Annotated in this window: 51 protein-coding genes, 1 tRNA gene, 2 pseudogenes, 1 riboswitch and 1 other annotated feature (1 of these 56 running past the window's edge); of the genes and pseudogenes, 44 read left to right on the forward strand and 10 right to left on the reverse strand. The window is 49.8% G+C overall.

Annotated elements, in window-relative coordinates; translation table 11 throughout:
• Positions 1-413 precede the first annotated feature (413 nt).
• On the reverse strand, positions 414-860 hold the full coding sequence (locus tag HMPREF0980_RS02675) for a GatB/YqeY domain-containing protein (RefSeq protein ID WP_049728301.1): 447 nt from the start codon (positions 858-860) through the stop codon (positions 414-416).
• Positions 861-1,046: 186 nt separating this feature from the next.
• Between HMPREF0980_RS02675 and spoVT the strand changes: the two genes are divergently transcribed.
• The 31 genes from spoVT (at position 1,047) to HMPREF0980_RS02830 (ending at position 32,513) form a co-directional block, all read left to right on the forward strand.
• Positions 1,047-1,595 carry a stage V sporulation protein T gene (gene spoVT, locus HMPREF0980_RS02680; RefSeq protein WP_040434715.1) on the forward strand — a complete coding sequence of 183 codons (549 nt, stop codon included), beginning with the start codon at positions 1,047-1,049 and terminating at the stop codon, positions 1,593-1,595.
• Positions 1,596-1,648: 53 nt separating this feature from the next.
• Positions 1,649-2,023 carry a TIGR04086 family membrane protein gene (locus tag HMPREF0980_RS02685; RefSeq protein ID WP_049727589.1) on the forward strand — a complete coding sequence of 125 codons (375 nt, stop codon included), beginning with the start codon at positions 1,649-1,651 and terminating at the stop codon, positions 2,021-2,023.
• Positions 2,024-2,106: 83 nt separating this feature from the next.
• Positions 2,107-2,250: a six-cysteine ranthipeptide SCIFF gene (gene scfA, locus HMPREF0980_RS02690; protein ID WP_022318610.1), complete on the forward strand. Its 144-nt coding sequence runs from the start codon at positions 2,107-2,109 to the stop codon at positions 2,248-2,250.
• Between the two features lie 80 nt (positions 2,251-2,330).
• Positions 2,331-3,737, forward strand: a complete 1,407-nt coding sequence (gene scfB, locus HMPREF0980_RS02695; RefSeq protein WP_049727590.1) for a thioether cross-link-forming SCIFF peptide maturase — start codon at positions 2,331-2,333, stop codon at positions 3,735-3,737.
• Positions 3,738-3,754: 17 nt separating this feature from the next.
• Positions 3,755-5,917, forward strand: coding sequence for a protein translocase subunit SecDF (locus HMPREF0980_RS02700; protein ID WP_049727591.1), 2,163 nt, complete (start codon positions 3,755-3,757; stop codon positions 5,915-5,917).
• A 71-nt stretch (positions 5,918-5,988) separates the two neighbouring features.
• Positions 5,989-7,749, forward strand: a complete 1,761-nt coding sequence (gene recJ, locus HMPREF0980_RS02705; protein ID WP_049728302.1) for a single-stranded-DNA-specific exonuclease RecJ — start codon at positions 5,989-5,991, stop codon at positions 7,747-7,749.
• Positions 7,750-7,838: 89 nt separating this feature from the next.
• Positions 7,839-8,363 carry an adenine phosphoribosyltransferase gene (locus tag HMPREF0980_RS02710; RefSeq protein WP_049727592.1) on the forward strand — a complete coding sequence of 175 codons (525 nt, stop codon included), beginning with the start codon at positions 7,839-7,841 and terminating at the stop codon, positions 8,361-8,363.
• Between the two features lie 36 nt (positions 8,364-8,399).
• Positions 8,400-10,742, forward strand: a complete 2,343-nt coding sequence (locus HMPREF0980_RS02715; protein ID WP_049727593.1) for a RelA/SpoT family protein — start codon at positions 8,400-8,402, stop codon at positions 10,740-10,742.
• Positions 10,743-10,757: 15 nt separating this feature from the next.
• A complete protein-coding gene (locus tag HMPREF0980_RS02720; protein ID WP_049728303.1) occupies positions 10,758-11,378 on the forward strand; it encodes an MBL fold metallo-hydrolase in 621 nt (206 codons plus the stop codon).
• A gap of 104 nt (positions 11,379-11,482) precedes the next feature.
• On the forward strand, positions 11,483-12,952 hold the full coding sequence (gene hemZ, locus HMPREF0980_RS02725) for a coproporphyrinogen dehydrogenase HemZ (RefSeq protein WP_049727594.1): 1,470 nt from the start codon (positions 11,483-11,485) through the stop codon (positions 12,950-12,952).
• A complete protein-coding gene (hisS, locus tag HMPREF0980_RS02730; RefSeq protein ID WP_084002627.1) occupies positions 12,937-14,208 on the forward strand; it encodes a histidine--tRNA ligase in 1,272 nt (423 codons plus the stop codon). Before hemZ ends, hisS begins: the two co-directional genes overlap by 16 nt.
• Positions 14,209-14,235: 27 nt before the next feature.
• A complete protein-coding gene (gene aspS / locus HMPREF0980_RS02735; protein ID WP_049727596.1) occupies positions 14,236-16,023 on the forward strand; it encodes an aspartate--tRNA ligase in 1,788 nt (595 codons plus the stop codon).
• Between the two features lie 15 nt (positions 16,024-16,038).
• Positions 16,039-16,953 carry a LysR family transcriptional regulator gene (locus tag HMPREF0980_RS02740; protein WP_049727597.1) on the forward strand — a complete coding sequence of 305 codons (915 nt, stop codon included), beginning with the start codon at positions 16,039-16,041 and terminating at the stop codon, positions 16,951-16,953.
• A 128-nt stretch (positions 16,954-17,081) separates the two neighbouring features.
• On the forward strand, positions 17,082-17,576 hold the full coding sequence (locus tag HMPREF0980_RS02745; RefSeq protein WP_049727598.1) for a hypothetical protein: 495 nt from the start codon (positions 17,082-17,084) through the stop codon (positions 17,574-17,576).
• Positions 17,577-17,834: 258 nt separating this feature from the next.
• Complete coding sequence (locus HMPREF0980_RS02750; protein WP_147629771.1) at positions 17,835-18,557, forward strand: hypothetical protein; 723 nt, start codon at positions 17,835-17,837, stop codon at positions 18,555-18,557.
• A gap of 26 nt (positions 18,558-18,583) precedes the next feature.
• Complete coding sequence (locus tag HMPREF0980_RS02755) at positions 18,584-18,904, forward strand: hypothetical protein (protein ID WP_049727600.1); 321 nt, start codon at positions 18,584-18,586, stop codon at positions 18,902-18,904.
• A gap of 148 nt (positions 18,905-19,052) precedes the next feature.
• A tRNA-Gly gene (locus tag HMPREF0980_RS02760) sits at positions 19,053-19,125 on the forward strand.
• Positions 19,126-19,352: 227 nt separating this feature from the next.
• The gene (locus HMPREF0980_RS02765; RefSeq protein WP_049727601.1) at positions 19,353-19,730 is read left to right on the forward strand and encodes a hypothetical protein; all 378 of its coding nucleotides are present in this window, start codon (positions 19,353-19,355) and stop codon (positions 19,728-19,730) included.
• 273 nt (positions 19,731-20,003) lie between these two features.
• Positions 20,004-21,290 carry a homoserine dehydrogenase gene (locus HMPREF0980_RS02770; protein WP_049727602.1) on the forward strand — a complete coding sequence of 429 codons (1,287 nt, stop codon included), beginning with the start codon at positions 20,004-20,006 and terminating at the stop codon, positions 21,288-21,290.
• Positions 21,291-21,306: 16 nt separating this feature from the next.
• Positions 21,307-22,695 carry an MATE family efflux transporter gene (locus HMPREF0980_RS02775; protein WP_049727603.1) on the forward strand — a complete coding sequence of 463 codons (1,389 nt, stop codon included), beginning with the start codon at positions 21,307-21,309 and terminating at the stop codon, positions 22,693-22,695.
• A 23-nt stretch (positions 22,696-22,718) separates the two neighbouring features.
• Positions 22,719-22,819, forward strand: a riboswitch (THF riboswitch).
• A 66-nt stretch (positions 22,820-22,885) separates the two neighbouring features.
• A complete protein-coding gene (locus tag HMPREF0980_RS02780; protein ID WP_049727604.1) occupies positions 22,886-23,449 on the forward strand; it encodes a folate family ECF transporter S component in 564 nt (187 codons plus the stop codon).
• 134 nt (positions 23,450-23,583) lie between these two features.
• Complete coding sequence (locus HMPREF0980_RS02785; protein ID WP_049727605.1) at positions 23,584-24,297, forward strand: DUF554 domain-containing protein; 714 nt, start codon at positions 23,584-23,586, stop codon at positions 24,295-24,297.
• A gap of 147 nt (positions 24,298-24,444) precedes the next feature.
• Positions 24,445-24,876 carry a MarR family winged helix-turn-helix transcriptional regulator gene (locus tag HMPREF0980_RS02790; RefSeq protein ID WP_049727606.1) on the forward strand — a complete coding sequence of 144 codons (432 nt, stop codon included), beginning with the start codon at positions 24,445-24,447 and terminating at the stop codon, positions 24,874-24,876.
• Between the two features lie 220 nt (positions 24,877-25,096).
• On the forward strand, positions 25,097-25,723 hold the full coding sequence (locus HMPREF0980_RS02795) for a DUF3793 family protein (RefSeq protein ID WP_049727607.1): 627 nt from the start codon (positions 25,097-25,099) through the stop codon (positions 25,721-25,723).
• 30 nt (positions 25,724-25,753) lie between these two features.
• Positions 25,754-26,038, forward strand: coding sequence for a DUF2325 domain-containing protein (locus HMPREF0980_RS02800; protein ID WP_049727608.1), 285 nt, complete (start codon positions 25,754-25,756; stop codon positions 26,036-26,038).
• A gap of 180 nt (positions 26,039-26,218) precedes the next feature.
• The gene (gene thyA, locus HMPREF0980_RS02805) at positions 26,219-27,067 is read left to right on the forward strand and encodes a thymidylate synthase (protein WP_049727609.1); all 849 of its coding nucleotides are present in this window, start codon (positions 26,219-26,221) and stop codon (positions 27,065-27,067) included.
• Between the two features lie 10 nt (positions 27,068-27,077).
• A complete protein-coding gene (locus HMPREF0980_RS02810; protein ID WP_049727610.1) occupies positions 27,078-27,569 on the forward strand; it encodes a dihydrofolate reductase in 492 nt (163 codons plus the stop codon).
• Entirely contained in the window at positions 27,566-28,759 is a 1,194-nt protein-coding gene (locus tag HMPREF0980_RS02815) for a glycosyltransferase family 4 protein (protein WP_049727611.1), read from the forward strand. Before HMPREF0980_RS02810 ends, HMPREF0980_RS02815 begins: the two co-directional genes overlap by 4 nt.
• A 41-nt stretch (positions 28,760-28,800) precedes the next feature.
• Positions 28,801-29,078, forward strand: a binding site (T-box leader).
• Positions 29,079-29,128: 50 nt separating this feature from the next.
• Entirely contained in the window at positions 29,129-30,850 is a 1,722-nt protein-coding gene (ilvB, locus tag HMPREF0980_RS02820; protein ID WP_049727612.1) for a biosynthetic-type acetolactate synthase large subunit, read from the forward strand.
• Between the two features lie 15 nt (positions 30,851-30,865).
• A complete protein-coding gene (ilvN, locus tag HMPREF0980_RS02825) occupies positions 30,866-31,381 on the forward strand; it encodes an acetolactate synthase small subunit (RefSeq protein WP_049727613.1) in 516 nt (171 codons plus the stop codon).
• A 106-nt stretch (positions 31,382-31,487) separates the two neighbouring features.
• Positions 31,488-32,513 carry a branched-chain amino acid aminotransferase gene (locus HMPREF0980_RS02830; protein ID WP_049727614.1) on the forward strand — a complete coding sequence of 342 codons (1,026 nt, stop codon included), beginning with the start codon at positions 31,488-31,490 and terminating at the stop codon, positions 32,511-32,513.
• Between the two features lie 51 nt (positions 32,514-32,564).
• Here HMPREF0980_RS02830 and HMPREF0980_RS02835 read toward each other — a convergent pair whose 3' ends face one another.
• Positions 32,565-33,164 carry a TetR/AcrR family transcriptional regulator gene (locus HMPREF0980_RS02835; RefSeq protein ID WP_049727615.1) on the reverse strand — a complete coding sequence of 200 codons (600 nt, stop codon included), beginning with the start codon at positions 33,162-33,164 and terminating at the stop codon, positions 32,565-32,567.
• A gap of 199 nt (positions 33,165-33,363) precedes the next feature.
• Here HMPREF0980_RS02835 and HMPREF0980_RS02840 point away from each other — a divergent pair, with 199 nt between their 5' ends.
• Positions 33,364-35,442 (forward strand): efflux RND transporter permease subunit, encoded by a 2,079-nt coding sequence (locus HMPREF0980_RS02840; RefSeq protein ID WP_049728304.1) that lies wholly within the window; start codon positions 33,364-33,366, stop codon positions 35,440-35,442.
• 17 nt (positions 35,443-35,459) lie between these two features.
• Complete coding sequence (locus tag HMPREF0980_RS02845; protein WP_049727616.1) at positions 35,460-37,412, forward strand: methyl-accepting chemotaxis protein; 1,953 nt, start codon at positions 35,460-35,462, stop codon at positions 37,410-37,412.
• 2 nt (positions 37,413-37,414) lie between these two features.
• Here the strand turns inward: HMPREF0980_RS02845 and HMPREF0980_RS19875 are convergent.
• Positions 37,415-39,428 (reverse strand): annotated as a pseudogene (locus tag HMPREF0980_RS19875) (HelD family protein).
• Between the two features lie 45 nt (positions 39,429-39,473).
• Positions 39,474-40,295 (reverse strand): annotated as a pseudogene (locus HMPREF0980_RS19880) (helix-turn-helix transcriptional regulator); the annotation flags it as partial.
• Between the two features lie 196 nt (positions 40,296-40,491).
• Here HMPREF0980_RS19880 and HMPREF0980_RS02855 point away from each other — a divergent pair.
• From HMPREF0980_RS02855 to HMPREF0980_RS02870, 4 genes are read left to right on the forward strand one after another with little or no spacing between them, the layout of a single operon-like run.
• Positions 40,492-41,250: a class I SAM-dependent DNA methyltransferase gene (locus tag HMPREF0980_RS02855; protein WP_049727617.1), complete on the forward strand. Its 759-nt coding sequence runs from the start codon at positions 40,492-40,494 to the stop codon at positions 41,248-41,250.
• Between the two features lie 20 nt (positions 41,251-41,270).
• Entirely contained in the window at positions 41,271-42,146 is an 876-nt protein-coding gene (hslO, locus tag HMPREF0980_RS02860) for an Hsp33 family molecular chaperone HslO (protein WP_049727618.1), read from the forward strand.
• A 27-nt stretch (positions 42,147-42,173) separates the two neighbouring features.
• Complete coding sequence (locus tag HMPREF0980_RS02865) at positions 42,174-44,093, forward strand: NAD(+) synthase (RefSeq protein ID WP_049727619.1); 1,920 nt, start codon at positions 42,174-42,176, stop codon at positions 44,091-44,093.
• Positions 44,094-44,105: 12 nt separating this feature from the next.
• The gene (locus HMPREF0980_RS02870) at positions 44,106-44,522 is read left to right on the forward strand and encodes a C-GCAxxG-C-C family protein (protein ID WP_049727620.1); all 417 of its coding nucleotides are present in this window, start codon (positions 44,106-44,108) and stop codon (positions 44,520-44,522) included.
• Between the two features lie 14 nt (positions 44,523-44,536).
• On the opposite strand, the gene HMPREF0980_RS02875 is transcribed toward HMPREF0980_RS02870, so the two are convergent.
• Entirely contained in the window at positions 44,537-45,223 is a 687-nt protein-coding gene (locus HMPREF0980_RS02875) for a S1 RNA-binding domain-containing protein (RefSeq protein WP_049727621.1), read from the reverse strand.
• 199 nt (positions 45,224-45,422) lie between these two features.
• On the opposite strand from HMPREF0980_RS02875, the gene HMPREF0980_RS02880 reads away from it, so the two are divergent.
• Both HMPREF0980_RS02880 and HMPREF0980_RS02885 read left to right on the forward strand, forming a co-directional pair.
• Positions 45,423-47,069 (forward strand): putative manganese-dependent inorganic diphosphatase, encoded by a 1,647-nt coding sequence (locus tag HMPREF0980_RS02880; protein ID WP_049727622.1) that lies wholly within the window; start codon positions 45,423-45,425, stop codon positions 47,067-47,069.
• A 24-nt stretch (positions 47,070-47,093) separates the two neighbouring features.
• Positions 47,094-47,663, forward strand: coding sequence for a flavin reductase family protein (locus tag HMPREF0980_RS02885; protein ID WP_049727623.1), 570 nt, complete (start codon positions 47,094-47,096; stop codon positions 47,661-47,663).
• A gap of 93 nt (positions 47,664-47,756) precedes the next feature.
• Here HMPREF0980_RS02885 and HMPREF0980_RS02890 read toward each other — a convergent pair whose 3' ends face one another.
• Complete coding sequence (locus HMPREF0980_RS02890; RefSeq protein WP_049727624.1) at positions 47,757-49,127, reverse strand: MATE family efflux transporter; 1,371 nt, start codon at positions 49,125-49,127, stop codon at positions 47,757-47,759.
• 175 nt (positions 49,128-49,302) lie between these two features.
• On the opposite strand from HMPREF0980_RS02890, the gene HMPREF0980_RS02895 reads away from it, so the two are divergent.
• From HMPREF0980_RS02895 to HMPREF0980_RS02905, 3 genes are read left to right on the forward strand one after another with little or no spacing between them, the layout of a single operon-like run.
• Positions 49,303-50,058, forward strand: a complete 756-nt coding sequence (locus HMPREF0980_RS02895) for a polysaccharide deacetylase family protein (protein ID WP_242847323.1) — start codon at positions 49,303-49,305, stop codon at positions 50,056-50,058.
• Positions 50,059-50,078: 20 nt separating this feature from the next.
• Entirely contained in the window at positions 50,079-50,843 is a 765-nt protein-coding gene (locus HMPREF0980_RS02900; RefSeq protein ID WP_049727625.1) for a tRNA threonylcarbamoyladenosine dehydratase, read from the forward strand.
• 2 nt (positions 50,844-50,845) lie between these two features.
• Positions 50,846-52,165: a replication-associated recombination protein A gene (locus HMPREF0980_RS02905; RefSeq protein ID WP_049727626.1), complete on the forward strand. Its 1,320-nt coding sequence runs from the start codon at positions 50,846-50,848 to the stop codon at positions 52,163-52,165.
• Positions 52,166-52,217: 52 nt separating this feature from the next.
• On the opposite strand, the gene HMPREF0980_RS02910 is transcribed toward HMPREF0980_RS02905, so the two are convergent.
• Both HMPREF0980_RS02910 and HMPREF0980_RS02915 read right to left on the reverse strand, forming a co-directional pair.
• On the reverse strand, positions 52,218-53,063 hold the full coding sequence (locus tag HMPREF0980_RS02910; RefSeq protein WP_049727627.1) for an ABC transporter permease: 846 nt from the start codon (positions 53,061-53,063) through the stop codon (positions 52,218-52,220).
• A 1-nt stretch (position 53,064) separates the two neighbouring features.
• The gene (locus tag HMPREF0980_RS02915; protein ID WP_049727628.1) at positions 53,065-53,793 is read right to left on the reverse strand and encodes an ABC transporter ATP-binding protein; all 729 of its coding nucleotides are present in this window, start codon (positions 53,791-53,793) and stop codon (positions 53,065-53,067) included.
• Between the two features lie 178 nt (positions 53,794-53,971).
• Here HMPREF0980_RS02915 and HMPREF0980_RS02920 point away from each other — a divergent pair, with 178 nt between their 5' ends.
• The gene (locus tag HMPREF0980_RS02920) at positions 53,972-54,265 is read left to right on the forward strand and encodes a hypothetical protein (protein ID WP_049727629.1); all 294 of its coding nucleotides are present in this window, start codon (positions 53,972-53,974) and stop codon (positions 54,263-54,265) included.
• Positions 54,266-54,322: 57 nt separating this feature from the next.
• Here HMPREF0980_RS02920 and HMPREF0980_RS02925 read toward each other — a convergent pair whose 3' ends face one another.
• A complete protein-coding gene (locus tag HMPREF0980_RS02925) occupies positions 54,323-55,636 on the reverse strand; it encodes a sensor histidine kinase (RefSeq protein WP_049727630.1) in 1,314 nt (437 codons plus the stop codon).
• Positions 55,626-56,309, reverse strand: a complete 684-nt coding sequence (locus HMPREF0980_RS02930; protein ID WP_049728306.1) for a response regulator transcription factor — start codon at positions 56,307-56,309, stop codon at positions 55,626-55,628. Before HMPREF0980_RS02930 ends, HMPREF0980_RS02925 begins: the two co-directional genes overlap by 11 nt.
• Positions 56,310-56,498: 189 nt before the next feature.
• Between HMPREF0980_RS02930 and HMPREF0980_RS02935 the strand changes: the two genes are divergently transcribed.
• A protein-coding gene (locus HMPREF0980_RS02935) for an extracellular solute-binding protein (RefSeq protein WP_049727631.1) crosses the window boundary here: on the forward strand, positions 56,499-57,671 show its 5' portion. Its footprint extends 1,065 nt past the window's final position; 1,173 of the gene's 2,238 nt are visible here — the first part of the coding sequence; the start codon lies at positions 56,499-56,501; its stop codon lies beyond the right edge, outside the window.

The raw sequence follows: 57,671 nt of genomic DNA on the forward strand, positions 1-57,671 counted from the left end.
AGGGCGAGAGTGGCTGTGTAACGTTACTGGACAGCGGATGAACGCTGGCTGCGTCAGCTAGATGGAAAATGGTAGCAAGCTTAGTGTATACAGCACATACAGTTTAAAACGTTGTATATTATCGCAGTTAAACGTTTGCAGCGTGGCGTACACGCCGTTGCTGCAGGAAGAGCCGGAGTCAGGTAGGGGATGTTATCTCACATAACAGCCCTGTACCTGATTCCGGCTCTTCCTCATTATAATTATAATTCCATTTTGCCAAAGGTTTTCACTCGCTCAGCTTTTTTATTAATATACCGGCACAGATAAATTCCTTCCGACCGCCAGTAACGTCACACAGCCGTCCCCGCCCGTGCCAGTAAAGCAGATGCCCCCTGCCTCCCCAGCGGCGTCCTAATTTACTAAACCCCCATTTATTGAAAGAAGCTTCCTACGATTTCGTTGACGAGCTTGCCGTCTGCTTTGCCTTTTACTTTTGGCATGAGAGACTTCATAATCTTTCCCTTATCTTTCGCTGTCGGGGATTCGATACCGAGTTCTTGCAGTGTAGCTTCCACGATTTCCCTGATTTCGGTTTCGTCCATCATCTTCGGAGCATACCCTTCCAGAACAGCCAGACGTTTGTTGCACTCGTCTATGATTTCCGTGCGGTCTGCAGGGGTCATCTCAAGTGTTTCTTTTGTCTGCTTTATTTCCTTTAGGATGACTTGCGTCTCTTCCTCTTCCGTCAGGTCGGAACGTTTGTCTATCGCTTTATTCTTAAGAGCAGCCAGCAGCATGGACAATGTCTCTTTCGTCTCCTTATCGCCCGCTTTCATAGCACGTACCATGTCACTTCTTACTTGTTCGATTTTACTCATATTATTTCCTCCGTTTTTAATTTTTCTGTCCCTATAAGATATAATAGTATACAAAGAACGTATTTTCAAGACGGTATCTCTTGAAACGGCAAGCATATTATTCTTATGCGGCATGTATGTTTTTCCTGCTTTTAACAGATAATACATTTATCTGCCAATCAAGATAAATGGAGGGAACATAAGGACATGAAAGCAACTGGAATAGTGAGAAGAATCGACGATCTGGGAAGAGTAGTGATTCCCAAAGAAATACGAAGGACTTTACGGATACGGGAAGGGGATCCGCTGGAGATATTTACGGACCGGGAAGGTGAGATTATCTTAAAAAAATATTCTCCGATAGGCGAGCTGTCTGCTTTCGCAAGGCAATATGCGGAAAGCCTTGCCCAGACGATGGGCTGCCTTGTGTGCGTAAGCGATATGGATCAGATTGTGGCATCAGCCGGAGGCGGGAAGAAAGATTTCCAGGACAAATATATCAGCAAGCAGCTGGAAAAAGCGCTGGAAGAAAGAAATCCGATTCTGGCGGCAGCCGGAGATAAGAAGTTCATGAAGACGATAAATGACCAGGACGATGAATATCATTATCAGGTAATCCACCCAATCGTATGTGAAGGCGACGTCATCGGCGGAGTCATCTTCCTGACGAAAGAGAGCAAAAAGAAGTTTTCAGAACTTGAACAGAAGATGGCTGCCTGCGCGGCAGGTTTTTTAGGCAGACAGATGGAACAATAATGGCATAAATCCGTAATCTGATTCATACCTTGTGATAGACGAGGAGGGATTAGATGGAGAGACGGATTCAGAAAGATTCAAAAGTCATGTGGGTGTTAAAGTCACTGCTTGCTTCTTATATCGTCACCGGAATTATGCTTCTGGTGCTGACTGTGCTGCTGTATAAGATGGACTTGAATGAAAAAGCGGTATCGGCCGGCATTGTGGCTATCTATGTCATGGCTACGCTTATCGGAGGCATCATTATCGGGAAGCTTGCAAGGGTGCGCAGGTTTGTGTGGGGACTTGGCCTGGGAATCGGATATTTTGCACTTCTGCTTCTGATTACGCTCGGAGTGTACCATACGCTGAACGGAAACGGTGCGAACCTCATAACGACGTTTATTCTCTGTGCCGGCGGGGGCATGGTGGGCGGAATGATTTCATAAAAAACAGCCGGAAAAATACTTCCAAAAACATATTGCTTATGTTATAATAACAAAAGTTAAGCAAACGTAAGGAGGATATTGACATGAAACATGTGAAGACATTGAATACACAGACTTTGAATAATACAGTTAAAAAAGGCGGATGCGGAGAATGCCAGACATCCTGCCAGTCAGCATGTAAGACATCCTGCACCGTAGGAAACCAGACGTGCGAACAGAAGAAATAATGAAACATCATACGGAATACTCGGGACAGCGGTCTTAAGGGTCGCTGTTTCTTGTTGTTTGAAAAAGGGGGATATACAGTTTGGTTCACCAGTATAAAAACAATGGATATAATATAGTCCTTGATGTGAACAGCGGGGCAGTACACGTAGTCGACGGGCTGTGCTACGATGTGATAGCAGAGCTTGAGGGGGCACCGGAAACCCAGACGGCAGAGCGCCTTAAGGCTCCAGATACGCTGGCGGGACTGAAGGAGAAGCTCAGCGGGGCATACGATGCGAAGGACATAGAAGAGGCGCTTGCGGATGTCGTGGAGCTGACGGAGGCGGGAAGGCTGTTTACGCCGGATACACATGAATGTCTGATTGAGGAAGTGAAGAAGAGGAAGACGGTCGTCAAGGCGCTCTGCCTGCATATTGCACACGACTGCAACCTCGCCTGCAAATACTGCTTCGCGGAAGAGGGAGAATATCACGGAAGACGCGCTCTTATGAGCTATGAAGTGGGCAGGAAGGCGCTGGATTTCCTCATAGCCAATTCCGGCAGCAGACATAATCTGGAGGTGGATTTCTTCGGCGGCGAGCCGCTCATGAACTGGCAGGTGGTGAAAGACCTTGTGGCTTACGGCCGCGGCCAGGAGAAGATACATGACAAGCGTTTTCGCTTTACCGTGACGACGAACGGTGTACTTTTAAATGACGAAATACAGGAATTTGTGAACAAAGAAATGGATAATGTTGTTCTAAGCCTGGATGGACGCAAGGAGGTCAATGATGAGATGCGCCCGTTCAGAAACGGGAAAGGCAGTTATGACCTGATTGTCCCGAAGTTCCAGAAACTGGCCAGGAGCAGAAACCAGGAAAAGTATTACATAAGAGGTACATTTACAAGAAATAACCTGGATTTTGCGGAGGATATCCTGCATTTCGCCGATCTGGGCTTCCGGCAGATGTCCATTGAGCCGGTCGTGGGAGAAGAGACGGACCCGTACGCGATCAGGGAAGAAGACATACCGGCAATCACGAGGGAATACGACAGGCTGGCACAGATTATGATTGACCGTGAAAAGCAAGGAAAAGGTTTTAATTTCTTTCATTTTATGATAGACTTAGACGGTGGACCGTGCGTGGCGAAACGCTTGTCAGGCTGCGGTTCCGGAACGGAATATCTGGCGGTGACCCCATGGGGGGACTTCTATCCGTGTCATCAGTTCGTAGGACAGGAAGAATTCCTGATGGGGAATGTAGAGGAAGGAATCGTCAGACCGGAGATTGCAGATGAATTCAGGAGCTGCAACGTATATTCCAAAGAAAAGTGTAAGAATTGTTTTGCAAAATTTTACTGCAGCGGCGGCTGTATGGCTAATGCCTATAATTTCCACGGTACGATCCACGATACGTATGAGGTTGGCTGTGAGATGCAGCGCAAACGTGTAGAGTGCGCGATTATGATGAAGGCGGCGCTGGCAGAGGAAGATTCGGAAGGATAAGAGAAAGGAAGTAGACCATGAAGAAGAGTAAAGGCATACTTAGTCTTGTCGTGACGGCGGCTCTCATAGCATTGCTCGCATTTACGACAGTGGCAGGATTCGGTAAGGGCAAGACCGGCTCTGCGGAAAATATTAAGCTCGGCCTTGATTTGGCGGGCGGGGTCAGCATCACCTATCAGGTAAAAGACAAGAACCCGTCAGAGGAAGAGATGCGGGATACGATCTACAAGCTTCAAAAGCGTGTGGAACAGTACAGTACGGAGGCGAACGTATATCAGGAAGGTGACGACAGGATTAATATCGAGATTCCTGGTGTAAGCGATGCAAATACTATCCTGGATGAACTAGGAAAACCAGGTTCCCTGGAGTTTCAGACGCAGGACGGTGAGACGGTCATAACTGGTTCTGATGTAAAGACTGCTAGCGCCCGCGCCGGCGAAGACGATATGGGCAATAAGGAATACAGCGTCGAGCTTGACCTGAACGAGGAAGGGACGAAGAAATTTGCCGAAGCGACAGAGGCGAACGTAGGCAAGCCTATCTCTATCATCTATGACGGTGAGACGATCAGCAGTCCGACGGTGCAGACGGCAATCACCGGGGGACAGGCATATATCACCGGTAATTTCAGCTATGAAGAGGCGGAGAACCTTGCGTCCACCATCCGTATCGGTGGACTGAAGCTGGAACTCACCGAGCTGCGTTCCAACGTGGTCGGCGCACAGCTTGGAGAGCAGGCAATCAGTACAAGCCTGAAAGCGGGTGCCATCGGCCTTGCTATCGTATTTATCTTTATGATATGCGTATACCTGCTGCCAGGTCTCGCATCCAGCCTTGCCCTCATAATCTATACAGGGCTCGTGCTCGTGATTCTGAATGCGTTCAATGTCACGCTGACTCTGCCGGGTATCGCAGGTATCATCCTCAGCATCGGTATGGCAGTGGATGCCAATGTCATTATATTTGCCCGTGTGCGGGAAGAGATGTCCAAGGGCAAGAGCGTGCGCAATTCCCTTAAGACAGGATTCCAAAAGGCCATGTCTGCCATCGTGGACGGCAATGTGACGACGCTCATCGCCGCGGCGGTACTGTGGTTTAAGGGGTCAGGCTCCGTCAAGGGCTTTGCCCAGACGCTGGCCATCGGTATCATCGTATCCATGTTTACGGCGCTTGTCATTACACGGATGATCGTGTATGCATTTTATGCGGTAGGGCTCAGGAAAGAGAAGCTGTATTACCGTCCGAGGAAGGAAAGGAAACCCATTGATTTCCTCAGCAGGAAGAAATGGTTCTTTGCCCTGTCGCTGGCGGTCGTCATCCTTGGCTTCGTGTTCATGGGCGTAAATGGTTCAAAAGGAAAGGGAGCATTTGCATACAGCCTGGAGTTTGAAGGCGGGACGTCGACAAATGTTACATTTACCAAAGAATATACGATTGAAGAGATAGATAAAGAGATTGTACCTGTCGTGGAAGAAGTGACCGGGGATGCCAATGTCCAGACGCAGAAGGTTGCGGACACGAATCAGGTTATCATTAAGACGAAGACGCTCAGCCTGGATGCGCGTGAGGCGCTGAACAAGGCGCTTGCCGACAATTTTAAGGTGGACGAGTCGCTCATTACCGCAGAGAATATCAGCTCGACCATCAGTAATGAGATGAGGCAGGATGCCATCATGGCGGTTATCGTAGCCACGATATTCATGCTGATCTATATCTGGTTCAGATTCAAGGATATCCGTTTTGCGGCAAGCGCTGTCACCGCGCTTCTGCACGATGTGCTCGTAGTGCTGGCTTTCTATGCTGCGGCCAGGATTTCGGTCGGAAATACATTTATCGCGTGTATGCTTACGATTGTAGGTTACTCGATCAATGCCACCATCGTCATATTTGACCGTATCCGTGAGGAACTGAGGCTGAAGACGAAAGCGACAGAGCTTGCGGAGGTGGTGAACAAGAGCATCACGCAGACGTTGACCCGGAGCATCTACACTTCTCTCACCACATTTGTCATGGTGGCCGTGCTGTTCGTGATGGGCGTGAGTTCTATCCGTGAATTTGCGCTTCCACTCATGGTCGGCATCATATGCGGCGCTTATTCATCCGTATGCATCACCGGTGCGCTCTGGTATGTCATGCGGACAAAGCTTGGGAAGAAAACGACAAATACAAAGAAGAAATAAAAGAGCGGTACAGTATACCAGCCATGGCCATATTTATATGGCTGTGGCTGTTTACAGTGGAGGGAAAGAGGATGGAACAGTGGGTGCTGCTCAGAAAAGGAGCAGATTTTGAAGCTATCGGGAAAGAATTCGGAATCAGCCCGAGGCTGGCCTGCCTGATCAGAAATCGGGACGTGGTTGGAACGGAGGCCGTACGCCGGTATCTCAACGGGACGATTACCGATCTGTATGACGGAATGCTCATGAAGGATATGGACAAGGCGGTAGAAATACTTCGGGAGAAGATAGACGGGGGCAGAAAGATACGTATTATCGGAGATTATGACATAGACGGTGTGAGTGCCACGTATATCCTGCTGAAGGGCCTGGGAAGATCGGGTGCTGATGTAGACAGTGACATCCCGGACCGTATTAAAGATGGATATGGACTGAACATAGAACTGATTGAGAGAGCTTACAGAGATGGAATTGACACGATAGTGACGTGTGATAACGGCATCGCGGCCAGTGAGGAGATTGCCTATGGCAGACGCCTCGGCATGACGGTTATCGTGACGGACCATCATGAAGTGCCATATGAAGAAGAGGGCGGTGAGAAGCATCATTTGCTACCGCCTGCGGATGCGGTCGTGGATCCAAAGCAGCCGGGCTGCAGCTATCCGTTCAAGGGGCTGTGCGGGGCGGCAATCGCCTATAAGCTCATAGAAGCGCTGTATGAGGCCATAGGAAATGAAGCGGATGACCTGGATGACCTTCTGGAAAATGTGGCGGTTGCCACGGTTGGCGATGTGATGGAGCTGGAGGACGAAAACCGGATTCTCGTCAGGGAAGGGCTGGAACGGCTAAGAAGAACCGTCAATCCGGGTCTTAGCTCCCTGATCGACTGTACCGGGGTAGACAGAAGGAAGCTGAATACGTACCATATCGGCTTTGTCCTCGGACCATGCCTGAATGCAGGAGGGCGTCTGGATACGGCGAAGCGTGCCCTTGACCTGCTCTGTGCGAAGAACAAGAAGGAAGCGGATATGCTGGCGGGGGATCTGAAGGCGCTGAATGACAGCCGCAAGGAGATGACGGCCGCCGCGGTGGACCAGGCGGTACATATGATAGATACGACATCTCTCGGCAGAGACCGCGTGCTGGCCGTATATCTGCCGGACTGCCATGAAAGCCTGGCGGGAATCGTAGCCGGGCGCCTGCGGGAGCGCTACTGCCGTCCTGCCTTTGTCATGACGGATGCGGAGGATGGAGTAAAAGGTTCCGGCCGCTCTATAGAAGCCTACCATATGTATGAGGAGCTTGCCGCATGCAGAGAACTGCTGACGAAGTACGGAGGACATAAGCTGGCTGCGGGATTCTCTTTAAGGAGAGATGATGTGGATCGGTTCCGCACGATGTTGAATGAGAACTGTACGCTGGAGGAGAATGATATGAGGGAAAAGGTGGTTATCGATATGGAGCTGCCGTTTTCCTGTGTCACAGAGGATATTGTCAGAGAACTTAGATACCTGGAGCCTTATGGAAAGGGAAATACGAAGCCTGTATTTGCTGCCAGAAAGGTGGAACTGCTTGGGGGCCAGATATATGGGAGGAATAAGAATGTGCTGAAGATGCGCCTGCGAGACGGCCGGGGCAGTGAGGTTGAAGCGGTGTATTTCGGTGATATCAGCCGGCTGTGTGCCTATCTGGAGGAACACTATGGCAAAGCCGCGCTGAAGCAGTTCCTGAACCGGCAGTCGAGCGGGATTACATTGTCCGTCACGTATTATCCGGAAGTGAACGAGTACATGGGAAACCGTACGATGCAGATTGTTGTCACGCATTACCAGTAAGCTGTCTAAAGTGTATAGAATTGTTTGAAAATAACATAAACTAATGTTATACTGTTTTTGTATTTATGTGAGAGAATGGAGAGGGTGTCATGAAACCAATAGAAGAATATGTAAGAAGCATACCGGATTTTCCGGAGCAGGGTATCATCTTCAGAGATGTTACCAGCGTGCTCCAGGATGCGGACGGTCTGCATCTCGCGGTCGACCTGATGCAGGGCAAGCTGGACGGGGTGGATTTTGACGTAATCGTGGGGCCTGAGTCCAGAGGATTTATCTTCGGCGTCCCTATTGCATATAATCTGCATAAACCGTTCATCCCTATCAGGAAGAAAGGCAAGCTGCCATGTGAGACGGTCTCTATCCGGTATGATCTGGAATATGGAACTGCGGAGCTTGAGATGCACCGGGATGCAATCAAGGAAGGACAGAAGGTCGTCATCATAGACGATCTCATTGCCACAGGAGGAACGAACGAGGCGATGATAAAGCTCGTGGAAGGTCTGGGCGGTGAAGTGGTAAAGACGGTATTTCTAATGGAACTATCCGGTCTGGAAGGAAGAAAGCGGCTGAAGGGTTATGATGTGGAATCCGTGATAGCTTATCCGGGCAAATAGACAGATATAAATTATGAAGAGGAAGGAGGCGTTAATATGTCAGAGAAAACGATATATGAGTCTGAGAACCGGATCGCACCGGAATCGATCGCAGATGAAATCTCGAAAGGACTTGAGATTGTGGACGGGCATGCCGTGAAGGCTCCCGGAGACTATGAGAACCCGGACCAGCTTTATGACATGTTAATTGCCCGTATCCGGAAGTACCATCCTTCGACGGACGTATCCATGATAGAGAAGGCGTATGAGACGGCCCAGAAGGCGCACGGTGACCAGTGCCGCAAGTCCGGGGAGCCGTATATCGTCCATCCGCTCTGGGTGGCCATCATACTGGCGAATCTGGAGATGGACAAGGAGACGATTGCCGCAGGGATGCTCCATGATGTCGTGGAGGATACGTCTGTTTCGGAGGAAAGGATAAAAAAGGACTTCGGAGAGGAAGTTGCGCTTCTTGTGGACGGTGTTACCAAGCTGGGACGGCTGTCCTATTCTTCTGACAAGCTGGAAGTACAGGCGGAAAATCTGAGGAAGATGTTTCTTGCCATGGCGAAAGATATCCGTGTCATCATCATCAAGCTCGCCGACCGTCTGCACAATATGCGTACGCTGCAGTTTATGACACCGGCTAAGCAGAAGGAAAAGGCAAAGGAGACGATGGATATCTACGCCCCCATTGCCCAGAGGCTCGGTATCTCCAAGATTAAGACGGAGCTTGACGACCTGGCGCTTAAGTATTCTCAGCCGGAAGTATTCTTTGACCTGGTGAATCAGATCAATTCCAGGAAGACGGAGCGGGAGGAATTTGTACAGCAGATTGTAGATGAGGTGTCCACACATATGAAGAATGCCAACATCAAGGCGGATGTCAACGGCCGTGTCAAGCATTTCTTCAGCATATATAAGAAGATGGTGAACCAGGATAAGACGGTAGACCAGATATATGACCTGTTTGCCGTGCGGATCATCGTCGATTCTGTGAAGGACTGCTATGCCGCGCTTGGCGTGATACACGAAATGTACACGCCGATACCGGGGCGGTTCAAGGACTATATAGCGATGCCGAAGCCGAACATGTACCAGTCGCTCCACACGACGCTTATGAGCTCGGTCGGGCAGCCTTTCGAGATTCAGATACGTACCGAGGAGATGCATAAGACTGCAGAATACGGGATTGCAGCCCACTGGAAATATAAAGAGTCCAGCGATGGCAAAAAGAGCGTGCAGGCGCAGGAAGAAGAAAAGCTGAGCTGGCTCAGGCAGATTCTCGAATGGCAGAGAGATATGTCCGACAACCGGGAATTTTTAAATCTCCTCAAAGGCGATTTGGATCTGTTTGCCGAGGATGTGTACTGCTTTACCCCCCAGGGGGATGTGAAGAATCTTCCAAACGGTTCCACGCCCATAGATTTTGCTTATGCAATCCACAGCGCAGTCGGCAACAAGATGGTAGGAGCCCGCGTCAATGGGAAGCTCGTCAATATAGATTATAAGATACAGAACGGGGACAGGATAGAGATCTTGACCTCCCAGAATTCAAGAGGACCGAGCCGTGACTGGCTTGGTATAGTCAAGAGCACTCAGGCGAAGAATAAGATCAACCAGTGGTTCAAGAAGGAGTTCAAGGAGAGCAATATCGTCAAGGGCAAGGAGATGATTGCCTCCTACTGCAAGGCAAAAGCGATTACACAGAGTGATATCATGAACTCCAGATATATGGAGATCGTGCAGAAGAAATACGGCTTCAAAGACTGGGAATCTGTGCTGGCGGCTATCGGCCACGGAGGGCTGAAAGAAGGCCAGGTCGTGAACAGGCTCGTGGAAGAGTATGGCAAGGAGCACAAGCAGGAGATGACCGACGAGGTTGTTCTGGAGCGTGTGGCGGAAGCATCCAAGAATAAGGTGCATATCGCCAAATCAAAGAGCGGAATCGTAGTCAAAGGTATCGATGATATGGCAGTCCGTTTTTCCAGATGCTGCAACCCGGTGCCGGGTGATGAGATTGTAGGTTTTGTGACCCGCGGACGGGGTCTTTCCATCCACAGGACAGACTGCGTCAATATGATACATCTGACCGAAGGAGAACGGGCACGGCTCATAGATGCGGAGTGGGAAAGCGAAGTGGCGGAGCAGAACGGCGGACAGTATCTGGCGGAAATCAAGATGTATGCCCATGACCGGCAGGGGCTCCTCATGGAGATGTCCAAGATATTTACCGAGGCGACTGTCGATGTGAAGTCTATGAACGTTCGTACGAGCAAGCAGGGGACGGCCACGATTGAGGCAGGATTTATCGTACACGGAAGGGAAGAGCTGGATATGATGGTAAAGAAACTGCGCCAGCTCGAAGGAGTCATAGATATAGAGCGGACAACAGGCTAAATGAGAGAGGATTACATGAAAGTAGAAAAATTTGTTACAGGAATTATCAGCACCAATTGTTATCTGGCCATCAATGAAGAGACGAGACAGGCTGTCGTGATAGACCCGGCAGCCTGCCCGTCCTATCTGATGGGGCATATAAAAAGCGAGGGGCTTGAGATAGAGGCCATCCTTCTGACACACGGGCATTTCGATCACATTATGGGCCTTGACGGCTTTCTTCAGGAATTTCATGTGCCGGTATACGTACATAAAGATGACGAACAGCTCATGACGGATCCGGAACTGAACCAGTCCGTCGTCTACACGTCAGGCTATACGTTTGGCATGGGCACATATATTCAAGACGGGCAGGCGATCCAAGCGGCGGGATTCGAGTTCAAAGTGCTGCACACACCCGGTCATACACCCGGCGGCGTGTGCTACTATGCCGAGGTTGAAAAGATACTGTTCAGCGGAGACACGCTGTTCCAGAGCTCTGTCGGCAGGACGGACTTTCCGCTCGGCAGCATGTCAGATCTGGTAAGAGGAATCAAAGAAAAGCTGATGGTACTGCCGGATGAAGTGCTCGTATACCCGGGGCATATGGGCGAGACGACGATCGGTTACGAGAAAAGTAACAATCCATTTCTATAAAAAGGGGACGTAACACTTTTCAAAAGGGTTACGTCCCAAATTGCATTTCACCCTGTACCGGAATGCATTTTGCCCTGTACCTAAATGAGAGTGTGAGGTTTTTTATGATTGAGATTTTTTGCAGTGATGAACTGTATACATACAATGTGTATCATATCACGAAGGCGTTCTTTCCGGAAGAGAAGGTGCATCAGCATGTGGAAGCGGATCGCAAGGATGCGGTACGGGTCATGCTGCCGGATGGCACGGTTCTTGTGATGGGACGGGAGGAGCTGCCCCAGTCTGCGGATCGGCAGGCGCGGAAGCGTTATATAGACAGAGAGCTGTATAAGAGGCTTGAGCGCCTTACCGGGCGCTCCCTTGCGTGGGGGCTTCTGACCGGAGTGCGTCCGACGAAAATTGCCATGAAGAAGCTGGAAGAGGGAATGCACGAGGAAGAGTTCTTACGTTTCTTTATGGAGCAGTATTATGTGGACAGGGAGAAGGCGCGGCTTGCGTGGGAGATTGCAGGACGTGAGAAGGAGCTTCTTGGCAGGCTTGACTGTGTGGACGGGTACAGCCTGTATGTCGGCATTCCGTTCTGCCCGTCTGTCTGCACGTACTGTTCGTTCAGCTCCGGCCCGCTGGAAGCGTGGAAGGACAGGGTAGAGGACTATCTGGATGCCTTGATGGAAGAGCTGGCCTATATCGGCAGAGCGTCCGCCCATAAGAAGCTGAACACGATATATATCGGCGGAGGGACGCCGACTACGCTGACCGCACATCAGCTGGAACGGCTCCTGGACTGCATAGGCACGAACTTTTCCATGGATCATCTTCTGGAATATACGGTGGAGGCGGGACGCCCGGACAGCATCACGGCAGAGAAGCTCAACGTGCTGTCCCGGCATCATGTCACCCGCTTGTCCATCAATCCGCAGAGCATGCAGCAGAAGACGCTCGATCTCATAGGGCGGCGCCATACGGTGGAAGACGTTGTCAGGACTTATGAGATGGCAAGGACTGCTGGATTTGACAATATCAACATGGATCTCATAGCGGGCCTTCCGGGTGAGACCGCGGAAGATGTGTACGATACGCTCAAGCAGACAGAAGCTCTGGCACCGGACAGCCTGACAGTGCATTCTCTTGCCATCAAGCGGGCGGCGCTGATGGGGCAGGAGCAGAGTGCGCTCGGCTACGTGAAAGCGCTGGACAAAGATGCCGGGGATATGGCGGCAAATATGACACGGATGATCCGGGCTGCCGCTGAAAGCGCCCGTCGAATGAAGCTCAAGCCATATTATCTGTACCGTCAGAAGAATATTGCGGGCAATTTTGAAAATGTTGGCTATGCAAAGGTTGACAAAGCAGGAATATACAATATACTTATTATGGAGGAAAAACAATCCATTATCGCCGCAGGTGCAGGTGCATCCACGAAGATTGTACTGAGGGAGGCTGCCGGGCTGCCGGGCGTTAATAACGATAAGGAGACGAATCTGATACGCATCGAAAACGTCAAGGCAGTTGACGCCTATATCGCGCGTATCGGCGAGATGATAGAACGTAAAGGAGAATGGTTATGGCGTTAAAGAAAAAACCGGTTACAGGTATGAAGGACATGCTTCCCAAAGAAATGGAAATCAGGGATTATGTCATACAGCTGATTAAGGAGACGTATAAGACATATGGCTTTTCTTCCATGGAAACCCCCTGTGTGGAACATATAGAGAATCTGTGCAGCAAACAGGGCGGAGACAACGAGAAGCTAATCTTCAAGATATTAAAACGCGGGGAAAAGCTTAAGATAGAACAGGCAAATGAAGAAAATGATCTTGTGGACGGGGGCCTTCGTTATGATCTGACCGTACCACTTGCAAGATATTATGCAAATCATGCGAATGAACTGCCATCTCCGTTCAAGGCGATGCAGATTGGCAACGTATGGCGGGCCGACCGTCCCCAGAAAGGCCGTTTCCGCCAGTTCATGCAGTGCGATATCGACATTCTGGGAGAACAGAGTAATCTGGCTGAGATAGAGCTCATTCTGGCCACGACAGCGATGCTTGGTAAACTGGACCTTAAGAACTTTACCGTATGTATCAATGACAGGAACATACTGAAGGCAATGGCCGCATTCAGCGGGTTCAAAGAGGAAGACTATGATGAAGTCTTTATCATCCTGGATAAGATGGACAAGATTGGCAGCGAAGGAGTCTCCGCTGAACTTCAGGAGCTCGGCTATTCAAAAGAGAATGTGGACACTTATCTGAAGCTTTTTGATGAGGTATCACCGGATGTAGAGGGGATTGCTTACCTTCGGGAAAAGCTTGGCTCCTGTCTGCCCCAAGAGACCGCTGATGGCATGGAGCTTATCATTTCCAGCGTAGAAGCGGCAAAAGAGGCGGAATTTAAGATGAAGTTTGATCCGACTCTCGTAAGAGGACAGTCCTATTACACCGGCACTATCTTTGAAGTCACGATGGATGATTTTGGAGGATCCGTAGCCGGAGGCGGCAGATATGACAAGATGATTGGGAAGTTTACGGGGCAGGATACACCCGCCTGTGGGTTTTCCATAGGGTTCGAGCGCATCGTCATGCTCCTTTTGGAACATGGTTACGAAGCGCCGGGCAACAGAGCGCGGAAAGCTTATCTGCTGGAGAAGAAACTGTCCGGGGAAGGGATGCTCAAAGTGCTTAGCCTGGCCAGGACTGACCGGGAAGCGGGTTTTCAGGTCATGATAGCGAATATGAAGAAGAATAAGAAGTTTCAGAAAGAGCAGCTGGAGTCTGAGGGATACGCTGAAATCATCGAATGTTATTCCGATTCCATTGACAGCTTATAGTAGAGAAGAAGATAAGGAGATTATAGTATGGCAGAATCAATGCAGGGCATAAAAAGAACACACCGCTGCGGTGAGCTGTCCGCCGCCAATGCAGGACAGTCGGTCACAGTCATGGGATGGGTGCAGAAGAACCGTAACAAAGGAGGACTCGTATTTGTCGATGTCAGAGACCGTTCCGGTATTATACAGGTAGTATTTGAAGAGGGAAGCACAGACGCGGGCCTTATCGAGAAAGCGGCCAGGCTTCGCGCGGAATATGTAGTCGCAGTCGCCGGAAAGGTGGAAAAGCGTTCCGGCGCCGTAAATGAGAACCTTGCCACAGGTGATATCGAGATCATACCAGCCGAACTGCGCATCTTGTCCGAATCGGAGACGCCGCCGTTCCCGATTGAAGAAAATTCGAGAACGAAGGAAGAGGTACGACTGAAGTACCGTTACCTTGACTTGAGAAGGCCGGATCTTCAGCGGAATATGATGATGCGGAGCCAGGTTGCTACGCTGACCCGGCAGTTTCTGGCGGAAGAAGGCTTTCTGGAGATAGAAACGCCGGTACTTATAGGGAGTACGCCGGAAGGGGCCAGAGACTATCTCGTGCCGAGCCGTATCCACCAGGGACACTTTTATGCACTGCCCCAGTCTCCACAGCTTTTTAAGCAGCTGCTCATGTGCTCCGGGTATGACCGCTATTTCCAGATTGCTAGGTGCTTCCGGGATGAGGATCTGAGGGCAGACCGGCAGCCGGAGTTCACCCAGATTGATATGGAGCTTTCTTTTGTGGACGTGGATGATGTCATTGATGTAAATGAAAGGCTGCTTTCTAAGCTGTTCCGGGAAGTTCTCGGTGTGGAAGTCCCGCTTCCGATACCTCGGATGACGTGGCAGGAGGCCATGGACAGGTTCGGTTCTGACAAGCCGGATACCCGTTTTGGCATGGAGCTTACGGATGTGACGGATGTTGTGAAAGGCTGTGAGTTCGCCGTGTTCAAAGGCGCCATAGAAAATGGAGGTACGGTACGCGGAATCAATGCCAGAGGCCAGGGCAGCATGCCCCGCAAGAAGATTGACAAGCTTGTAAGCTATGCAAAAGAGTATGGTGCCAAAGGACTTGCCTATATAGCAATCCAGGAGGACGGAACCGTAAAATCTTCTTTTGCCAAGTTCATGAAAGAGGAGGAGATGACAAGTCTCGTAGAAGCTATGGGCGGAGAGAGCGGCGACCTGCTTCTCTTTGCTGCTGATAAGAATAAAGTGGTATGGGACGTGCTCGGCAGCCTGCGCCTGGAGCTGGCTCGTCAGATGGAACTTCTTGACAAGGGCGAATATAGGTTCCTCTGGGTGACGGAATTCCCACTGCTTGAGTGGAATGATGAGCAGGGACGTTATACGGCCATGCATCATCCATTTACGATGCCGATGGAGGAAGATCTGGGATACATTGACACAGATCCTGGAAGGGTCCGTGCCAAGGCTTATGATATCGTGCTGAATGGAAATGAAATCGGTGGCGGAAGCGTCAGGATTTATAACCAGGAAGTGCAGAACAAGATGTTCGAGGTGCTCGGTTTTACACCGGAAAAGGCACAAGAGCAGTTCGGCTTTCTGCTGGATGCGTTCAGATACGGAGTACCGCCCCATGCAGGACTTGCCTATGGGCTTGACCGCCTTGTCATGCTTATGGCTAAGGAGGACAGTATCCGTGACGTCATCGCATTTCCGAAGGTGAAGGATGCTTCTGATCTGATGACGGATGCTCCGACGGCTGTGGAAGAGAAGCAGCTTAAGGAACTTGGACTCACCGTAACTGTTGATGAGTAGCTTGCAGGTAGATGTATGGAGCTGAAACATTTAAAATATTTTGTGGAAATAGCGGAACAGAAAAGCATGCGTAAAGCAGCAGACCGGCTGTACGTGACACAGCCGAACCTTACGAGGGCGATGCAGAATCTGGAAGAAGAGATGGGCATGAGGCTGCTCGTGCGTTCCAACCATGGCGTGAGCCTTACGACGACCGGGGAAAGCCTGTATTATTATGCCCAGTCTGTCATCAACCAGCTGAATGAGATAGAGGCACTGAAGCTGAAGGACAAGGAATTCATGCAGAACAAGCTGTCCTTATCTGTCGGAAATATCATCCTGAAGGATGAGATTATGCTGAACTTCTATGAAAACCTTCAGACACGCCATGCCAACATCTCCATACACGAGACGTCCATTGAAAAAGTGCTGATCCACGTCGCCAAGCTGGAGGCAGAGATTGGTATCATAGCCGTGAATATGGAGCAGTACCCGGCGCTGAACAAGATATTGGAGATCAAAGGGCTTGAAGCCCATGAGATAGCATCCAGCCCGCTGTACGTGCACGTTGGCGGAAAGAGCCCGCTGTATGGAATGGACAGCATAGAACCGAGGGAACTGCTGCGGCATACGTACGTACATCTCCCCTATGACTACTTTTCCAACCTCAATGAGCTCATTACGCTTGGGGATATCAGAGTCATGGACTTTAAGCATACGATCGTCATAAATAATTATCACGCTATCGTCAATATGATCAAACGTACAGATGCGTTCATATTTGGCGGAAAATGGCAGATAGAAGAGCTGAAGAAGGGGCATATCGACAGCCTGCTGCTCAACAACTGTGATGTGGAGAAAAAGCTCATGTGGATTAAGCGGAAGAAGGAAATTCTTTCCATTCAGGCAAAGGAATTCCTGGATATCATTAAAGAAAACTACGCAGACTAGGCGGTTGCGTTTGCGATACGTTTTATTTATCACAGAGGAATGAGGAAGAAGCATTATCCAAAAGGTATTTCATTCGTTATAATATAGGCAGGTCAAAAAACTTGTTATTATTTGAGGAGGAAATACATATGCGGAAATTTGGAAAGAAAAAGTTATTGAGCCTGCTGACAGCAGCGGCGATAGTGGCAACGACGGTTGGGTCATTTGCAGTGTGGGATAAGATTTCAGATACTCAAACCGCGAGCGTAACGATTAACAAACCAATACAGACGACGGTATCAGACTTTAGTATTGGGGCCTCTGGAACGGAAACCGGAGATACGATGGTATATACGGGCTCAACCAAGGTTAATGTGGCCAATGTACCGGCAGGCAAAGACTTGAAATTAACGGCTGTGTTAGCAGATGATTCGACGGAGAAGACCGGAGTAACAGTGGGGATAGCAAAAGAAGCTGCTGATGCGACAACCGGTTCATATACTGACGCTGGAATAGCATCAGGAGAGCATACATATTCGGTGAAGGTTAGTGCTGACAGGGCGGATGCTGTTAACTGGGCCAGCAATAATGAAGTGAAGGTAACGGTTACCGCAGAGTTGGTTGACACTCCAGCAGCGCCATAAGAAGAATTAAGATAACAAGAATAAATGGAAGGAAAGATACCATCACGAGGTGGTATCTTTTCTTGCAGGTTTAGTCATATTATTTTATAGAAAAACTGAGGCATACACTTTATGAAAAAAGCATTGCTGTATTTAAAAAACTTAATATTTATTTTTATAGTGATAGCACTTTTTTCTTATATAATCTGTATGAAATTCTATCCGGATAAAATAAAGGAGTTAACAGGGTTTCAGACGTATGTCATCTTGACGGACAGTATGGAGCCAACAATTCCGGTAGGCTCCCTCGTTGTTGACAGAAGTTTTGATGAAGAGGATCAGCTTAATGAGAATACTATCATTTCTTTTAAAGTAAACCGTCTTGGTGATGATGTCATCTTCACCCATTATTTTAAAAAGAAGGAAGTAGATGAGAGCGGTAAGGAGCGGTATTACACACAGGCAGAGAATGCCGACCGCTATGATGATTATAAGACTTACCGGGAAGATATATTAGGAACTTACGTGTTACATATCCCCTATGCAGGGAAGGTGGTTCAGTTTCTTCAGAGTCCCTTTGCCCTGCTGGAGCTTGGGATTATACTTATCATACTGCTTATCCATCATCTGCTTTGGAATAAGTTCGACAAGGAAGAAAAGGCACAGATGGAGTTGCAGATGTCCGATAATGCTAATTATTCGGTACAAGATGAGCCTGTTCCGGTAATTGATCAGACAAATGAAATGCCGCGTGAAGAACTATCTGCCAAAACGGCAGAGGCAGACGCTAATACGGACAAAGTTGAAAAGGAAGCGTGTGTGGAAGCGGAAGAAGAAGTTCAGGAAGAACCGTATATCGCAGAGGACGTATTATTCGGCTATCGTACGACACCGTCATCCGGGGCTTTTGAAAATGGAGGTGCAGGATTCACGCTATCAGTCAGCGTACATGGTATCGTACGTCTTGACGTACATAAAAAGAAAAAAACAGCAAGACGGTAGAGGTCGTTACGCTTCGCAAAAAGAGCTTGAAGAAGATTAAGAGGATAATAAAGGATAGTACGCTTGTTATCCAGAATCTCCCGGAGACGCTTGATAATGGGTATTCTGTCGGGACAGGCAGCTTCTTCAACTTCCGTGGCCGGCAGGTGGCAGCCTGGAATATAAAGCATAATAATCTGAAGAAGATTAAGTTGAAAGACTACGGATATTATAAAAAGCATAAAAAAAATATGCAGTATGAAAATGACGTGCTGGATATTTTTAAGAAGATTAGAAATGTTTTGAAAGCGGAAGGCATAAAAATAAATCTTGATTCTGCGGAGATAAAAGCTGGAAAAAGGAGCTAGCAGGTGTCGGACAAGCGTCCGGCACCTGCGGCAGTATCATGTTTCTATATGATAAAAATAAAAAAAAATTATCCCAAGAAAAGTGTTGACAAATAGGAGAGTATATAGTATATTAATTATTGTTCTGAGGAACAAAAACACAACATATGCGACAGTGGCTCAGTTGGTAGAGTACGACCTTGCCAAGGTCGGGGTCGCGGGTTCGAACCCCGTCTGTCGCTTTGAAAATCTAATATTCGAAGTGCTTTTGCTGCTTTGCTTAAAAAGTACGATTGGAAATACAGTTGATGACAATAGGTACTGAAATAATAATCCAAGCATATTGGGAGATTATTTCGGTATCTATTTTAGTTTTAGGAATATTTGTCTTTCGTTCTGATTGTGGCGATGTTATACTGGATATATAGGGAGACACATAAATCATTCCAATTGTATCAGGAGGTGGATTATGAGTAATAAAGAACGCCAGATGCAGATATTAAAAGAGATACTGGTAGAAGATTTTGAAGCAAAGGAAGCCGGTATGCGCGGGGGCAGTACGTTGTTCGAAGTGACTTCTATCGAAGGAGTCGAGATTCCGGAAGGTCTTACTGTCATCGTTAATTATGATGATTGTGGAAAAGTGAGATGGGTTGGCCCGTCCGTCCCTCTCTACATGCCGAATGTCTCAGAGGAAATCGATGATATGCGCTTTATGGGGAACCTGAATGTATTTGTCATGAGGAAAAAGAAGGTACTTAAGCAAATACACAGATCTCTCGATGGGGAGGCATTTGCTAAGAGAGAAAACACATGCAGCCTGAGAGAACTACTGATATGTGAGTAGATGAAGCTGCAGAAATGACATTCTGGCTGGTGGCCGCTACATAGCATCAGAGCAGCTTACGATATGGCAGGTTCCGGATTGGGGATCTGCTTTTTTATTTAGGGCTCAATACAGCAATGGCGGGCTTCTGGAATATGTGACACTGGAAGTCGCATTTCAAATGTGGTATACTTTACATCATGACCTGATATAAGAACAGGAACTGCCATAGCCCCGGCGGCGTGGCAAACATGATTAGCAGTTATGAATTAAGGAAACGGACGGTGATAATATATGACAGAGAAGAGAACGGTCAAAGTAGCGCTCCTCGGGCTGGGAACAGTCGGAAGCGGGGTATACAAGTTAATTGAGAGACAGCAGAAAGAGATGGTGCACAAAGTTGGTGCGGATCTTCGCATCGAAAAGATTCTTGTACATAGTATAGGCAAGAAGAGGGATGGCGTGGATGCCTCTCTGCTGACCGACAGGTGGGAAGATATCATAGACGATAGCGAGATTGAGATTGTCATCGAAGTGATGGGCGGTATAGAGCCGGCCAGGACGATGATACTTGAGGCGCTTAATTCTGGTAAGAATGTTGTTACAGCCAACAAAGACCTTGTAGCCGAATATGGAAAAGAACTGCTGGACGCGGCTGAGAACAATGGGGTGGATTTTCTGTTTGAGGCTGCGGTTGCGGGAGGAATTCCGATTATCCGTCCTTTAAAACAGTGCCTTGCTTCTAATGAGATTGATGAAGTGATAGGAATCATAAACGGTACGACCAATTATATTTTGACGAAAATGTTCGAGGACGGCATGGACTTTGAAGAAGCGCTTGCAAAGGCGACGGAACTTGGGTATGCGGAAGCAGACCCCACGGCAGATATAGAAGGGCTCGACGCAGGGCGTAAGGTGGCTATCATGGCGTCCATCGCCTTTCATTCCAGGGTAGTATTCTCTGATGTATACACGGAGGGCATAACCGGCATTACGGCTAGAGATATCCAGTACGCGCGGGAATTCAAAAGTGTGATTAAACTGCTTGGTGTTGCGCATAATACAGAAGACGGCATAGAAGTTGGAGTCTATCCTATGCTGCTTCCAAAGGATCATCCGCTGGCATCGGTCAGGGAGTCTTTTAACGCGGTCTTTGTCCACGGTGACGCAGTCGATGATGCGATGTTCTATGGAAGAGGGGCAGGAGAGTTCCCGACGGCCAGCGCGGTCATGGGCGATGTCATAGACGTGGCGAGGGACATCCAGTACCACTGTACGGGCAGAATCAGCTGTACATGCTTCAGGACGACGCCCATCAAGAAGTTTGACGATGTGAAGAATAAATTTTTCCTCCGGATGCAGGTGGATAACAAGCCGGGAGTCCTGGCTGCGATTGCCAGCGTGTTCGGCGTCCACAAGGTAAGCATTTCTAAAGTAGTGCAGAAGATAATCAAGGATGGGGCGGCGGAGCTTGTCATAGTGACAGAAGCGGTGAAGGAATATCACATGAAGGATGCGCTCGAACACTTGAAGGATATGGAGACGACAAGGGAAATCAGCAGTATTATCCGGGAGTATTAGGAGTGACAGATTTGATATGGAAGAGTTAGTTAAACAGAATCCATTGGCCGCTGAACGAGTTGGCAGGCTGATAGCAAAATTTGCGGTTCCGGCAATCATAAGCATGCTTGTCAGTTCGCTTTATAATATAGTAGACCAGATATTTATCGGACAAGGGGTAGGCATGCTTGGAAATGCGGCGACGAATATTGCATTTCCGGTATCTATCATCTGTACAGCAACAGCGCTGCTGCTCGGCATCGGAAGCGCTTCTAATTATAATCTGGAGTCTGGTGCTGGAAATCCGGAACGTGCAGCCAGGATAGCAGGAACAGGCCTGTCCATGCTCGCGGTTAGCGGTGTGTTCATAGCTGTTATCGTGCTCGTATTCTTAGATCCGCTTCTGCATCTGTTTGGCGTCACGCCGGACGTGCTGCCGTATGCCCTGGATTATACAGGGATCACGGCGTTCGGTATCCCGTTTCTGGTGCTTACGACCGGTGGGAATCACCTCATCCGGGCGGACAGGAGTCCGACATATTCCATGACGTGTATGCTTACAGGTGCTATCATCAACACGATACTGGACCCTCTTTTTATCTTCGGATTCCACTGGGGAATCAAGGGAGCAGCCTGGGCGACGATTATCGGGCAGATTATCTCCGGAATTATGGTAATCGTCTATTTCACGAAAATCCGTCATATGGAGCTTACCGTTTCCATGATGCGGCCGAAGGGGACTTATCTCAAGGCTATCATGTCGCTGGGGATGGCGGCATGTATCAATCAGATTGCCATGGCTGCCGTACAGATTGTGATGAATAATACGCTGCGCCATTACGGGGCCTCCTCCGTGTATGGGACAGACATCCCGCTCGCGTGCGTAGGAGTCATATCCAAGGTCAACATGGTCTTTATGGCTATCTGCATCGGAATCTCCCAAGGGTGCCAGCCAATTTGGGGATTCAACTACGGCGCGGGTAATTTCGGGAGGGTCAAGGAAACGTATAAGAAAGCCGCGGTCCTCTCCCTGGCAGTAGGCATCCTGTTTTTTACGGCATTCCAGATATTTCCGAGACAGATAGTCAGCATATTTGGCAGCGGAAGTGAAGAATACTTCCATTTTGCGGAACGATATTTCCGCATCTTTATGCTGATGACGTTTATAAACGGCCTGCAGCCGATGTCATCTGGATTCTTTACGTCTATTGGGAAGGCGAAGCTTGGCATCGTGGTATCCCTTACGAGGCAGGTCATATTCCTGCTGCCGCTGATTGTGCTATTTCCACTGTTCATGGGAATTGATGGGGTCATGTATGCGGGGCCGATTGCAGATGCTGCGGCAGCAGCGGTGGCGATTGCATATGCGTACCGTGAACTGAAGAAGTTTAACCATTGCCCTGCGCAGGATAATGTGCTAGAATGAATAGGTAAAAATTAAATAAGAAAAGCAGAGTAGAGATATGTGCGTTAAGTGCCAGCCGGACGGGGAGTTGCCGGCAGGACGAAAAGCATGGAAGCTTGCGGTACATATCTCGCATCCCGCTGCTACACATAGACAGAAGATACCTGCTGTGCGTAGCTTTAAGGACAACTACTGCAAAGGAGGTATTTTTATGAAGAAAATCAAGTCACTGTTCACGGACTCCTTTCACGAGTTAAGAAGCTTAAAGACATTGGCTATGGCGGCCATGCTGCTTGCAATTGCGGTCGTGCTGGGGTTCTACACGCTGCAGCTTACCGATTACATCAAGATCGGCTTTGCGTACATCGCAAACGAGCTTGCCGGTATGATGTTCGGGCCGGCCGTGGGAGGCGTGGTGGGAGGTCTCGCGGATTTGGTAAAGTATCTGGTGAAGCCTACGGGGCCTTTCTTTCCGGGTTTCACTATCAGCGGACTGCTCGGCGGCATCATCTACGGGATTGTGCTCTACAAGAAGCCGCTCAGCATGAAGCGTATTATAGCGGCCAACGGACTGGTGACGCTGCTTATCAATCTGCTGTTGAATACGTATTGGCTTACACTGCTGTACGGCAATACGTTTGTTGCGCTTCTTCCGGCCAGGATTGTGAAGCAGATCATCATGCTTCCGATAGAAGTTATTCTGTTCTATGCGGTGGCAAAAGTGCTTTCCAGGGCGCATCTGTTTGCAGGTGCAGGCAGGGCCGCAAAGCTTTAGTCGGGTTTGAAGTATACGGACAGCAATGTCTGGCAAGTTGAGATACAGGGCAAGTGTTGCGGCAGACGCCGGACATTTGCCCTGTTGTATTTTGAGTGGATGAATAAGAGACTGAGATAAAGGAGGATAATAAGATGCCGGTCGGAGTGGTTGTGGACAGCTTATGTGTATTTGCGGGAGGGATAGCAGGAGCATGTCTCGGCAAGAGGCTTGATAAAAATCTGTGCAATACGCTGACGCTCGTATTTGGCGTGTGCAGCATGACATTGGGGATTACGAGCATCATAAAGATGGAACAGATGCCGGCTGTCATATTTGCTGTCATCCTCGGGACAGTCGCCGGGGAGCTGCTACGTCTGGAAGATCGCATTGCATTGGCGGCAGAGAAAGTGCAGGCGCCGGTTGCAAGAATCATGAAGACAGATACGGAGGACAGTAAAGATACATTCCTGGCCGAGTTCATCAGCATCCTCGTGCTGTTCTGCGCCAGCGGCACCGGGGTATTTGGGGCCCTTCAGTCGGGGATAACGGGAGACCATACTATCCTCATATCAAAGGCCATACTGGATTTGTTTACGGCGGCGATATTCGCCGCAAGCCTCGGGTTCATCGTCTCGCTCGTGGCAGTGCCACAGTTCGTCATATTAATCGTGCTGTATCTGTGTGCAGGTCTGATCATGCCCATGACAACGGACACGATGCTGGCAGACTTCACCGCCTGCGGAGGCATACTCATGCTGGCGACCGGCTTCCGGATAGCAGGGATCAAACGCTTTCCTATCGCCAACATGCTGCCGGCCATGGCACTTGCCATGCCGTTTTCGTGGATATGGACACAGATAATGTAAGCTGGAGCGGGTTTGGGACGGGGGAAAATTCAATTTCCCCCGTCCCAAACTCGCTTTTATGGTGTCCCCAAATGGCTTGACATTTTGCCGGAAGTATAGCATGCTATATATGAATACTGTCGTTATACTAAGGATAAGGGTGATGGCATGCAGGAACGATTACCGATAGGGTTTGTGTTTAAGCAGATTAATAATGTATATGAGAAGGAATTTAACAATTTACTACGGACGTTGGGCATCACAGCGTCCCAATGTGCGGTACTTGATTACCTGTTTTCCAGCAGGAAGGAAGAAGTGAACCAGAGGGATATCGAGAAAGCGCTCAGCCTGAAGAACCCTACGGTTACGGGGCTTTTGAAACGGCTGGATGAAAAAGGGTTCATCCTGATTGTGCCGAGCAATAAAGACAAGAGATGCAAGGTGGTATACCTGACGGAAAAGGCGTATGACATCCAACGCAGGATGGAGGCAGACCGGAAGAAGATAGATAAAAAGCTTACAATCGGCATGACGAAGAAAGAGATAGAAGCGCTTCAGAAGATGCTCGGGAAAGTGCTTTACAACATATCAGACCCGTAGGTGTTTCCAAAAGGGACAGGGCAAAGGTGAATTGGGGACGGAGGAAAATGAATTTTCCTCCGTCCCCAATTCACCTTTGCCCTGTCCCTTTTGCATAATCGGAGTTTGTTGAGAAAAGACTATCAATAAATAAATTACACTTGCTATATAAAAATACTTATGATATATTTATTAATGTAAATGATTATCAATATCAAAATATCAAAGAAAGGAATCAGATATGCCTGTTGAAGTTGTATCTTATATGCTGACGGTTGCAGATGTGAAAAGGCGGCTGCAGTTCCAGCTCATCCTGCAATGTGCCCCGTTTTTAAAAGGACTTAAGGTTACCTGTATCACGAATGTGGATAAGGGTGTCTGTCAGGAGCTCAGGACGGTGCTTTCCGACACCGGGATAGAATATAGAATACTGGCCGTGAGAAAAGGCAGATGTCTTGTGTTCTTTTTCAGACGGGCAGCCTTTAAGGAGTATCTCAACCGGGAGGATATCAGAGGATTTCTTTCTTTCCATGGTTACGGATGCGCTGGCAGAGAAGCGGATGTAGACGATATCCTGCAGAAGCTTTCCGCCAGAATATGCCGTTACTCGAAGGAAGACATAGCATTTCCACATGAGATAGGCGCTTTCCTGGATTATCCTCTTGAAGATGTAAAGGGATTTATAGATAACGGTGGAAAGAACTGCCTGATTACAGGATACTGGAAAGTGTACGGAGACCCGGAGAAGGCACAGATGATATTTCTTGCCTATGACAAGGCCAAGACAAGTGCTGTGAATGAGTTTCTGGCAGGCAAGCATATCCGGGATATCGCGTGTGCAGCAGGAATCAAAGCAGCAGCGGTGTAAGACAATCTGACGGGAAGGAGCGTGGCATAGATGAGTGTAGTGATTATAGGTGGGAATGAACGGATGGAGCAGCAGTATAAGCAGATCTGCAAACGTCATAAATATAAAGCGAAAGTATTTACGCGGATGTCCGGGAACCTTAAAACGCAGATAGGACAGCCGGATCTGATTATACTGTTCACCTCTACCGTAGCGCATAAGATGGTCCACTGTGCGTTGAAAGAAGCGGAGCGGTACAATATCCGGGTAGAACGCTCCCACAGCAGCAGCGCAAATGCGCTGGACACTGTACTTCAGAACATAAAGCCAGCGTAGCATAGGATTTGAGCTGTAATAGCGTAAACGGCCCAGACAGGTTTCCGCAGCAGGAACCTGTCTTTTTTGTGTCCTTTTATCCTCTGCACAGAAAGATTACAGAAAGGGAGCGCTTATTTTCATGACAGGAGCGAGAAATCATGTTATCATAATGGATAGACTAAGCAGGAGGTATGAGAAATGAGTTATGCAGATAACGTGTTTATAGCTATGTGCAGAGATATCATAGATAACGGTACAGATACAAAAGGAGAGAAAGTGCGCCCGGTGTGGGAAGACGGGACGCCGGCTTTCACCGTCAAAAAGTTTGGCGTTGTCAACAGATACGACCTGTCAAAGGAATTCCCGGCACTTACGCTTCGGAGGACCGCTATTAAAAGCTGCACGGACGAGCTGCTCTGGATATGGCAGAAGAAGTCGAACAATATCCATGACCTGAACAGCCATATATGGGACAGCTGGGCGGATGAAGACGGCTCCATCGGCAAGGCTTACGGATATCAGATGGGCGTCAGGCATCAGTATAAAGAAGGCATGTTCGACCAGATTGACCGCGTCATCTATGATCTGAAGCACAATCCATACAGCCGTAGGATTCTGACGAATCTCTATGTCCATGAAGATCTGCATGAGATGGCGCTGTATCCATGTGCGTACAGCATGACGTTCAATGTGACAAAAGAAAAAGACAGCGACATGCTGACGCTCAACGGAATACTGAACCAGCGCTCCCAGGATGTGCTGGCAGCCAATAACTGGAACGTATGCCAGTATTCTGTGCTTCTCCACATGCTTGCTCAGGTGTGTGGCATGAAAGCAGGAGAGTTCGTCCATGTCATAGCGGACGCGCACATATACGACAGGCATATTCCGCTGATAGAAGAACTGATAGGAAGAGAACCGCTTCCGGCACCTGCATTCTGGCTGAACCCGGAGGTGAAAGACTTCTACGACTTTACACGTGATGACGTGAAGCTGATAGATTACAATACGCACGAACAGATTAAAAATATACCGGTAGCGATATAGGAGGAGACGTATGAATTTGATAGTAGCGGTAGACAAGAACTGGGCGATAGGACTGGGAAACAAACTGCTTGTGAGCATTCCACAGGATATGAAGTTCTTCCGGGAGACGACGAAAGGCAAGGTAGTGGCGATGGGGCGCAAGACGCTGGAGAGCTTTCCAGGCGGGCAGCCTCTGAAGAACAGGGTAAATGTCGTGATGACGACAGACAAAAGTTATGATACGAACGGAATCGTGCTGGTACATTCTCTTGACGAGATGCTGGACGAGCTTAAGAAATATCCGTCCGAGGACATTTATGTCATCGGCGGCGAGGCGATATACCGCCAGCTCCTTCCTTATTGTGACCGGGCATATATTACCCGGATCGACCATGCATATGACGCTGACACATATTTCCCGAACCTGGATGAAGACCCGCAGTGGGAGATGACAAAGACAAGCGAGGAACAGACATATTTCGATTTGGAATATGTATTTACCGTATACGAGAGGAAATCATGAACATTTTAAGCATTACGGCCCAGAAGCCGGAGAGTACAGGCAGCGGCATCTATCTGACAGAGCTTGTGAAGACATTTGCCGCTCAAGGACATAAGCAGGCGGTCATAGCGGGAATCTATGAGGACGACAGTCCCCAGTTTCCGGAAGGTACCACCTTCTATCCGGTCTGTTTTTCAAGTGAAAGGCTGCCGTTCCATATCGCGGGCATGTCCGATGAGATGCCTTACAGAAGTACGCGCTACTGCGACATGACGGACGATATGGCGGAGCAGTTCAGGAAAGCATTTCTGGAAGTGGTTGACAGAGCGGCAGAAGAGTTCCGGCCGGACCTCATACTCTGCCATCACCTGTACCTGCTCACTGCCTGCGTGCGGGAGCATCTTCCGAATCACAGAATCTACGGGTTCTGCCATAATACCGATTTGCGGCAGATGATGAAGAATCCGCTTTGGCGTGATTATATCGCGGAACAGATCCGCGGTCTGGACGCGGTATTTGTGCCGCAGTCCGCCCAGGCGGAAGGGGTGGCTCGGATATATGGGATGGATCCTGGCAAGATACATATATCCGGAACAGGATATAACCACGAGATTTTCCACAGGACGGAGGGCAGGCGCAGAAGAGACGGCGTTCTGCGGCTCGTGTTTGCGGGAAAGATAGCAGAAAAAAAGGGTGTCATGAGTCTGATAAGATGCCTGCGCCATCTGCCTTACGGGAGAGGGGCTCTCATCCTGCGTCTGGCGGGAGGCGCCGGAAATGAAGAGGAATACAGGGAGATAGAACGGCTTGCCGCGGCATCCCCGTACGAGGTGGAATTCTTAGGAAAGCTTCCGCAGGAGGAACTGGCAAAGGTGTATAACGACAGCGATATATTTGTCCTTCCATCCTTTTTTGACGGGCTGCCGTTAACTGTAATAGAGGCACTGGCCTGTGGTGATAAGGTCGTTGTGACAGATTTTCCGGGTATACAGGACTGGCTTGGCAAAGAAGCGCCCGGAGCGCCGGTCTTTTATGTATCCATGCCCCAGATGCATCATACGGACGAAGTGGTGGCAGAATCACTGGATGCATTTGAAAGGGAGCTTGCCGACAAGATTAAGGAATGCGCGGAACTGGCGATGGAAGGCAGAACAGACATCACGCACTTGTCCTGGAAAAATATTTGCGAAAGAATATTGGAAATCAGTTGACATATGTGAGGCAAATCTACTATAATAACATTAATTATCTGAGAAATGCTATGACAAGGAGGAGTACATAATCCCCTGATGCAAAGAGAGAAGATGGCTGGTGGAAATCTTCGTGACGGAATTATGGAAGTAGCCTTTGAGCAGTGAACCGAAAGGACAGCAGAGGGCAGTACGAGTAGACTTCAACGCATTCCCTGCGTTAACGGGGAACAGTATCGGAGATGGGTAATAGATGCATGAGTCTCCTGTATTGGTTGAGTGCAGAGGGCGCGGCTCTCTGAAATTAGGTGGTAACACGGATGTAATATTCGCCCTAAGCCGGACGGCTTAGGGCTTTTCTTTTCGTCCGGGACATGAAGGAGGTAGTTTATGAAAAGAATCAGTGGGAACAAATTATTGGTCAAGGCGCTGAGGGAAGAAGGTGTTGACACCCTGTTCGGATATCCGGGTGCCTGCACGATTGATATCAGCGATGAATTGTATAAACAGGATTATACGAAAGTAATCCTGCCGAGGCAGGAAGTGGCACTCGTCCATGAGGCTGACGCGTATGCCCGTTCTACCGGAAAAGTCGGCGTCTGCCTCGTCACGAGCGGGCCGGGAGCCACGAACCTTGTGACCGGACTTGCGACGGCAAATTATGACAGCGTGCCGCTCGTATGCTTTACGGGACAGGTGGCGCGGCATCTGATTGGCAATGACGCGTTTCAGGAGGTCGATATCGTGGGCATCACGAGGAGCATCACAAAATATGGAATCACCGTGCGTGACAGGGAGGATCTCGGACGTATCATAAAAGAAGCCTTCTATATTGCCCGCACCGGAAGACCGGGACCAGTTCTTGTAGACCTCCCGAAAGACGTGATGGAAGAGCTCGGGCCGGCTGAATACCCGGAAGAAGTGAACATCCGCGGATATAAGCCGAACACGCATGTCCACATCGGACAGCTCAAGCGTGCGATTAAAATGCTTGGCAAGGCAAAACGGCCAATCTTTCTGGCAGGAGGCGGAATCAATATCGCGCGTGCCAACGAAGCGTTCACGGAGCTGGCTGAGAAGACGAATGTTCCGGTTATCACTACGGTTATGGGACGGGGAGCTATCCCTACGAACCATCCACTCTACGTGGGTAATGTAGGGATGCACGGTGCATATGCGGCAAATATGTCTGTAAACGAATGCGACCTTTTATTTTCCATAGGGACACGGTTTAACGACCGCATCACCGGTAAGCTGCATTCCTTTGCGCCGCACGCCCAGATCGTACATATTGATATCGACACGGCTGCCATATCGAGAAACGTACAGGTAGACGTGCCGATTGTGGCGGATGCCAAAGAAGCTGTCGAGAGGATGCTCGAATATGTGTCAGAATGTGACACGCAGGAGTGGCTTGAGGAAGTGAACGAATGGAAAGCCGTGCATCCGATGGCAATGAAGCAGAAACCGGTCATGACGCCTCAGGATATTATAGAGAAGATCAATGAGATGTTCGACGAGGCAATCATAGTGACAGACGTAGGACAGCATCAGATGTTTGCGGCACAGTTCGTAGAGCTGACGGCGAAGAAACGTCTGCTCATGTCAGGGGGGCTCGGAACGATGGGATACGGGCTGCCGGGAGCAATCGGAGCCCAGATCGGCAGCCCGGACACGCCGGTCATCTCCATATCAGGCGACGGCGGCATGCAGATGAACATACAGGAACTGGCCACAGCCGTACTGGAAGAGCTTCCTATCATCTCTTGTATCTTTAACAATAGCAATCTTGGTATGGTCCGGCAGTGGCAGAAGCTTTTTTACGGAAAACGGTATTCCATGACGTGCCTCCGCTCGGGAGCGGCGTGCAGAGGAAAATGCGGAGAAGTGGCATGTCCGGAATATACGCCTGATTTTATTAAGCTTGCAGAGAGCTATGGGGCGAAGGGAATCCGCGTGGCAAAGAAAGAGGAGATAGAGGCTGCATTTGAAGAGGCGAGGAAGAGCACGAAGACACCGACCATCATAGAATTTATCATTGATCCGGAAGATCTTGTATATCCGATGATACAGCCTGGCGGAACATTGGAAGATATGATTCTGGACTGTTAGAAAGGAGTGAGGACGATGAGTAATGGAAATGGAATGAAGAAAAGATGGATATCGTTGTATGTGGAGAACCAGGTAGGGGTTCTCTCGAAGATTTCCGGACTGTTTTCCGGAAAGTCCTACAACATGGACAGTCTTACCGTGGGTACGACGGAAGACCCGACAGTTTCCAGGATGACGATAGCGACGGTCAGTGATGATGAGACGTTTGAACAGATAAAAAAGCAGCTGAACCGGCTTGTAGAGGTGATAAAGGTCATAGATTTTACTGACATATTTGTAAGGATGAAAGAGATTCTGTATGTGAAGGTACGGAAATGTACGCCGGAAGATAAGGTAGAGCTGTTCCAGATAGCGGAGACATTCAAGGCGAAAGTAATCGATTACGGCAAAGACAGCCTGCTTCTGGAGTTCGTCCAGACAGCCACGAAGAATGATGCGGTCATCAAGCTGATGAAAGAGGAGTTCCAGAGCATAGAAGTCGTGCGAGGCGGAAGTGTCGGAATAGAATCCATCAGCATGATGGAGAGGTAGGCGCTTGTTTTTTTAAAAAACAGAGTGCACTCTTGAATTTTGACCTGCACGGTATTATAATTAGAGAAGATAAAACAGAAGTTTTCCAGGACGGAGGAATGAGAACATGGATAAGAAGAATATAGACTGGGCGAATCTGGGATTTGGGTATATCCCGACAGAAAAACGATACGTTTCCAACTACAAAGACGGGGCGTGGGATGAAGGAACGCTGACCTCCGATGCCAATGTAGTTATCAATGAGTGCGCGGGGGTTCTCCAGTATGCGCAGACAATCTTCGAGGGGATGAAGGCGTACACGACAGAAGACGGACATATCGTTACGTTCCGCCCTGACTTGAATGCAAAACGGATGGTTGATTCTGCAAAGCGCCTTGAGATGCCGGCATTTCCGGAAGACAGGTTTGTGGAAGCAGTAAGGCAGGTCGTGGAGGCAAATGCGGCTTATGTTCCGCCTTACGGTTCAGGTGCCACCTTGTATATCAGGCCATATATGTTCGGCTCCAATCCTGTTATCGGTGTAAAGCCTGCAGATGAATACCAGTTCCGGGTATTCTCCACCCCGGTAGGCCCGTACTTCAAAGGCGGGGCTAAGCCGATTACAATCCGCGTGTGCGATTTCGACCGGGCAGCGCCGCACGGGACGGGACACATCAAGGCAGGACTTAACTACGCCATGAGCCTTCATGCTATTATGAGCGCTCATGCAGAAGGGTATGACGAGAACATGTACCTCGACGCGGCGACAAGGACAAAAGTGGAAGAGACCGGCGGAGCCAACTTCATATTCGTGACAAAGGACAACAAGGTCGTAACACCGAAGTCTGATACCATACTTCCTTCCATCACAAGACGCTCCCTCATATACGTGGCAGAGAAGTACCTGGGACTGGAAGCAGAAGAAAGAGAAGTGTACCTCGACGAAGTGAAAGACTTTGCAGAATGCGGTCTCTGCGGTACCGCAGCCGTAATCTCGCCAGTAGGGAAAGTTGTGGACCACGGCAGAGAAATCTGCCTGCCCAGCGGCATGGAAGAGATGGGGCCGATAACAAAGAAGCTGTACGATACACTGACAGGAATCCAGATGGGGCAGATAGCAGCACCCGAAGGATGGATTTGTAAAATATGTTAAATAAATAACGGGGGACGTGATCTTTTTCAAAAAGATCACGTCCCCCGTTATTTATTTAACACGATGGCTCTGTATGATGAGGCGTACGGTCCGGTACAGGAACGGCTTATATTGTTCTATCGGCAGGGGTTCTTCGAACAGTATGGAATTGTAGCAGGTGGATCCTGCGAGTTCTACGATTGTGAACAGCATCACGTCCTCATCTTCGTAGGTATGGGCGTCGCTTTCCAGCAGCATCATGTACTTATCAAAAAATATGGCGTCTGAGCTTTCTCCGGAAAGCAGGGCGGAGCGCAGGGCGCCCATGACGAGGTTCTTCGATATGAAGTTGAGGAGCGCTTTGTTGCCAACCAGCTCATTTACGATATGGTCGATGATGAAGATGAGCTGTTCTTCCAGCCCGCTTATTCCTGCTGCCTCCATAGCAGAACCTGCCTTTGTGAACAGCTCGTGTGTCTTGTGGGCTATGAGCTTGTTCTTGATATCATACTTATCTTTAAAATACAGGTAGAACGTTCCTTTCGCCACACCGGCCTGTTCTACGATATCTGATATGGAAGTGCCGTTGATTCCTTTTGTGACAAATAGTTCGTAGGCAGTGTTGAACAGGGCTTCCTTTTTCTTCTTTTTGTTTTCGTCGATTTTCCCCATAATGATTTCTCCTTGATTCGTATAACTATACAAATGAGACGTCCACATGCACGTTATCCAGTAGTTTCACATAGTATAACAGAAAAATGACCAAAAGTCAAAAATAGTATTGACTAATGGTCATTTTTGGTGTATAGTTTCAACTGAGTTAAATGACTGATGGTCATTATTGTACAGACAGGAGGATGAAAGCAACATGATGGTGAAAATCGGCAAATGGATTGCAAAACATAAGAATATCATCTTGATACTCGGCCTGCTTCTGATTGTCCCGTCTATCATCGGGATGAACATGACGAGAATCAACTATGATGTACTAAGCTATCTTCCAGGCAGCCTTGAGACAGTAAAAGGGCAGGACACCCTGGTAGACGAATTTGGAATGGGTGCCTTTTCCATGGTTATCGTAGAAGGTATGGAAGAAAAAGATGTAGTGGCACTGAAGGAAGAGATGAAAACAGTAGATCATGTGTCGGATGTCATATGGTACGATGACCTCATGGATATCAGCGTCCCGATGGAAATGATTCCGTCCAAGTATGAAAAGGTGTTCAAGAATGGTGATTCTACTATGCTCGTGGCGCTGTTCGACAACACGACTTCTTCAGACGAGACGATGGACGCGGTAACGCAGCTTCGGAAAATAAGCGCAAAGCACTGCTTTGTAAGCGGTATGTCAGGCGTAGTGACGGACATCAAGTCACTGGCACTGAGCGAGATGCCAATCTATGTATTGATTGCAGTCGTACTCTGCCTGATCATTCTGGCACTCACGATGGATTCATGGATTACGCCGTTCATATTTATGCTCAGCATCGGTATCGCCATCCTTTACAATATGGGAACAAACATGTTCCTGTCCGACGTGTCTTATATTACGAAGGCGCTGGCCGCGGTGCTGCAGCTTGGCGTGACGCTGGACTATTCCATCTTCCTGCTGAACAGTTATGAAGAGAATAAAAAACGGTTTCCAGGAGAAAAGAACCGGGCGATGGCCCATGCCATTTCCAACACGTTCAAGTCGGTAGTCGGCAGCTCCGTGACGACAATCGCCGGATTTATAGCGCTCTGCTTTATGACCTTCAAGCTTGGAACGAATATCGGCATCGTCATGTCTAAAGGAGTTGCTATCGGAGTGGTGTGCTGTGTCACACTGCTGCCGGCCATGGTGCTCACCTTTGACAAATGGATTGATAAGACGACGCATAAGCCGATACTGCCGGATCTTGGCAAGCTGTCCGCATTTATCACACGGCACAATAAAGTATGGCTGGCAGCGTTCCTGATACTGCTCATACCGGCAGTCTATGGCAATGCCCACACGGATGTATACTACAATATCGATAAAGGGCTTCCGGATACGTTGAAGAGTTCTGTGGCAAATAAGAAGCTGGAAGAAGATTTCCATATGAATAATGTCTATATGGTCATGCTGAAGAATGACGAGATGGATCAGAAGGAAAAAGCAGAGATGATGGAACAGATAGAAGATGTTGACGGCGTGAAATGGGCAATCGGCATGGAATCTGTAGTCGGCCCCGCTGTCCCGGAGGATTTTATCCCGTCCGGCGTGAAATCGAAGCTGCAAAGTGACAATTATGAGATACAGTTCATCTGTTCGGACTATAAGACTGCCACAGATGAAGTCAATGAACAGGTCAAGTCGATAGACAAGATTGTGAAGAGCTACAACAAGGAGTCTATGGTAATCGGAGAGGCCCCGCTGACAAAGGATCTGACGGTCATTGCAGACAGCGATATGAGAAATGTAAATGTCATATCTATTATTGCCATATTTATCATCATCTGCCTTGTGTTCAAATCCATATCACTACCAGTCATACTTGTCGCGATTATCGAGTTTGCCATCTGCGTCAACATGGCAGTTCCGTTCTATACGGGTACAGAGCTGCCGTTCGTGGCGAGCATCGTCATCGGGACTGTGCAGCTCGGATCCACGGTAGACTACGCCATCCTGATGACGAGCCGGTACCAGAAGGAACGGGGCCGCGGGCGCTCGAAGAAGGATGCCATCAGCCTGGCGCACCAGTCGTCCATGAAATCGATTCTGATCAGCGGCGTCAGCTTCTTTGCCGCTACGTTCGGCGTCGGGCTTTACTCTAAGATAGACATGATAAGCTCGCTCTGCACGCTGCTGTCCAGAGGAGCGATCATCAGTACGGTTGTCGTTATCTGCGTACTGCCGGCGATGTTCATGGTATTTGATAAAGTAATCTGTAAAACAAGCAAAGGATTCTTGCCGGAACAGGCAGAATAATCAGGGAGGTATCTATGATGAGAAAGAGTAGAAAGAATAAAATCATGGCGGGAAGCATGGCTCTTGTGATGGCTGTCTCCATGGCAGGCGTCTCCTGCTGGCACAATATGTCTGCAGCGGAAGTAAAAGCGGCGGACGAGGATGTAGAAACGCTGAAGAAGGCGGCATCGGAAGCACTTGGCGATACAGACACGAAGACAGAAGGCGTGTACAAAGACGAGACCGTGTATGTGAAGGCAGACACGGCAGGAAAGGTGACAGACACGACAGTAAGCGAATGGCTGAAGAATCCGGGCAGCGGCACTTTTGAGGATATGACGGGTCTTAAAGACATCAAAAATGTCAAAGGCGACGAGACATATACCGAGAAGGATAAGGACGGCATCACATGGGATGCGGAGGGGAACGATATCTATTACCAGGGCAGATCGGATGACTCCCTTCCGGTGGACGTCAATATAACATATAAGCTGGATGGTAAGAAAATATCAGCGGAAAAGCTGAAAGGAAAGTCCGGCAAGCTGGAAATCCACATCGATTATAAGAACCATTCCAGACAGACAGTGCAGGTGGACGGCGAGGATGTTGAGATGTACACGCCGTTCACGATGGTGACCGCACTTATGCTGCCAACGGATCAGTATAAGAATGTTACCGTCGACAGTGGCAAGATAGTGTCTGACGCGGATAAAGATATCGTACTCGGCCTCGGATTTCCGGGTCTTACAGAGAATCTGAACCTTCAGGATGTGGATGTTGATATACCGGAAAGCGTAACAATTACCGCAGATGTGAAAAAAGTATCCGTCGGCACGACGATTACGGTCGTGTCAGCCGATCTGCTGGATAAATTCGGACTTAACGATGTCAGTGACTTTGACAGCTTCGGCGACTCTATCGACGAACTGTCCGACGCAGCCAGTCAGCTTAAGGACGGGAGCAGGACGCTTGCGGACGGTGTGGATACGCTAAACAGCAAGACAGGCGACCTGAAAAGCGGTGTCAACGAACTGGCTGACGGTGTGAATGCGTATGCAGGCGGCGTAAGCCAGCTTGCGCAGGGCAGCTCAGAAGTGGCGGCAGGGGCACAGAAGCTGAAAGATGGAGCGGCGCAGGCGCAGCAGGGAATCCATGACGCCAAGACGGGGGCAGATGCGCTGGTCTCGGGATATGACAACCAGAGCACGGGCGCAGTCGTGGCTGCCAATGCGCTGAGCAGCAATCTGAGCGCATTGAGCCAAAAACTTGGAAGCAGCAGTGCTTCCGTAGAGCTGACAGACGCGCAGAAGGCTGAGATAAGTGCTGCCGCCAATGCGATGGCGCAGGCAGCCGCACAAAATATCACTGACGATATGTTTACGGCTATGGGTACGACGAGAGACGCCTATATCCAGAACCTGGCGGCAGCATTTGTGCCCGCCTTGACCGAGAAGATTACGGCCGTAGCACAAAATGCGGCCGCGGCCACAAGCTCTACAATCAAAGGTTCGGTAGACCAGCTGGCAGGAGTGGCGCAGAAGCTTGCGGGCGGGGTAGGCGAACTGAGAAACGGCACCGCCAACCTCCAGAAAGGCCTTGGCCGGCTCAGCGACGGCAGCGCCGACCTTGTAGACGGCACGTCAGACCTGTACGATGGTGCGGCAGCCCTGCAGCAGGGCGCGGCAGCCCTGAATGAAAAGAGCAGCCTGCTTATCACCGGTACGTCAAAGCTCAAGGACGGCAGCAGCCAGATGGGAGCCGGCGTCAGCCAGCTGGCGGACGGAGCCGGTACGCTGGCTGAAGGAATGTCAGAGTTCAAGGCAGATGGTATCGATAAGCTGACAGAAGTGTTCAAAGGCGATATTAAAGGAGTGACTTCCCGGATCAATGCCATGATGACACTCGGACAGAATTACAAATCCTTTGGCGGAATCAGGAACGGCATGGACGGATCCACAAAATTCATCATTGAGACAGAGGCCGTAGAATAGCATTAAGCCTCCTTTCCGGCTTTGAAGTTCCCGGACAGCAGACGAGAGCATTCTCCTGTATAAAAGAGGGTGAGCCGGTGCATGGCCCTTGTGCAGGCGATATAGAGCAGGCTGCGGTCATACTCTGAACAGTAGGTTTCCGTATTGACATGGGGAAGTATGACTTCATCAAATTCCAGTCCTTTCGACATTTTGACAGAAGTGACAGTCACGCCGTTATGAAATCTGCTGCTGTCCGGGGTAACGAGCTGCAGTCTGCAATCCGGGGACAGAGCGTCAAAGAGTGCTTTGGCGCTTTTGTCTGTTTTGAGTATAATTCCAAGGGAAGCATTCTTATCTCTGTTCCATGCATCAATCGCTTTTTGGATTCGTAAAAGCTCATCCTCTCCACTGGGGCAGCCTATTACTTCAGGTGCTTCGCCGTGGCGCAATACCGGCTCAAGTGCGGCAGTATTCCGTATATTTTTTGCGAAATTCATAATTTCGTATGTGGAACGGTAGCTTTTGTTCAGCTCAGTAAACTGCGCACCTTCGTAGAGGGAAAGCAAATCGTCAAGGGAATAGGCATGGTACGGATTGAGCGACTGGCCGAAATCCCCCAGAATCGTCTTAGGGCAAGGGAACAGCATGTTGATTACGGCATACTGGATGGGAGCATAATCCTGCATCTCATCAATGACAAGGTGCTTCGTAATGCTGCTCTGCGTCAGACCTTCAAAGGCTGCATAGAGATAGAGGAAAGGATATACGTCTGCCCACTCCAACGTCTTCTTTGCCGGCATGACAAACAGCTCCGTATGGCCTGCCTTTTTATAGAAGTCCTTATATAGCGCGAGGGGGCTTTTTACCGTGAGCATAGCAGCGAGTGCCTTTAAGACCGCCTGCGGTTTCGGCAGGTCATCCCCCATGATGTTGTCGGACTCGAAACGGTGGCAGATATCCTTGGCCACCAGGGGGAGCCTTTTTTTTCAGGGGATAGCTTCCGTAAGCGATAAAGCGTCTCTGGATCCACTCGCCGGAGACCGAGAAGCGGCCGAAGGTATAGGCTGCAGGCACAAAGATGGTATCAGGCAGCTGTGCTATATAACGGTCCATAAGCGAGACAAACTCCGGGGTAGATTTGTAGCGTACTCGCTTTTCCAAATTCACGTCCTCTGTCTCCGATGGATTCTTTTCCGATTCAAAATCGATAACGCGCTTCAGGTGAATCTCAGCAATTTCTGAAAAACTGAGCGCAAAGACGGGCGCTTCTCCCAGTTCCGGAATTACACCCGATATATAATCACCAAATACCTTGTTCGGAGAGATTATCGCCACATTTTCAGCAGTGAGCCTGTCCCGGAAACGGTAGAGCAGAAAAGCAATCCGATGGAGCGCCACGGAAGTTTTACCTGAGCCGGCAGCGCCTTGTATGATCATGGTCCCCGCATGGCTGCTGCGGATAATCTTATTCTGCTCCTTCTGTATCGTCGTGATGATAGATTTCATCTTCTCATCCGAGGTGCGCGACAGTTCTTTCTGAAGGACATCATCCTGGATGGGGGAGGAGCTTTCCAGGGCATACTCCATCGTGCCGTTTCGGATCTTGAACTGTCTTTTTCTCGTCAGCTCCCCTTCTATCCGCCCGGTCGGGGCGTCATAGCCCGCAGGCCCTGGCTCATAGTCGTAAAACATGCCGGACACAGGCGCGCGCCAGTCATAGATTAAAATTTCATTGTCATGGCGGAAAGTGAAGCGGCCGATATAGATTTTTTCCGGGTTCGTGTTTTTGCAGCTGAAGTCGATTCTTGCAAAGTATGGGGAATCCTTCAGCTTTTCCAGCCTGTCCCGCACCCCCGCGGCGAAAGCCCCGGTATGGTCCGTCTGCTTCAGAAGCAGTTCATTCTGGAACATTTCATGCGGATCAAGCTCTCCTCTGTATTCTGCCATATATCGTTTTGCATCCCGGTATTCCGTGTCGATTCTGGAGACATCGCCGATGGCCTTTGCCAGGGCCGCGTCCAGCTTCTCGTTCATCTCTTCCAGATGTGTCAACTCATCAGGATAAGGGACAGGACCGGCAAGGACGAAACGCTGTGTGGGGTATCCGTATTCTTCCAGCAGCTCACCCTCCGCAAATCCAAGCTCCTTCAGTTCTTTGCGCTGTCCGGTTTCAGCCCGGTCGCCGTCACGGAATGTCGTTATGCTGATTTCCCTCCCCTTCATAAGTTCATGCATGACCTTGTTGAGAAATGCTTTCGGCATCCCCGTCTTTCGGTACAGGGGGTGTGTTCCCATAAAATCTATGCTTCCATTTCCGGGGGAAAAGAGCATGATGCCGGCAGCTGTATTGCCGTCCTTCACAATGAGGGCTTCTTTTCGCCGGATGCTCTTTTTCAGCACTTGTATATATTCCCCTTCATCGAGGTACGGATATCCGTCAACTACGAGTCTTACCAGTTCCATCCAGCATGGGATATCATCTTCGACTGCAAATGTGATATCCCAAGCCGTATCCTCTTTGTTCTCCAGCATCTTATAATTCCCTTCCAGTATATACTTCAGCTGCAGCGGGTAGAACCTTTCAGCTTCCCTGTATCTGTTCGGAGGCTGTTTGTACAGGGCGGTAAATATATCTGTAAATGCCTGCTGGCTCTTATAGCCCGCCGCAAGAGCAATGTCCAGAATCGGCCTGTCTGAAAAGACGAGCAGCTTGGCAGCTTCTGTCAGCCGCCTGCGGACGATATATTCATGGATGGTGATACCGACGGTATCAGTAAATATGTGGTGCAGATGATATTTGGAATAGTGGAGCGCTTTCGCGACAGAGTCTAAATCTGTCTTGCCACTTAGATGTCCTTCCAGATAGTCGATGACAGATTTGACATGTTCAATATGTTTCATAGGCATAATTCGTATCCTCCTTCCAGATATTTATTATACAATCTAACCGACTGGTCTGTTTCATTTTTCTTGCGGTTTGCCGTGGTTTTATTTTCCACCCAGGGACAAAGGGAGGCGTACCGCTGTCTGAAACACTACTTTATAAAATGCCGGACGCGTGATATACTTATATACGTATGGACTAAGGAGGAAAAACATGGAAGCATATACAAGCTTTGCTCATGTCTATGATACGTTTATGGACAATGTTCCATATGAAGAATGGACGGAGTATATAGTGGGAATCTTAAGAGAATATGGGATAGATGACGGACTTGTGCTGGAGCTGGGCTGTGGCACGGGCAGCATGACGGAGCGTCTGGCGGGGCAGGGCTATGATATGATCGGGGCCGACAGCTCGGAGGACATGCTTCAGATTGCCATGGACAAGCGTTCCTCGAGTGGTCATTCCATCCTCTATCTGCTGCAGGATATGCGGGAATTTGAGCTGTACGGAACAGTGCGCGCAGTCGTAAGCGTCTGCGATTCTGTCAATTATGTCACAGACCCGGAGGATCTGCTGGAAGTGTTCCGGCTCGTCAATAATTATCTGGATCCCCACGGCATTTTTATCTTTGACTTTAATACAGAATATAAATACCGGGAGATACTCGGCAGCCAGGTCATAGCGGAAGACAGGGAAGAATGCAGCTTCATCTGGGACAACTATTATGACAGCGGGCAGCAGATCAACGAGTACGAACTGACATTTTTTGTCCGGGATGAAGAGCATGAGCCACTGTACCGGAAATACCAGGAAACACATTACCAGAAAGGGTATACGCTCGAGCAGATACAGTCGCTGCTGAGGAGGGCGGGACTGGTCTATCTGGCAGCTTATGACGCGTACACGAAAGACGCGCCGCTTTGTTCGAGCGAACGGATATGCGTCATAGCCCAGGAACAGGGAAAATAAAGGAAAGGAACAGAATATAGATGAAAGATTATATCGTTAGAGCGACGGCGGCTGACAGCCAGATAAGAATATTTGCGGCTACGACCGCTGAGATGGTCGAAACGGCAAGACAGCACCACGATACGAGCCCGGTTGCCACGGCGGCCCTCGGCAGGCTGCTGACGGCAGGTGCGATGATGGGAAGCATGATGAAGAACGATTCGGACGTACTTACGTTACAGATCAAGGGAGATGGGCCGATTGGCGGGATTACCGTAACCGCGGACAGCAGCGCCAATGTGAAGGGATATGTCAACAACCCGGACGTCATGCTGCCAGCGAAGAACGGCAAGCTGGACGTAGGAGGGGCTGTCGGTATCGGCCTGCTGCAGGTGATTAAGGATATGGGGCTCAAAGAGCCGTACGTCGGGCAGACGATTCTTGTAAGCAGTGAGATTGCGGAGGATCTGACGTATTATTTTGCCAACTCGGAGCAGATTCCGTCATCCGTGGGCCTGGGCGTCCTGATGAATCATGACAATACGGTGCGGCGCGCCGGAGGGTTTATCATCCAGCTCATGCCTTTTGCATCCGAGGATACGATAAGCCGGCTGGAAGAACGCCTCAAGAACGTGACCTCGGTGACGGAGCTGCTTGACAAAGGCTATACGCCGGAACAGCTGCTTCAGGAGCTCGCCGGGAATCTGGGGCTGGAAATCTCGGGTACGGTTCCGACAAGATTCCACTGTGACTGCTCAAAGGAGAAAGTGGAGAAAGTAGTGGCCAGCATCGGGAGGAAGGATCTGCAGGAGATGATTGACGATGGGGAAGATATCGAAGTAAAATGTCATTTCTGTGATGCGGCCTATAGTTATACGATAGAAGAGCTGAAAGAGATTATGGAGCGGAGCAAATAACAAATAAAGTTTGGACGGAGGAAAATCATGAGACAGGGATTTGTAAAGGTGGCGGCGGCTACCCCTGATATCCGGGTGGCGGATGTGGCATATAATACGGAACAGATATGCCGGCTGATTGAGGAGACGGAAGGAAAGGGGGCAAAGGTAATCGTGTTCCCGGAGCTTTGTGTGACAGGTTACACGTGCGGTGACCTTTTTACCCAGGATATACTCCTGTCGGATGCCAGGAGCGCGCTGCACCGGCTGGCAGACTTCACGGAAGACAAGGACGCGCTCATATTCGTCGGTCTGCCGCTTGTCGTGGACGGAGAACTCTATAATGTGGCAGCCGCCTTGAACCAGGGAGTCGTACTCGGGCTTACGACAAAGACATTTCTGCCTAATTACGGTGAATTCTATGAGATGCGTCAGTTCTCCCAGGGACCGGAAGAAGCCAGGGAAATATTGTTAGACGGCCAGGTAATCCCGTTCGGGCCGCAGCTTTTGTTCGAGTCGACAGCCATGGACAGCCTGATTGTATCGGCAGAAATCTGTGAGGACGTGTGGTCTCCGGTGCCTCCAAGCATCGAAGCGGCACGGGAAGGAGCGTCCATCATCGTCAACTGCTCGGCCAGCGATGAGACGGTCGGAAAAGCTGTCTACAGGAAAGGCCTGATTGAAGGACAATCAGCCAGGCTGATCAGCGGCTATGTATATGCCAATGCAGGAGAAGGAGAGTCTACCACCGACCTTGTGTTCGGAGGACACAATATCATTGCCGAGAACGGTACCGTACTCAGTACAGGCCGGCGCTTTGAAAATGGGGTTATCTACTCGGAGATTGACGTGAAGCGCATCGTGAGCGAACGGAGGAAAAACACGACGTTCCAGAGCTCGGAAGAGAGAAGGCTCCTCAGGATTCCTTTCTATATCGACGAGACAGAGACGGTCCTTACGAGGACCTTTGCATCCAGACCGTTTGTACCGGCCGAAGGGAAAGAGAGGGAAGACCGGTGCGAAGAGATTCTCACAATCCAGGCCATGGGACTTAAGAAACGTCTGGCACATGCCAGGTGCAGAAGTGCTGTCGTAGGCATATCAGGAGGGCTTGATTCCACACTTGCCCTGCTTGTGGCCGCCAAGGCGTTTGATGCGCTTGAGCTGGACCGGAAAGGAATTACCGCTGTGACGATGCCGTGCTTTGGCACGACGGACCGGACATACCAGAATGCGTGCAAGATGTCGGTGAAGCTTGGAGCCACGCTTCGGGAAGTTCCGATAGCGGCCGCGGTAAAGCAGCACTTTGATGATATCGGCCATGACCCGGAGGACCACAGCGTGACGTATGAGAATGCGCAGGCGAGGGAGCGGACACAGGTGCTGATGGATATCGCCAATCAGACCGGGGGGCTCGTCATCGGCACCGGGGACATGTCCGAGCTGGCCCTTGGATGGGCAACATATAACGGGGACCACATGTCCATGTACGGGGTGAATGCCTCCGTTCCGAAGACGCTCGTGCGGCATCTTGTCCACTATTTTGCGGATACGTGCGGGGACGGGGAACTGAAAGAAGTATTGTATGATGTGCTGGATACGCCGGTGAGTCCTGAACTTCTGCCGCCGAAGGACGGAGCGATTGCCCAGAAGACAGAAGATCTTGTAGGCCCTTATGAGCTGCATGATTTCTTCCTCTACTATATGATTCGTTTCGGGTATGAGCCGTCGAAGATATACCGGATAGCCAAGCTGGCTTTTGCGGAAGAATATGACAGCATCACGATATTGAAATGGCTGGAGACATTTTACCGAAGGTTTTTCAGCCAGCAGTTCAAGCGTTCCTGTCTGCCTGACGGTCCGAAAGTAGGAACGGTTGCACTGTCGCCGAGAGGAGACTGGCGTATGCCGAGCGATGCGTGCGCGGCATCGTGGCTGGAAGACCTTGCACATGTAAGGCTCGATTAAGGGGGGTATCAGATGAGGGCGGATAAGCATACGGCTATAGGAAAATTCAGGAAGGGCTATAACTGCTGCCAGGCGGTTGCCTGTGCATATTGTGGGGAACTGGGCATAAGAGAAGAAGATGTGTTCAAGATGACGGAGGGATTCGGCTCCGGCATGGGCGGGCTTAAGGATACGTGCGGTGCGGCTGTGGGCATGTTCCTTATCATAAGCCTTGCCAGCAGCGCGGGAGACATGGAGCATCCTAAAGCTACAAAAGCAGATACTTATGGCAGGATCCTTGCAGCTGCAGAAGAGTTCAAAAGGAGGAACCGTTCCCTCTACTGCAGAGAACTGAAGACAGAAGAAGGGAGCCAGCCCCTTGCATGCTGCATGAAATGCGTGGAAGACGCGGCGGATATACTTGATAAATATTTCAGGCGGGACAGTTAAGTCCCGCCTGCTTCTTATAATTTGATATTCTTAAACAAGTCTCCAAGATTCGTACCGATATTTTCGGATTTAGGGATATCAACCTTTTCCACGGCCTCTTCCTTTGATTCTTCCAGCGCTTTCATGCTGAGGCTTATCTTGCCTTCTTTGAGGCCGATAATCTTAACGGTGACTTCCTCTCCCACATTGAGCACGTCTTTTGGTGCCTTGACGCGCTTCTGGCTTATCTGTGATACGTGTACGAGGCCGGAGAGGCCGTCGTCGAGCCGCACGAACGCCCCATAGTTCTGAAGGCTTTCTACCTTGCCTTTTACTACGCTGCCAACCTTTACGCTGGCGATTTTCTCTTCTTTTTCTTTCCGTTCCCTCTCCTTCAATATCTCACGGGCGGACAGTACAAGACGGTTGTTTGCCTGGTCCACATCGATGACCTGTACTTCGATGTCTTTCAAAAGGTACGTTTCCAGATCCTCGATATAAGATAAAGAAAGCTTGGACGCAGGGATGAATCCGCGCAAGCCCTCCACCATCGCGATGGCGCCTCCGTTTACGATTCCTTCGATTTTTACAGGAAGGACTGTGCCTTTATCCATATAGTCTTTTACGACATTCCACGGATTGGCATCATCGAAATGTTCTTCCAGGTCAGCCATCGTCTGTGGCTCGTTTGCTGCTTCTTCATGTAATAATTCTTCGCTCATAGTAAAATCCTTTCTAACAATATAATATGCAGCCCCTGCAGGGGGTCTGCACTGCCTGACATGTGACATTATTAACAGTATACCACAAAAGGTAAGGGATGTTCAAAGAAAAAAACATATATGTGGAAAAATTAGGTTGACGAACACTTGAAAAGATGGCACTCTTACTAATAGAGGTTAATTTGCAAGGAGTGAAACCATGGGAAAAAAAGCTGGAAAAGTATATGTGGTAGGTCATAAGAATCCAGACACGGATTCGGTCTGTTCCGCCATCGCATATGCACATTTAAAGAAAGAGACTACCGGGGAAGAGTACGTGGCCAGGAGGGCCGGACAGATCAACGAAGAGACGCATTACGTGCTGGAAAAGTTCGGCGTCGAGCCGCCTTCTCTTCTGTCCAACGTAAAGCTCCAGGTCAAGGATATGGACATCCATAAGATAGACGGTGTGGCTCCGAACGTATCTATCAAAGATACGTGGTCAAAGATGAAAGCGAATAATGTAAAGACGATTCCGGTATTAAAGGAGGATGAACTCGTTGGAGTTATCTCGACCGGTGATATCGCTACTTCATATATGGAAGTGTACGACAGTACGATCTTGTCCAAGGCCAAGACCCAGTACAAGAACATTATAAGGACGTTGGACGGGACGCTCATAACGGGTAATGAACACGGATACTTTACGAAAGGGAAGGTGGCCATCGGCGCGTCCAACCCGGATCTGATGGCAGAATTTATCGAGAAGGACGATCTGGTGATACTCGGCAACCGTTATGAGTCGCAGGCGTGTGCCGTGGACGTGGACGCGAGCTGTATCGTAGTATGCCAGGGAGCGGAGGTGCCGGAAGAGCTTATCCTGAAAGCGGAAGAGCAGAGCATCGTCATCATCAGCACCCCCCACGACACGTTTACCGCGGCAAGGCTTATCAACCAGAGCATTCCGGTCAAGCACTTCATGAGCCAGGGTCCTCTGACGACATTCCGGATGAGCGATTATGTGGAAGATATCAAAGAGGTGATGACGAAGAAGAAATTCCGTGATTTCCCGATTCTGGACCGGCACGGAAGATTCAAAGGCTTCATATCGAGGCGGCGGTTCATGGATGTAAGCAAGAAGAAAGTAATCCTTGTAGACCACAACGAGAAGTCGCAGGCGGTGGACGGTATCGAAGAGGCGGAGATCGTGGAGATTATCGATCATCACAGGCTCGGCAGCATAGAGACGATGGGACCGGTGTTTTTCCGCAACCAGCCGGTCGGCTGTACAGCTACGATTATCTGCCAGATGTATGAAGAGGCAGGTGTCCGGCCGGAACGTACGATGGCAGGGCTCCTCTGCTCCGCTATTATTTCGGATACCCTCTTATTCCGCTCTCCGACCTGCACGGCGCTGGATGAGCAGACGGCGAAGAAGCTGGCCAGGATTGCGGGTATCAATATGGAAGAGATGGCCAAGGAGATGTTCAATGCCGGAAGCAGCCTGAAGGGCAAGAGCGCGGAAGACATCTGCTTCCAGGATTTCAAACAGTTCACGGTCAACGACGCCGTATTCGGCGTAGGGCAGATCAATTCCATGAGCAAGGAAGAGCTGGCGGAAATCAAGGATGTGCTCAAAGGCCATCTTCCTAAAGTGCTGAAAGAGCACAACCTGCAGATGATCTACTTTATGCTGACAGATATATTGGACGAATCGACGGAGCTTATGTGCTGCGGCACAGGCGCCAAGGCATATGTGGCTGACGCTTTTGATCTGCCGGAAGACTCGGAGAAAATCGTACTTAAGGGCGTGGTATCCCGTAAGAAGCAGCTCATACCTGCGCTCGTGGGAGCACTGCAGCAGTAGGATGTGCAGGGAAAGGAAAAGAGAATGTCAAAACAAATCTGGAAACCGGGCAATATGCTCTATCCGCTGCCGGCAGTCATGGTAAGTGCCGCCGGAAAAGACGGGGAGGCCAATATCATTACGGTTGCGTGGACGGGCACCATATGTTCCGACCCGGCCATGCTGTATATCTCCGTGCGGCCGGAGCGGTATTCGTACCACATGATCAGGGAGACGGGAGAGTTCGTCGTCAACCTGACGACGGAGAAGCTTGCCAGGGCAGCAGACTGGTGTGGAGTGAGGTCGGGCCGGGACGTGGACAAATGGAAAGAGATGCGTCTTTCGAAGGGAAAGGCGGAAGAACTTGCTTACGCGCCGGTTATCAAGGAAAGCCCGGTCAATATAGAGTGCAGGGTGACAGAGGTAAAAGAGCTTGGGACGCACCATATGTTTATGGCGGAGGTCGCCGCTGTACAGGCAGATGATAGATATATGGACAAGAACGGCAAGTTTGAGCTCAATACGACAGGTCTTCTGGCTTATTCCCACGGAGAGTACTTGGCGCTGGGGAGGAAGGTCGGGAGATTTGGCTGGAGCGTAAAGAAGAAGGTATAGAGATACGTGAAAAGACGGGGGGAAAGCAGCAGCAGCTTTCTCCCCGTCTTTTCACGTATCCCCTGCATGGCACCGTTGAGAAGCGGAGTTTCCTTATGCTTTCCCGAGAGGCTTCACTTTCAGCCGGTATATCCTCTTCAGCAGAAGCGTGGAGAGGATGACCGATACGATTTCTGCAATCGGGATGGACCACCATACCATATGAAGGCCAAATATGACCGCAAATATATAAGCGACAGGCAGGATGACGATGAGCTGTCTCGCCGCAGACACGATAAGGCTGTACATGCCGTTGCCGAGCGCCTGGAAGACAGAGCCTACGATGATGCAGTATCCGGCAAACAGGAAGCTTAAGCTTATGATTCTCAGGGCCGGCACGCCGATCGCGACCATATTGTCGGAAGCGTCAAACAGAGTCTTGAGCAGGAAGCCTGATGACGTCTGGAAGATGAGGAAACCTGCCAGCATGATGACGACCGCGATGATGACGCTCAGCTTCGTAGTATCAACAATCCGTTTTTTGTTTCTGGCCCCGTAATTGTAGGCGATGATTGGTATCATACCGTTGTTCAGCCCGAATATCGGCATAAAGACAAAGCTCTGGAGCTTAAAATATACGCCGAACACGGCGGCCGCCGTAGAGGAGAACATGAGCAGAATCTTGTTCATTCCAAATGTCATGACTGAGCCGATGGCCTGCATGATGATAGAAGGGATTCCGACTTCGTAGATAATGGCAATCGTCCTTGCATGTGGACGGAATCCACGCATGTTGATATTGATTTCCCTGTTCTTCTTCAGGTTGAAGAAGAACGACATCGTTACAGCTACAATCTGTCCGATGACAGTAGCGATAGCAGCCCCCGCAACCTCAAGCCTCGGGAAACCGAACAGGCCGAAGATGAGTATCGGATCCAGGATGATATTGATGATGGCGCCGGTACCCTGGGTAATCATATTATAGATTGTCTTTCCCGTGGACTGCAGCAGCCGCTCAAACGTAATCTGCAGAAAGATGCCAAAGGAGAGTACGGTTATGATCGTGAGATACTGTGTGCCGTACGCTACGATGACGTCGTTATCCGTCTGTATGGCAAAGAACAGATGGGAGCCGATGCCGCCGAGCAGCGCGAATACGATACAGCTCACGATACCAAGGAATAAGCCGTTTCTGGCAGCGTCGTTGGCTCCTTCAAAATTCTTCTCTCCCAGGTTGCGTGACAGCAGCGCGTTGATGCCGACGCCGGTTCCGGCGGACACGGCAATCATCAGCGTCTGGATTGGAAAAGCAAGAGAGACCGCGGTCAGCGCATCTTCGCTGAGCTGTGCGACGAACATGCTGTCAACGATATTATATAAAGCCTGCACGAGCATGGAAAGCATCATCGGCAGGGACATGGTAATCAACAGTCTTGGAACAGGCATGACCCCCATCTTGTTTTCTTGCTTCTGTATTTCTGGCATATGTAGCCCTCCTTCGTGTTATCATACTTATTGTGTCAGTGTCGGTGTACTGGCCTGTACACCGACGCCTATTATAACACCATAAAAAATATAATGCAATCAGCCTCATACTAATTTCGCCAGTTTCATATACATTAGAGAACATAGAGGTCAGAAAGAGAGCAGAGGCAGTAAAGTGGAGCATCATAATAAAGGTCATGTCCTGCCTGGCAGGACCGGCAGGCAGAAGATACTGTTTTTTTGTGGTTTGGCATATACGCTGTGCCTGTTCAGCATACTTGGAATATCGGGAAACTTGAAGAACGGAAAGGGAGCGGGCGACTCCGGACAGCTTCAGGAAGCAGTAGATTTTGTGGATTCTTCGGTCGTAAAAGAAGCACCGAAAATCGCACTTACTTTTGACGATGGTCCAAACGCCCAATGTACAGGCAGGCTGCTGGACGGGCTGAAGAAGAGGGGAGTAAAAGCAACGTTCTTCCTTATCGGCATGAATGCGAAGGACAATCCGGATCTCGTAAAAAGGCTATTTGACGAGGGCCATCTCATAGGCAACCACACATACCATCACGTAGATATCACGAAAAAATCCGATGAAGAAGCCAGGAAAGAGATTGAGGATACGGACAAGGTGATATCATCTATCACAGGAGAACATGTGGAATATATGCGCCCTCCTTTCGGGGTATGGCAGAAGAACCTGGAACTGGATATGGATGTGATGCCTGTGATGTGGTCGGTTGATCCGCTTGACTGGACGACAGAGAATACGGATGAAATTGTGAATAAGGTAGTGACGGAAACAGAAGAAAATGATATTATTCTATTACACGACTGTTATGAGTCTTCTGTAGACGCGGCGCTGAGGATAGTGGATATTCTGCAGAAAAAAGGATTCGAGTTTGTGACAGTAGATGAATTGATCATTGAATAAAGGGGACTGGACGTTACATTATGATAAACGAATTTTCAAGGACGGAGCTGCTCATTGGAGAGGAAAAGCTTCATATATTAAAAGGAAGCACCGTGATGGTACTTGGCATCGGAGGGGTCGGTTCCCACTGTGCAGAGGCTCTTGCCAGATGCGGTGTCGGACGGCTTGTGCTCGTGGATAATGACAAGGTTTCGCTGACGAATATCAACCGCCAGTCTGTCGCAGCCCACAGTACCGTAGGGCGCCTAAAGACAGATGTGATGCGGGAACGTATAAAAGATATCTGCCCGGATACAGATGTGGTGACATACGAGACTTTTGTTCTGCCGGACAATGTAGAATTACTGTTCGGGGAGCGGCCTGACTATATCATAGATGCCATAGATACAGTCACTGCCAAGCTCGCGGTAGTACAGAAGGCGGTGGAACGCGGCATCCCCATTATCAGCAGCATGGGAACAGGCAACAAGCTGCACGCCGAATCGTTCGAAATTGCAGATATCAGCAAGACTTCGGTGTGTCCGCTCTGCAAGGTGATGAGGAAGGAACTGAGGGCAAGAGGCATCCGGCATCTGAAGGTGCTGTATTCCACAGAAAAGCCGGTTGACATCTCTGCCAGGGAGACAGAAGAAGAGAAGGGCAGCAGGCGTTCCCTGCCCGGCAGCATCTCCTTCGTGCCGCCTGTGGCAGGTCTGCTCATTGCAGGAGAAGCGGTGAGGGATATGATTGCAAAGGGGCCAGACCCCAATAATCTGGAAGGGGGCCGGACCCCGGGGGGTGAATGAAAATGGATTTGTTTGATTACGTAAGAGAAAAGAATATGGACAGCGAATCACCGCTGGCATCCCGGCTCAGGCCGGTGACGCTTGACGAGGTGGTTGGACAGCAGCATATCATCGGCAAGGACAAGCTTCTGTACAGGGCCATCAAAGCGGACAAGCTGAGCTCTCTCATCTTCTACGGCCCTCCGGGGACGGGAAAGACGACACTTGCCAAGGTGATAGCAAATACGACAAGCGCAGAGTTCAAGCAGATCAATGCTACGGTGGCCGGCAAGAAGGACATGGAAGAAGTCGTGAAGCAGGCAAAGGAGCTGCAGGGGATGTACCAGAAGCGGACTATCCTTTTTGTCGATGAGATACATCGGTTCAACAAAGGGCAGCAGGACTATCTGCTCCCTTTCGTAGAGGACGGGACGCTCATACTCATCGGGGCGACGACCGAGAATCCGTATTTTGAAGTGAACGGGGCGCTCATATCGCGTTCCAGCATCTTTGAACTTAAGCCGCTTGACAAGGAAGACATCAAGACGCTGATACGCAGGGCTGTCACCGATGTGGAAAAGGGGATGGGAAGCTATGGAGCGGTCATCGATGAGGATGCCATGGAGTTCCTGGCAGATATAGCAGGAGGAGACGCGAGGAATGCCCTGAACGCAGTGGAACTTGGCATCCTGACGACTGAGAGGGACGCGGACGGCAAGATTCACATTACGCTGGACGTGGCGTCCGAATGTATTCAGAAAAGGGTCGTCAGGTATGACAAGACCGGGGATAACCATTATGACACGATTTCAGCTTTTATAAAGAGCATGCGCGGCTCAGACCCGGATGCCGCGGTATACTATCTGGCTAAGATGCTGTATGCGGGAGAAGACATCAAATTCATAGCGAGAAGGGTAATGATATGTGCTTCCGAAGACGTTGGCAATGCTGATCCTATGGCCCTGAACGTAGCCGTGTCTGCGGCCCAGGCTGCAGAGCGCATCGGCATGCCGGAAGCGCAGATAATCCTGTCCCAGGCAGTTCTCTATGTGGCGACCGCGCCAAAGAGCAACTCGGCCGTCAACGCGATAGCTGCCGCAATGGAGAATGTGAAGCAGTATAAGACGACGGTGCCCCCTCATCTGCAGGATTCGCATTACGGAGGGGCTAAGAAGATAGGGCACGGAATCGGTTACAAATATGCCCATGATTACCCGCATCATTATGTGGAACAGCAGTATCTCCCGTCAGAAATCGCAGGGGCGCGGTTCTATGAAGCGGGCAGCAACGGATATGAGAATAAGATACGTGAATGGATGGAATACCTAAGGAACGGCAGATAGACGGAAAAAGGCACGGCGGCTTCACTGTAAAGCGGAGCCGCCGTGCCTTGGCTTATTTTATATCACGTTTTTGGAAACTCACCATTCCGATAATGGCGGCTGCGGCCAAAAAGCATAGGGCAACCGTGATACCCCGGATGGCAACGGTGCGGGTAAGGCCGCTTGACACGGCAGTCATGTTCGTGTCTATCAGGTAGTTCGACAAGGTGACGGTCCTGCCGGACAGCTTCTTGATGATAATCTCTCCAAGCATGACGAGCAGAGAGATAAATTCAAGAAAACAGATATTTGCGGCAAGGGAACCGCCATTCTGGCGGATGAGCATGCTGAACATGACGAATACAGATACGAATGCACTTCCGAGCAGCAGTTCGATTCCCGCCGCCTTGAAAAAGTCCGGCCAGAATCCGGCACCAACGTCCCCAAAGCCCCAGAGCGCCGTCGCGGTCACGGTGGAGACTGCGGCATAGAGGAGGGTGAACACGACTCCTGTAATCACGCACACTATGAGCTTGGACAGATAGATCCTGCCGCGGCTGTAATTCCGGGAAGCTATATTTTTAATCGTACCGTTGTTAAACTCGCTTCCGACAAAAAGCGAGACGAGCACTGCCAGCAGGAGCGTCGTGTTGCCGGCAAAGAAAGAAAGCATCTGCCCTGAGGCGTTCAGTTCGTCATAGCTGCCGGGTACCCCCTGTGTAGAGATATTGACCCCGTTTTCATCCAGCGCTTTCTGCTGCTGCTCCATCTGTGCGGCCATCTGGTCTCCTCCGATCTTGTACGTAAAGTCCAGAAGGAAGATGGAAGCTGCGGCGAGTACGACGGCAACGATAAGGCATACCCAGAAATACTTTGCCTTCCCTAATTTATAAAAATCATTTCTAAGTAAATTGATCATCTTACTTACCTCCTATCTTATTTAAGAAATATTCTTCCAGATCCATCGCTCCATGTGTGCCAGAGGTGCGGCAGCGTTCCCACAGCTCGTCCTCGGTAAATTCTTCAATGAGCCGGCCCTGGTGTATGATACCGTATCTCGTGGCAAATTTGGACAGCTCCCCGAGAATATGGCTTGATATGAGGACGGTGATGTCCCTTTCCTTATTGAGCTTAAGAATCAGTTCTCGTATTTCCTTGATACCTTCCGGGTCAAGGCCGTTCGTAGGTTCATCCAGTATAAGAAGCTCGGGGCTGCCGATTAAGGCGATGGCAATGGCGAGCCGCTGGCGCATGCCGAGCGAGAAGTTCTTGGCCTTCTTCCTCCCCGTGTCGTCCAGGCCGACGAGGGCCAGAATCTCATCCGCCTGTGCGGGGTCCTCCCCCTGCAGCCTGCACTGCGCGATCAGATTCTCCTGCGCGGTCATTCCCGGATAGAATGCTGGCGATTCTATGACCGTTCCGATTTTCCTCCGCCCTTCCAGCAGGTCGGGCTTTCCGAACAAGAGCATATTTCCATCGCTAGGAGCGGCAAGCCCGGTAATCATCCGGATAAGGGTCGTCTTTCCGGCGCCGTTCTTGCCGATAAAACCATAGATATCTCCTCTGTGTATCGTCATGGACAGATCGCTGACTACAGGGCGGCTGCCGTACCGTTTGGTAACATGGTTGGTTCTCAGTATCACACTCATATAAATGCCTCCTTCATGCTGCATTGCTAATTGTACTATTGATTTAGTACAATAATATAATAATACAAAAAGAATGTCAAGAATAATTTAAAAAAACTCAGTCCCGATTGAGTTTTCAGGACAATAAGGGTATAATGACGCTATATGAGTTCTAAATGAAAAGCAGGAGGATATGTATATGAAGATTTATGATTCAGTGAAAAAAGAAGAAGTAGAGATCGAGGGAACGAAAGGCCTGGTTAATATAATGAAGGACGGGCGCCAAGTCGACTTATATCTGAAGGGAAAGAAGACAGATGAGGACGGTTATCTTACGTGGGACGTGGAGCACTGGTCAAGTGTTGACGGAAAGAGATTCATCAGATGCTATTCGCTGGAAGGAAGAGTGCTGAGCGAGTCGACAGGACATAACATCTATGACCTGGAAAATGACTTCAAGCCAGAAGAGGCGGAGAAGATAGAGCTCAGCTAGAGGGTGATACATAAGCTATACGATTTGGACGAATCCGGGGTGGAACGCGGCTGCTTTCTACCCCGGATACTTTATGTTCAGAATAAAGGTACAGCCGCCTCCTGGCGTGTCTGTAAGAGCCAGATTCCCTCCGTGCAGATGGGCCAGCTCCTTAGCCACGCTTAACCCAAGCCCGAAATGGGACTTGTCCTTGCGGGAGTGGTCGCCCCGGAAGAAACGGTCGAATACCCGGGGCCTGTCTGCCTCTGCGATACCGGGGCCGTGGTCGGCTACCGAGACGTTCAGGTGGTGCCTGGACTCCCAGGCGGAAAGTTCGATGGACGAAGGAGCGCACCGGCAGTCCTCCGGGATGGCGTAGGCGACAGCATTGTCTATCAGTATGGAAAGTATCTGCACGAGACGTTCCCGGTCCCCCTGTACAGGAGGCAGCGGCGTATCAGGCAGCGTCAGATTCAATGCCGCGTGCTTTGCCGCACAGAGCGGCTCGTAGTGTTCGTAGACGTCCAGAAGCAGAGTGTCCATGTCTACCTGTTCGCGTGCAATCTGCCAGCCTTTCGTGTCTGCAGAGGCCAGGACGAGCATATCGTTGACGAGACGAGCCATTCTCCGGCACTCTTTCTGAACCGCCGCCAGGAACACCTCTGCCTTCGTGGGATCTGCCAGAATCGCGGAAGAGGAGGCCTGGATGACCGCCAGCGGGGAACGCAGTTCATGTGAGGCGGCGGCAATAAATTCATTCTGCCGTTCCCGGTTCCTGGCAAGCGGCTTCACGGAATGTCCAACAAACAGCCAGCTGACAAGAAAGATAGCCGCTATCCCGAAGAGGCCTGTGATGAGGAACAGCATGCGTCCATTTGTAATCTGGGCGGTCGTCTGCCTGTTGTCATGTAGTACGACGAGGCTTCTAAAGCCTTCATTCAGGGATGGGGTGACCATCACATATGCAAGGTATGTGTCATTGCGGGAGCCGGTAAGAGATAGTATGCCTGTCTCTTGCAGCGAGGTGGAGACAGGCGGCATATCAACGTTCACCTGCTGGCTCCGGGCCATATCTTTTGCCTTTTCTATCAGACGTCCCCTGTCCGTCTCGGCGGCATAAGAGCCAGGGAATAAGAACGGTACGGCATTATCTTCTATATGGATGATGAGCTCGTTTTCCGTTTCCTGGACGGTCAGCCACGTCTGGGAGATAGAGCTGCCGTACTGCAGCTTTTTGCTCAGCTCTGCCACATTCTTCTTAAAGTTATCGATATTGCGCTCGGCCATGGACTTTTCAGTCGTATACAGAAGGACCGAGAGGACGCAGATGAGGACGATGCCGACCGTTACAGTATAGGCGAGGGTGAGCTTTTTCCTTAACTTATGAATCATCTGATTCCTCCATGCGATATCCGACGCCGTGTATAGTTACGATTTTCGTACGGCTGTCCAGCGTTTTCAGCCGCTTTCGCAGGAAGTGGATATAATTGTCCAGGTTCCCGTCCTCAACTTCCGTGTCAGGCCCCCAGACATGGGTCAGTATGAGGGAACGGGGCAGCGTCTGCCCGGCATTCTTTATAAAATATTCAAATAAGTCCGATTCCCTCTTGGAAAGTGACAGCATCTGTCCGCCGCAGGAGATGCTGTGCTTCTCGATACACAGTTCCAGATCGCCGCAGGTTACTCCGCGGATTGGAAGCAGTGCGGCCGGCCTCCGGGTGAGGGCGCGCACTCTTGCCATCAGCTCCAGCACGTCAAACGGCTTTACGATGTAATCGTCTGCTCCAGCATCCAGCCCGTCGATTCTGTCGGAGATATCATTCATGGCAGTAGCGAGGATGATGGGTGTCTGGATTCCGTTGCGCCGGATAGACTGCAGTATGGTCATACCGTCTATACCCGGGAGCATACGGTCCAGTATGATGGCGTCATATGCCTGCTGTGAGGCGTAGAATAAAGCATCTGTACCAGTCGTGCATATATCGGCCTCATAATTATCCTTTATCAAATGGCAGCGCACGGCTTCGCACAGATCCAAATCATCTTCAATCATTAATATTCTCACGATACAGAATCCTTTCAGCTTTTTATGGTCATCAGCAATCATTCAGCGATTTCCATTAGTATATCAAATAATCCTCTAAAAAATCTTTAAAATCTGGCAGAATCCTTAAAAGATTTTTAGAGAAGCTTCTGTTAGACTTAAGGCAGAGTTCAAAAAACGAAATGTAGAAACGAAATGGAGGCTTACACATTGAAAGTAAAACGGATCATAGCGATGCTGTTCGCGGTATCGCTCATAGCGACCGGGGCCGCAGGGTGTTCGGCAGAAAAAGACGGGGACAGGAAAAAGGAGGCAATGGGAAGGTATGTGGAGAAGCAGGTCAAGCTTCCCCTGAAGGAGGATGAGGAGGCGGCCGCACTTATAGAAGACGGCGAGAAAGGAGCTGTCCTCTACAGCCGGAACAAGGAAGACGGAACATATAAGGCATATCGCTACAACGGCAGCAAATTTGCAGAAGAGGACGCTTCATGGCTGAACAGCGCCATCGGAACCGGCGGGGCGCTCAGCAAAATTGTGAAGGGAGAAGACGGAGGCCTGTATGCGCTTTACAATGATGAGCATGCTATGCCCCATCTTGTAAGAAAGGACGGCGGCAAAAGCCAGGAGATTGTGATACCGGATCTGGCGGAAAAGGATAGTAACGGCATCTACCCGCTTATCGGCGGGCTGCGTGTCGATAAGGAAGGAAATATATTTCTGGCAGTCCCTGTGAACGGGGAAGTGGTGATGTATGACAAAGGTACCGGCGGAAAGATCAGAAGCTTCCAGGGGAACCAGTTCTCAGGGCTGCTGGCTATGCCGATGGATGTCAGGGATAACAGGATCCTGCTGGCCGGCTCAGATGGAAGCGGACTCGTATGCTATGACACAGGCAGCGGAGAAGTAAAGGACGAGATCCAATATGCGGACATGGCCGATAACGGCATCATCAGGCTCGGCGACAGCGACGACTGTATCATAGCCGATTCCAACGGGCTGCATCATCTGACGCTGGGAGGCAGCATAGCAGAAGACCTGGTCGACGGAAACACATCAGCATTGGGCATACCTCAGACTAATATCATGAATCTCGTTCAGGTGGCCAAAGACGATTATACAGTACTGATGAGCGTCCAGGAGACAAGCGGCCGTACTACGCATGAAATGTACCGGTACGTCTACGACAAAGAGGCAAAAACGGAGCCATCCCATACGCTGCGCGTATACGGGCTGGAGGAAAGTGCCGCTGTCAGGCAGGCGATTGCCAAATACCAGCAGAAGCACCCCGATGTAGGGATTGAATATAAGACAGGAAATGCAGGTGAGGGGACCGGCACGAAAGCGGACAGCATCCGGGCGCTTAATACGGAACTGCTCAGCGGC

Origin of the sequence: Dorea sp. D27, assembly GCF_001185345.1 — a bacterium.
Classification (GTDB): domain Bacteria; phylum Bacillota; class Clostridia; order Lachnospirales; family Lachnospiraceae; genus Extibacter.

Excerpts from the sequence above, each read along its gene's own strand:
- HMPREF0980_RS02675 (WP_049728301.1), bottom strand. The coding sequence starts at position 860 with ATGAGTAAAATCGAACAAGTAAGAAGTGACATGGTACGTGCTATGAAA.
- spoVT (WP_040434715.1), top strand. The coding sequence starts at position 1,047 with ATGAAAGCAACTGGAATAGTGAGAAGAATCGACGATCTGGGAAGAGTA.
- HMPREF0980_RS02685 (WP_049727589.1), top strand. The coding sequence starts at position 1,649 with ATGGAGAGACGGATTCAGAAAGATTCAAAAGTCATGTGGGTGTTAAAG.
- scfA (WP_022318610.1), top strand. The coding sequence starts at position 2,107 with ATGAAACATGTGAAGACATTGAATACACAGACTTTGAATAATACAGTT.
- HMPREF0980_RS02700 (WP_049727591.1), top strand. The coding sequence starts at position 3,755 with ATGAAGAAGAGTAAAGGCATACTTAGTCTTGTCGTGACGGCGGCTCTC.
- recJ (WP_049728302.1), top strand. The coding sequence starts at position 5,989 with ATGGAACAGTGGGTGCTGCTCAGAAAAGGAGCAGATTTTGAAGCTATC.
- HMPREF0980_RS02710 (WP_049727592.1), top strand. The coding sequence starts at position 7,839 with ATGAAACCAATAGAAGAATATGTAAGAAGCATACCGGATTTTCCGGAG.
- HMPREF0980_RS02715 (WP_049727593.1), top strand. The coding sequence starts at position 8,400 with ATGTCAGAGAAAACGATATATGAGTCTGAGAACCGGATCGCACCGGAA.
- HMPREF0980_RS02720 (WP_049728303.1), top strand. The coding sequence starts at position 10,758 with ATGAAAGTAGAAAAATTTGTTACAGGAATTATCAGCACCAATTGTTAT.
- hemZ (WP_049727594.1), top strand. The coding sequence starts at position 11,483 with ATGATTGAGATTTTTTGCAGTGATGAACTGTATACATACAATGTGTAT.
- hisS (WP_084002627.1), top strand. The coding sequence starts at position 12,937 with ATGGTTATGGCGTTAAAGAAAAAACCGGTTACAGGTATGAAGGACATG.
- aspS (WP_049727596.1), top strand. The coding sequence starts at position 14,236 with ATGGCAGAATCAATGCAGGGCATAAAAAGAACACACCGCTGCGGTGAG.
- HMPREF0980_RS02740 (WP_049727597.1), top strand. The coding sequence starts at position 16,039 with ATGGAGCTGAAACATTTAAAATATTTTGTGGAAATAGCGGAACAGAAA.
- HMPREF0980_RS02745 (WP_049727598.1), top strand. The coding sequence starts at position 17,082 with ATGCGGAAATTTGGAAAGAAAAAGTTATTGAGCCTGCTGACAGCAGCG.
- HMPREF0980_RS02750 (WP_147629771.1), top strand. The coding sequence starts at position 17,835 with ATGGAGCCAACAATTCCGGTAGGCTCCCTCGTTGTTGACAGAAGTTTT.
- HMPREF0980_RS02765 (WP_049727601.1), top strand. The coding sequence starts at position 19,353 with ATGAGTAATAAAGAACGCCAGATGCAGATATTAAAAGAGATACTGGTA.
- HMPREF0980_RS02770 (WP_049727602.1), top strand. The coding sequence starts at position 20,004 with ATGACAGAGAAGAGAACGGTCAAAGTAGCGCTCCTCGGGCTGGGAACA.
- HMPREF0980_RS02775 (WP_049727603.1), top strand. The coding sequence starts at position 21,307 with ATGGAAGAGTTAGTTAAACAGAATCCATTGGCCGCTGAACGAGTTGGC.
- HMPREF0980_RS02780 (WP_049727604.1), top strand. The coding sequence starts at position 22,886 with ATGAAGAAAATCAAGTCACTGTTCACGGACTCCTTTCACGAGTTAAGA.
- HMPREF0980_RS02785 (WP_049727605.1), top strand. The coding sequence starts at position 23,584 with ATGCCGGTCGGAGTGGTTGTGGACAGCTTATGTGTATTTGCGGGAGGG.
- HMPREF0980_RS02790 (WP_049727606.1), top strand. The coding sequence starts at position 24,445 with ATGCAGGAACGATTACCGATAGGGTTTGTGTTTAAGCAGATTAATAAT.
- HMPREF0980_RS02795 (WP_049727607.1), top strand. The coding sequence starts at position 25,097 with ATGCCTGTTGAAGTTGTATCTTATATGCTGACGGTTGCAGATGTGAAA.
- HMPREF0980_RS02800 (WP_049727608.1), top strand. The coding sequence starts at position 25,754 with ATGAGTGTAGTGATTATAGGTGGGAATGAACGGATGGAGCAGCAGTAT.
- thyA (WP_049727609.1), top strand. The coding sequence starts at position 26,219 with ATGAGTTATGCAGATAACGTGTTTATAGCTATGTGCAGAGATATCATA.
- HMPREF0980_RS02810 (WP_049727610.1), top strand. The coding sequence starts at position 27,078 with ATGAATTTGATAGTAGCGGTAGACAAGAACTGGGCGATAGGACTGGGA.
- HMPREF0980_RS02815 (WP_049727611.1), top strand. The coding sequence starts at position 27,566 with ATGAACATTTTAAGCATTACGGCCCAGAAGCCGGAGAGTACAGGCAGC.
- ilvB (WP_049727612.1), top strand. The coding sequence starts at position 29,129 with ATGAAAAGAATCAGTGGGAACAAATTATTGGTCAAGGCGCTGAGGGAA.
- ilvN (WP_049727613.1), top strand. The coding sequence starts at position 30,866 with ATGAGTAATGGAAATGGAATGAAGAAAAGATGGATATCGTTGTATGTG.
- HMPREF0980_RS02830 (WP_049727614.1), top strand. The coding sequence starts at position 31,488 with ATGGATAAGAAGAATATAGACTGGGCGAATCTGGGATTTGGGTATATC.
- HMPREF0980_RS02835 (WP_049727615.1), bottom strand. The coding sequence starts at position 33,164 with ATGGGGAAAATCGACGAAAACAAAAAGAAGAAAAAGGAAGCCCTGTTC.
- HMPREF0980_RS02840 (WP_049728304.1), top strand. The coding sequence starts at position 33,364 with ATGGTGAAAATCGGCAAATGGATTGCAAAACATAAGAATATCATCTTG.
- HMPREF0980_RS02845 (WP_049727616.1), top strand. The coding sequence starts at position 35,460 with ATGAGAAAGAGTAGAAAGAATAAAATCATGGCGGGAAGCATGGCTCTT.
- HMPREF0980_RS02855 (WP_049727617.1), top strand. The coding sequence starts at position 40,492 with ATGGAAGCATATACAAGCTTTGCTCATGTCTATGATACGTTTATGGAC.
- hslO (WP_049727618.1), top strand. The coding sequence starts at position 41,271 with ATGAAAGATTATATCGTTAGAGCGACGGCGGCTGACAGCCAGATAAGA.
- HMPREF0980_RS02865 (WP_049727619.1), top strand. The coding sequence starts at position 42,174 with ATGAGACAGGGATTTGTAAAGGTGGCGGCGGCTACCCCTGATATCCGG.
- HMPREF0980_RS02870 (WP_049727620.1), top strand. The coding sequence starts at position 44,106 with ATGAGGGCGGATAAGCATACGGCTATAGGAAAATTCAGGAAGGGCTAT.
- HMPREF0980_RS02875 (WP_049727621.1), bottom strand. The coding sequence starts at position 45,223 with ATGAGCGAAGAATTATTACATGAAGAAGCAGCAAACGAGCCACAGACG.
- HMPREF0980_RS02880 (WP_049727622.1), top strand. The coding sequence starts at position 45,423 with ATGGGAAAAAAAGCTGGAAAAGTATATGTGGTAGGTCATAAGAATCCA.
- HMPREF0980_RS02885 (WP_049727623.1), top strand. The coding sequence starts at position 47,094 with ATGTCAAAACAAATCTGGAAACCGGGCAATATGCTCTATCCGCTGCCG.
- HMPREF0980_RS02890 (WP_049727624.1), bottom strand. The coding sequence starts at position 49,127 with ATGCCAGAAATACAGAAGCAAGAAAACAAGATGGGGGTCATGCCTGTT.
- HMPREF0980_RS02900 (WP_049727625.1), top strand. The coding sequence starts at position 50,079 with ATGATAAACGAATTTTCAAGGACGGAGCTGCTCATTGGAGAGGAAAAG.
- HMPREF0980_RS02905 (WP_049727626.1), top strand. The coding sequence starts at position 50,846 with ATGGATTTGTTTGATTACGTAAGAGAAAAGAATATGGACAGCGAATCA.
- HMPREF0980_RS02910 (WP_049727627.1), bottom strand. The coding sequence starts at position 53,063 with ATGATCAATTTACTTAGAAATGATTTTTATAAATTAGGGAAGGCAAAG.
- HMPREF0980_RS02915 (WP_049727628.1), bottom strand. The coding sequence starts at position 53,793 with ATGAGTGTGATACTGAGAACCAACCATGTTACCAAACGGTACGGCAGC.
- HMPREF0980_RS02920 (WP_049727629.1), top strand. The coding sequence starts at position 53,972 with ATGAAGATTTATGATTCAGTGAAAAAAGAAGAAGTAGAGATCGAGGGA.
- HMPREF0980_RS02925 (WP_049727630.1), bottom strand. The coding sequence starts at position 55,636 with ATGATTCATAAGTTAAGGAAAAAGCTCACCCTCGCCTATACTGTAACG.